Source organism: Pseudomonas extremorientalis (genome assembly GCF_001870465.1).
Classification (GTDB): domain Bacteria; phylum Pseudomonadota; class Gammaproteobacteria; order Pseudomonadales; family Pseudomonadaceae; genus Aquipseudomonas; species Aquipseudomonas extremorientalis.
Genome location: NZ_MDGK01000058.1, coordinates 329,371 through 385,622, shown reverse-complemented (window position 1 = coordinate 385,622; position 56,252 = coordinate 329,371). Strand labels below are relative to the sequence as shown.

The 56,252-nt window shown below is 61.9% G+C and carries 49 protein-coding genes and 2 pseudogenes (2 of these 51 only partly in view); 27 read left to right on the top strand and 24 right to left on the bottom strand.

Translation table 11 applies throughout. The features are described 5' to 3' along the window. The 4 genes from clpX to BFN10_RS25530 form a co-directional block, all read left to right on the top strand. On the top strand, positions 1–1,160 hold the 3' portion of the coding sequence (gene clpX / locus BFN10_RS25545; protein WP_003238279.1) for an ATP-dependent Clp protease ATP-binding subunit ClpX. It extends 124 nt beyond the left edge of the window; the window shows 1,160 of its 1,284 coding nt (coding positions 125–1,284); the start codon falls outside the window, past its left edge; it ends in the stop codon at positions 1,158–1,160. A 172-nt stretch (positions 1,161–1,332) separates the two neighbouring features. Continuing rightward, positions 1,333–3,729 carry an endopeptidase La gene (lon, locus tag BFN10_RS25540; RefSeq protein ID WP_071492029.1) on the top strand — a complete coding sequence of 799 codons (2,397 nt, stop codon included), beginning with the start codon at positions 1,333–1,335 and terminating at the stop codon, positions 3,727–3,729. A gap of 133 nt (positions 3,730–3,862) precedes the next feature. Further along, on the top strand, positions 3,863–4,150 hold the full coding sequence (locus tag BFN10_RS25535) for an HU family DNA-binding protein (RefSeq protein WP_221034285.1): 288 nt from the start codon (positions 3,863–3,865) through the stop codon (positions 4,148–4,150). 229 nt (positions 4,151–4,379) lie between these two features. Continuing rightward, the gene (locus tag BFN10_RS25530) at positions 4,380–6,254 is read left to right on the top strand and encodes a SurA N-terminal domain-containing protein (RefSeq protein WP_071492028.1); all 1,875 of its coding nucleotides are present in this window, start codon (positions 4,380–4,382) and stop codon (positions 6,252–6,254) included. 48 nt (positions 6,255–6,302) lie between these two features. On the opposite strand, the gene BFN10_RS25525 is transcribed toward BFN10_RS25530, so the two are convergent. Next, on the bottom strand, positions 6,303–6,740 hold the full coding sequence (locus tag BFN10_RS25525) for a helix-turn-helix domain-containing protein (protein WP_071492027.1): 438 nt from the start codon (positions 6,738–6,740) through the stop codon (positions 6,303–6,305). A 79-nt stretch (positions 6,741–6,819) separates the two neighbouring features. Between BFN10_RS25525 and BFN10_RS25520 the strand changes: the two genes are divergently transcribed. Beyond that, positions 6,820–7,317: a DUF2938 domain-containing protein gene (locus tag BFN10_RS25520; RefSeq protein ID WP_071492026.1), complete on the top strand. Its 498-nt coding sequence runs from the start codon at positions 6,820–6,822 to the stop codon at positions 7,315–7,317. A 4-nt stretch (positions 7,318–7,321) separates the two neighbouring features. On the opposite strand, the pseudogene BFN10_RS29085 reads toward BFN10_RS25520, so the two are convergent. Then, positions 7,322–7,558: pseudogene (locus BFN10_RS29085) on the bottom strand (MFS transporter); the annotation flags it as partial. Here BFN10_RS29085 and BFN10_RS29080 point away from each other — a divergent pair. Together BFN10_RS29080 and BFN10_RS25510 are read left to right on the top strand one after the other, a co-directional pair. Next, positions 7,550–7,840 (top strand): annotated as a pseudogene (locus BFN10_RS29080) (LysR substrate-binding domain-containing protein); the annotation flags it as partial. The pseudogenes BFN10_RS29085 and BFN10_RS29080 sit on opposite strands and share 9 nt — an antisense overlap. An 89-nt stretch (positions 7,841–7,929) precedes the next feature. Continuing rightward, the gene (locus BFN10_RS25510; RefSeq protein ID WP_071492024.1) at positions 7,930–8,703 is read left to right on the top strand and encodes a DUF2242 domain-containing protein; all 774 of its coding nucleotides are present in this window, start codon (positions 7,930–7,932) and stop codon (positions 8,701–8,703) included. Position 8,704: 1 nt separating this feature from the next. Here the strand turns inward: BFN10_RS25510 and aceE are convergent, their stop codons facing one another. Beyond that, positions 8,705–11,365 carry a pyruvate dehydrogenase (acetyl-transferring), homodimeric type gene (gene aceE, locus BFN10_RS25505; RefSeq protein WP_071492023.1) on the bottom strand — a complete coding sequence of 887 codons (2,661 nt, stop codon included), beginning with the start codon at positions 11,363–11,365 and terminating at the stop codon, positions 8,705–8,707. 146 nt (positions 11,366–11,511) lie between these two features. Between aceE and BFN10_RS25500 the strand changes: the two genes are divergently transcribed. Then, on the top strand, positions 11,512–11,982 hold the full coding sequence (locus tag BFN10_RS25500) for a MarR family winged helix-turn-helix transcriptional regulator (RefSeq protein ID WP_071492022.1): 471 nt from the start codon (positions 11,512–11,514) through the stop codon (positions 11,980–11,982). Between the two features lie 23 nt (positions 11,983–12,005). Here BFN10_RS25500 and BFN10_RS25495 read toward each other — a convergent pair whose 3' ends face one another. From BFN10_RS25495 to BFN10_RS25485, 3 genes are all read right to left on the bottom strand, one after another. Continuing rightward, on the bottom strand, positions 12,006–13,016 hold the full coding sequence (locus BFN10_RS25495) for a transketolase-like TK C-terminal-containing protein (protein ID WP_083351481.1): 1,011 nt from the start codon (positions 13,014–13,016) through the stop codon (positions 12,006–12,008). A 333-nt stretch (positions 13,017–13,349) separates the two neighbouring features. Next, positions 13,350–14,378, bottom strand: coding sequence for an AraC family transcriptional regulator (locus tag BFN10_RS25490; protein ID WP_071492020.1), 1,029 nt, complete (start codon positions 14,376–14,378; stop codon positions 13,350–13,352). Further along, positions 14,375–15,505, bottom strand: coding sequence for a carbon-nitrogen hydrolase family protein (locus tag BFN10_RS25485; RefSeq protein WP_071492019.1), 1,131 nt, complete (start codon positions 15,503–15,505; stop codon positions 14,375–14,377). Before BFN10_RS25485 ends, BFN10_RS25490 begins: the two co-directional genes overlap by 4 nt. Before the next feature lie 212 nt (positions 15,506–15,717). Between BFN10_RS25485 and BFN10_RS25480 the strand changes: the two genes are divergently transcribed. Both BFN10_RS25480 and BFN10_RS25475 read left to right on the top strand, forming a co-directional pair. Next, entirely contained in the window at positions 15,718–17,757 is a 2,040-nt protein-coding gene (locus tag BFN10_RS25480) for an NADPH-dependent 2,4-dienoyl-CoA reductase (RefSeq protein WP_071492018.1), read from the top strand. A 57-nt stretch (positions 17,758–17,814) separates the two neighbouring features. Then, positions 17,815–18,699 (top strand): 1-aminocyclopropane-1-carboxylate deaminase/D-cysteine desulfhydrase, encoded by an 885-nt coding sequence (locus BFN10_RS25475; RefSeq protein WP_071492017.1) that lies wholly within the window; start codon positions 17,815–17,817, stop codon positions 18,697–18,699. Here BFN10_RS25475 and BFN10_RS25470 read toward each other — a convergent pair. From BFN10_RS25470 to BFN10_RS25460, 3 genes are all read right to left on the bottom strand, one after another. Next, complete coding sequence (locus BFN10_RS25470) at positions 18,689–19,246, bottom strand: cytochrome b (protein ID WP_071492016.1); 558 nt, start codon at positions 19,244–19,246, stop codon at positions 18,689–18,691. The two genes, BFN10_RS25475 and BFN10_RS25470, sit on opposite strands and share 11 nt — an antisense overlap. A 114-nt stretch (positions 19,247–19,360) precedes the next feature. Continuing rightward, on the bottom strand, positions 19,361–20,188 hold the full coding sequence (gene phnX / locus BFN10_RS25465) for a phosphonoacetaldehyde hydrolase (protein ID WP_071492015.1): 828 nt from the start codon (positions 20,186–20,188) through the stop codon (positions 19,361–19,363). Then, the gene (locus tag BFN10_RS25460; protein ID WP_071492014.1) at positions 20,185–21,306 is read right to left on the bottom strand and encodes a 2-aminoethylphosphonate--pyruvate transaminase; all 1,122 of its coding nucleotides are present in this window, start codon (positions 21,304–21,306) and stop codon (positions 20,185–20,187) included. Before BFN10_RS25460 ends, phnX begins: the two co-directional genes overlap by 4 nt. Before the next feature lie 110 nt (positions 21,307–21,416). Here BFN10_RS25460 and BFN10_RS25455 point away from each other — a divergent pair, with 110 nt between their 5' ends. Continuing rightward, complete coding sequence (locus BFN10_RS25455; RefSeq protein ID WP_071492013.1) at positions 21,417–22,274, top strand: LysR substrate-binding domain-containing protein; 858 nt, start codon at positions 21,417–21,419, stop codon at positions 22,272–22,274. A gap of 100 nt (positions 22,275–22,374) precedes the next feature. After that, positions 22,375–23,082 carry a YebC/PmpR family DNA-binding transcriptional regulator gene (locus BFN10_RS25450; RefSeq protein WP_058423896.1) on the top strand — a complete coding sequence of 236 codons (708 nt, stop codon included), beginning with the start codon at positions 22,375–22,377 and terminating at the stop codon, positions 23,080–23,082. A gap of 43 nt (positions 23,083–23,125) precedes the next feature. On the opposite strand, the gene BFN10_RS25445 is transcribed toward BFN10_RS25450, so the two are convergent. Both BFN10_RS25445 and zapE read right to left on the bottom strand, forming a co-directional pair. After that, the gene (locus BFN10_RS25445) at positions 23,126–24,427 is read right to left on the bottom strand and encodes a protein kinase (protein WP_071492046.1); all 1,302 of its coding nucleotides are present in this window, start codon (positions 24,425–24,427) and stop codon (positions 23,126–23,128) included. Positions 24,428–24,466: 39 nt separating this feature from the next. Further along, on the bottom strand, positions 24,467–25,561 hold the full coding sequence (zapE, locus tag BFN10_RS25440) for a cell division protein ZapE (protein WP_071492012.1): 1,095 nt from the start codon (positions 25,559–25,561) through the stop codon (positions 24,467–24,469). Positions 25,562–25,776: 215 nt separating this feature from the next. On the opposite strand from zapE, the gene BFN10_RS25435 reads away from it, so the two are divergent. The 7 genes from BFN10_RS25435 (at position 25,777) to BFN10_RS25405 (ending at position 32,076) form a co-directional block, all read left to right on the top strand. Further along, positions 25,777–26,274 carry a Csu type fimbrial protein gene (locus BFN10_RS25435; RefSeq protein WP_423213190.1) on the top strand — a complete coding sequence of 166 codons (498 nt, stop codon included), beginning with the start codon at positions 25,777–25,779 and terminating at the stop codon, positions 26,272–26,274. Next, positions 26,268–26,810 (top strand): Csu type fimbrial protein, encoded by a 543-nt coding sequence (locus tag BFN10_RS25430; protein ID WP_071492010.1) that lies wholly within the window; start codon positions 26,268–26,270, stop codon positions 26,808–26,810. The genes BFN10_RS25435 and BFN10_RS25430 overlap by 7 nt, the downstream gene beginning before the upstream one ends. Positions 26,811–26,828: 18 nt before the next feature. Further along, positions 26,829–27,371 carry a Csu type fimbrial protein gene (locus BFN10_RS25425; RefSeq protein ID WP_034107216.1) on the top strand — a complete coding sequence of 181 codons (543 nt, stop codon included), beginning with the start codon at positions 26,829–26,831 and terminating at the stop codon, positions 27,369–27,371. Between the two features lie 2 nt (positions 27,372–27,373). Next, positions 27,374–27,862 carry a Csu type fimbrial protein gene (locus BFN10_RS25420; protein WP_071492009.1) on the top strand — a complete coding sequence of 163 codons (489 nt, stop codon included), beginning with the start codon at positions 27,374–27,376 and terminating at the stop codon, positions 27,860–27,862. A 25-nt stretch (positions 27,863–27,887) separates the two neighbouring features. After that, a complete protein-coding gene (locus BFN10_RS25415) occupies positions 27,888–28,676 on the top strand; it encodes a fimbrial biogenesis chaperone (protein WP_071492008.1) in 789 nt (262 codons plus the stop codon). Between the two features lie 71 nt (positions 28,677–28,747). Further along, the gene (locus BFN10_RS25410; RefSeq protein WP_071492045.1) at positions 28,748–31,105 is read left to right on the top strand and encodes a fimbria/pilus outer membrane usher protein; all 2,358 of its coding nucleotides are present in this window, start codon (positions 28,748–28,750) and stop codon (positions 31,103–31,105) included. Further along, the gene (locus BFN10_RS25405) at positions 31,102–32,076 is read left to right on the top strand and encodes a Csu type fimbrial protein (RefSeq protein WP_071492007.1); all 975 of its coding nucleotides are present in this window, start codon (positions 31,102–31,104) and stop codon (positions 32,074–32,076) included. Before BFN10_RS25410 ends, BFN10_RS25405 begins: the two co-directional genes overlap by 4 nt. Here the strand turns inward: BFN10_RS25405 and BFN10_RS25400 are convergent. Both BFN10_RS25400 and BFN10_RS25395 read right to left on the bottom strand, forming a co-directional pair. Further along, a complete protein-coding gene (locus BFN10_RS25400; RefSeq protein WP_071492006.1) occupies positions 32,073–32,810 on the bottom strand; it encodes an anti-sigma factor family protein in 738 nt (245 codons plus the stop codon). The genes BFN10_RS25405 and BFN10_RS25400 overlap by 4 nt on opposite strands. After that, positions 32,807–33,313 carry a sigma-70 family RNA polymerase sigma factor gene (locus BFN10_RS25395; protein WP_071492005.1) on the bottom strand — a complete coding sequence of 169 codons (507 nt, stop codon included), beginning with the start codon at positions 33,311–33,313 and terminating at the stop codon, positions 32,807–32,809. The genes BFN10_RS25400 and BFN10_RS25395 overlap by 4 nt, the downstream gene beginning before the upstream one ends. A 167-nt stretch (positions 33,314–33,480) precedes the next feature. Here BFN10_RS25395 and BFN10_RS25390 point away from each other — a divergent pair, with 167 nt between their 5' ends. Together BFN10_RS25390 and BFN10_RS25385 are read left to right on the top strand one after the other, a co-directional pair. Further along, on the top strand, positions 33,481–34,563 hold the full coding sequence (locus BFN10_RS25390) for a catalase family peroxidase (protein ID WP_071492004.1): 1,083 nt from the start codon (positions 33,481–33,483) through the stop codon (positions 34,561–34,563). After that, positions 34,560–35,099: a cytochrome b gene (locus BFN10_RS25385; RefSeq protein ID WP_071492003.1), complete on the top strand. Its 540-nt coding sequence runs from the start codon at positions 34,560–34,562 to the stop codon at positions 35,097–35,099. Before BFN10_RS25390 ends, BFN10_RS25385 begins: the two co-directional genes overlap by 4 nt. 18 nt (positions 35,100–35,117) lie before the next feature. Here the strand turns inward: BFN10_RS25385 and BFN10_RS25380 are convergent, their stop codons facing one another. Further along, positions 35,118–36,269, bottom strand: coding sequence for a M14 family metallopeptidase (locus BFN10_RS25380; protein ID WP_071492002.1), 1,152 nt, complete (start codon positions 36,267–36,269; stop codon positions 35,118–35,120). A 466-nt stretch (positions 36,270–36,735) separates the two neighbouring features. Further along, entirely contained in the window at positions 36,736–37,086 is a 351-nt protein-coding gene (locus BFN10_RS25375) for a DUF6124 family protein (RefSeq protein WP_071492001.1), read from the bottom strand. A 132-nt stretch (positions 37,087–37,218) separates the two neighbouring features. Between BFN10_RS25375 and BFN10_RS25370 the strand changes: the two genes are divergently transcribed. Continuing rightward, positions 37,219–37,851: a LexA family protein gene (locus BFN10_RS25370; RefSeq protein WP_071492000.1), complete on the top strand. Its 633-nt coding sequence runs from the start codon at positions 37,219–37,221 to the stop codon at positions 37,849–37,851. On the opposite strand, the gene BFN10_RS25365 is transcribed toward BFN10_RS25370, so the two are convergent. Genes BFN10_RS25365 through BFN10_RS25350 form a run of 4 tightly spaced genes read right to left on the bottom strand, consistent with a single transcriptional unit; the run spans position 37,848 to position 43,374 of the window. Next, positions 37,848–39,773 (bottom strand): acetyl/propionyl/methylcrotonyl-CoA carboxylase subunit alpha, encoded by a 1,926-nt coding sequence (locus BFN10_RS25365; protein WP_071491999.1) that lies wholly within the window; start codon positions 39,771–39,773, stop codon positions 37,848–37,850. The genes BFN10_RS25370 and BFN10_RS25365 overlap by 4 nt on opposite strands. Continuing rightward, on the bottom strand, positions 39,770–40,576 hold the full coding sequence (locus tag BFN10_RS25360; protein WP_071491998.1) for a gamma-carboxygeranoyl-CoA hydratase: 807 nt from the start codon (positions 40,574–40,576) through the stop codon (positions 39,770–39,772). Before BFN10_RS25360 ends, BFN10_RS25365 begins: the two co-directional genes overlap by 4 nt. A gap of 15 nt (positions 40,577–40,591) precedes the next feature. Then, the gene (locus BFN10_RS25355; RefSeq protein WP_071491997.1) at positions 40,592–42,199 is read right to left on the bottom strand and encodes a carboxyl transferase domain-containing protein; all 1,608 of its coding nucleotides are present in this window, start codon (positions 42,197–42,199) and stop codon (positions 40,592–40,594) included. Positions 42,200–42,210: 11 nt separating this feature from the next. After that, positions 42,211–43,374: an isovaleryl-CoA dehydrogenase gene (locus BFN10_RS25350; protein WP_071491996.1), complete on the bottom strand. Its 1,164-nt coding sequence runs from the start codon at positions 43,372–43,374 to the stop codon at positions 42,211–42,213. Between the two features lie 150 nt (positions 43,375–43,524). Between BFN10_RS25350 and BFN10_RS25345 the strand changes: the two genes are divergently transcribed. After that, positions 43,525–45,162, top strand: coding sequence for an AMP-binding protein (locus BFN10_RS25345; protein WP_071491995.1), 1,638 nt, complete (start codon positions 43,525–43,527; stop codon positions 45,160–45,162). A 541-nt stretch (positions 45,163–45,703) separates the two neighbouring features. On the opposite strand, the gene BFN10_RS25340 is transcribed toward BFN10_RS25345, so the two are convergent. The 3 genes from BFN10_RS25340 to BFN10_RS25330 form a co-directional block, all read right to left on the bottom strand. Next, positions 45,704–46,603, bottom strand: coding sequence for a hydroxymethylglutaryl-CoA lyase (locus BFN10_RS25340; protein WP_071491994.1), 900 nt, complete (start codon positions 46,601–46,603; stop codon positions 45,704–45,706). A 16-nt stretch (positions 46,604–46,619) separates the two neighbouring features. Continuing rightward, positions 46,620–47,012 carry a MerR family transcriptional regulator gene (locus BFN10_RS25335; protein ID WP_071491993.1) on the bottom strand — a complete coding sequence of 131 codons (393 nt, stop codon included), beginning with the start codon at positions 47,010–47,012 and terminating at the stop codon, positions 46,620–46,622. Between the two features lie 113 nt (positions 47,013–47,125). Further along, positions 47,126–48,061 carry a LysR family transcriptional regulator gene (locus tag BFN10_RS25330; protein ID WP_071491992.1) on the bottom strand — a complete coding sequence of 312 codons (936 nt, stop codon included), beginning with the start codon at positions 48,059–48,061 and terminating at the stop codon, positions 47,126–47,128. Between the two features lie 151 nt (positions 48,062–48,212). Between BFN10_RS25330 and BFN10_RS25325 the strand changes: the two genes are divergently transcribed. Further along, positions 48,213–49,442 carry an acyl-CoA dehydrogenase gene (locus tag BFN10_RS25325; protein ID WP_071491991.1) on the top strand — a complete coding sequence of 410 codons (1,230 nt, stop codon included), beginning with the start codon at positions 48,213–48,215 and terminating at the stop codon, positions 49,440–49,442. 115 nt (positions 49,443–49,557) lie between these two features. Here the strand turns inward: BFN10_RS25325 and BFN10_RS25320 are convergent, their stop codons facing one another. Continuing rightward, a complete protein-coding gene (locus tag BFN10_RS25320) occupies positions 49,558–50,889 on the bottom strand; it encodes a substrate-binding domain-containing protein (protein ID WP_071491990.1) in 1,332 nt (443 codons plus the stop codon). A 121-nt stretch (positions 50,890–51,010) separates the two neighbouring features. Then, positions 51,011–51,823, bottom strand: coding sequence for an exodeoxyribonuclease III (xthA, locus tag BFN10_RS25315; RefSeq protein ID WP_071491989.1), 813 nt, complete (start codon positions 51,821–51,823; stop codon positions 51,011–51,013). Between the two features lie 169 nt (positions 51,824–51,992). On the opposite strand from xthA, the gene BFN10_RS25310 reads away from it, so the two are divergent. The 3 genes from BFN10_RS25310 to BFN10_RS25300 all read left to right on the top strand — a co-directional run. Continuing rightward, on the top strand, positions 51,993–52,643 hold the full coding sequence (locus tag BFN10_RS25310) for a GNAT family N-acetyltransferase (protein ID WP_071491988.1): 651 nt from the start codon (positions 51,993–51,995) through the stop codon (positions 52,641–52,643). Positions 52,644–52,707: 64 nt separating this feature from the next. Further along, on the top strand, positions 52,708–54,435 hold the full coding sequence (locus BFN10_RS25305) for an autotransporter assembly complex protein TamA (RefSeq protein ID WP_071491987.1): 1,728 nt from the start codon (positions 52,708–52,710) through the stop codon (positions 54,433–54,435). Then, positions 54,435–56,252, top strand: partial view of a translocation/assembly module TamB domain-containing protein gene (locus tag BFN10_RS25300; protein ID WP_071491986.1) — the 5' end (the start) only. 1,854 nt of this gene lie beyond the right edge of the window; the window shows 1,818 of its 3,672 coding nt (coding positions 1–1,818); it begins with the start codon at positions 54,435–54,437; its stop codon lies off the right edge, out of view. The genes BFN10_RS25305 and BFN10_RS25300 overlap by 1 nt, the downstream gene beginning before the upstream one ends.

The following is a 56,252-nucleotide window of genomic DNA, read 5'->3' as shown; positions in this document are numbered from 1 at the left end:
TCGACCTGTGCAATGACATCATCCGTGAGGAGGTGCAGGAAGCCCAGGCCGAGAGCAGCGCGCATAAATTGCCTTCGCCTAAAGAAATCAGCGGCATCCTTGACCAGTATGTGATTGGTCAAGAGCGTGCAAAGAAGGTTCTGGCCGTAGCGGTATACAACCACTACAAGCGCTTGAACCAGCGTGACAAGAAAGGCGACGAAGTTGAACTCGGCAAGAGCAATATCTTGCTGATCGGTCCTACAGGCTCGGGTAAAACCCTGCTTGCAGAAACCCTCGCTCGCCTGCTGAACGTTCCGTTCACCATCGCCGACGCCACCACCCTTACCGAGGCTGGCTACGTGGGTGAAGATGTCGAGAACATCATTCAGAAACTGCTGCAGAAGTGCGACTACGACGTAGAGAAGGCCCAGATGGGTATTGTCTACATCGACGAAATCGACAAGATCTCGCGCAAGTCGGACAACCCGTCGATCACCCGGGACGTTTCCGGTGAAGGCGTGCAGCAGGCACTGTTGAAACTGATCGAAGGCACGGTCGCTTCCGTACCGCCACAAGGGGGCCGCAAGCACCCGCAGCAGGAATTCCTTCAGGTTGATACACGCAACATCCTGTTCATCTGTGGCGGTGCGTTCTCCGGCCTGGAAAAAGTGATCCAGCAGCGTTCCACCCGTGGTGGCATTGGCTTCAGTGCAGAAGTGCGCAGCAAGGAAGAAGGCAAGAAGGTGGGCGAGTCCCTGCGTGAAGTCGAACCTGACGATCTGGTCAAGTTCGGTCTGATCCCTGAATTCGTTGGTCGTCTGCCGGTCCTGGCCACGTTGGACGAGTTGGATGAGGCGGCTTTGATTCAGATCCTCACCGAGCCGAAGAACGCCCTGACCAAGCAATACGCCAAGTTGTTCGAGATGGAAGGTGTAGACCTCGAGTTCCGTACCGACGCACTCAAATCAGTGGCCAAGCGGGCACTGGAGCGCAAGACCGGTGCACGTGGCCTGCGTTCGATTCTCGAAGGCGTGTTGCTCGACACCATGTACGAAATCCCCTCGCAGTCCGAGGTGAGTAAAGTGGTGATCGATGAAAGCGTTATAGAAGGCAAGTCCAAGCCACTGTATATCTACGAAAACAGTGAGCCGACTGCCAAGGCTGCGCCAGACGCGTAAGCGTTTCGCAGTGTTTGTATAAGCAAGGGGCCTCCAGGGGCCCCTTTGTTTTTACGGCGTTTTTACGCAGGAGCGTTTACTGCGTTAACTGCTGGCAATAAGCTTGTTTTTTTTGCATGCAGACCCCATCTTGGTTTCAAGCTTACTTTTCAATTGTCATAGAGGCGAAATCATGAAGACAACCATCGAATTGCCTCTCCTGCCGTTGCGTGATGTCGTCGTCTATCCGCACATGGTTATCCCGCTGTTCGTGGGGCGCGAGAAGTCTATCGAAGCCCTCGAGGCCGCGATGACGGGCGACAAGCAGATCCTGCTGTTGGCCCAGAGAAATCCTGCCGATGATGATCCAGGCGAAGATGCCCTGTATCGCGTCGGTACCATTGCCACCGTGCTGCAACTGCTCAAGCTACCCGATGGCACCGTCAAGGTGCTGGTGGAAGGCGAGCAGCGTGGTGCGGTGGAACGCTTCATGGAAGTGGACGGCCACCTGCGCGCCGAAGTGGCGCTGATCGACGAAGTCGAGGCCCCTGAGCGCGAGTCCGAAGTGTTTGTACGCAGCCTGCTCTCGCAGTTCGAGCAGTATGTGCAGTTGGGCAAGAAAGTCCCGGCTGAAGTCCTGTCCTCCCTCAACAGCATCGATGAGCCGAGCCGCCTGGTCGACACCATGGCCGCGCACATGGCGCTGAAGATCGAGCAGAAGCAGGACATCCTCGAAATCATCGACTTGCCGGCACGTGTAGAACATGTATTGGCACTGCTGGATGCCGAAATCGACCTGTTGCAGGTTGAGAAGCGCATTCGTGGTCGCGTGAAGAAGCAAATGGAGCGCAGTCAGCGCGAGTACTACTTGAATGAGCAGATGAAGGCCATTCAGAAGGAACTCGGCGACAGCGAGGAAGGCCACAACGAAATCGAAGAGCTGAAAAAGCGCATCGATGCCGCCGGCCTGCCGAAAGACGCCCTGACCAAAGCCACCGCCGAGCTGAACAAGCTCAAGCAGATGTCGCCGATGTCGGCCGAAGCCACCGTGGTGCGGTCCTACATCGACTGGCTGGTGCAGGTGCCGTGGAAGGCTCAGACCAAGGTACGCCTGGACCTCGCTCGTGCCGAAGACATTCTCGACGCCGATCACTATGGCCTGGAAGAAGTCAAGGAACGCATCCTCGAATACCTCGCTGTGCAAAAACGCGTGAAGAAAATCCGTGGCCCGGTGTTGTGCCTGGTTGGTCCGCCGGGTGTGGGTAAAACCTCCCTGGCCGAGTCGATTGCCAACGCTACCAACCGTAAGTTCGTGCGCATGGCCCTTGGTGGTGTACGGGATGAAGCGGAAATCCGTGGTCATCGCCGCACGTACATCGGTTCGATGCCAGGAAGATTGATTCAAAAGATGACAAAGGTCGGTGTGCGCAACCCGCTGTTCCTGCTCGATGAAATCGACAAAATGGGTAGCGACATGCGTGGCGATCCGGCATCGGCGTTGCTGGAAGTGCTTGACCCCGAGCAGAACCACAATTTCAACGACCATTACCTGGAAGTCGACTACGACCTCTCCGATGTGATGTTCCTGTGCACCTCCAACTCCATGAACATCCCGCCAGCGTTGCTGGACCGGATGGAGGTGATTCGTCTGCCGGGTTACACCGAAGACGAAAAGATCAACATCGCCGTCAAATACCTCGCGCCCAAGCAAACGTCGGCCAATGGCCTGAAGAAAGGCGAGATCGAATTCGAGGTCGAGGCGATCCGCGACATCGTGCGCTACTACACCCGCGAGGCCGGTGTACGGGGCCTTGAGCGCCAGATTGCGAAGATCTGCCGCAAGGCGGTCAAAGAGCACGCGCTGGAAAAACGCTTCTCGGTGAAGGTCACGGCCGACTCCCTGGAGCACTTCCTGGGCGTGCGCAAATTCCGCTACGGCCTGGCCGAGCAACAGGATCAGGTCGGCCAGGTGACTGGACTGGCGTGGACCCAGGTGGGCGGCGAGTTGCTGACCATCGAAGCCGCAGTGATTCCAGGCAAAGGCCAGTTGATCAAGACCGGATCGCTCGGTGACGTGATGGTCGAGTCCATCACTGCCGCGCAGACCGTGGTGCGCAGCCGCGCCAGGAGCCTGGGGATCCCCCTGGACTTCCACGAGAAGCACGACACGCATATCCATATGCCGGAAGGGGCGACCCCCAAGGACGGTCCTAGCGCTGGCGTAGGCATGTGCACGGCGCTGGTTTCGGCATTGACCGGCATTCCGGTACGCGCCGATGTCGCCATGACCGGTGAAATCACCCTGCGTGGCCAGGTATTGGCTATCGGTGGTCTGAAAGAGAAATTGCTGGCTGCACACCGGGGCGGTATCAAGACCGTGATCATTCCTGAAGAGAATGTTCGCGACTTGAAGGAAATTCCTGACAATATCAAGCAGGATCTTCAGATTAAACCGGTTAAATGGATTGACGAGGTCCTGCAAATTGCGCTGCAATACGCGCCGGAGCCCTTGCCGGATGTGGCTCCGGAGATAGTTGCTAAGGACGAAAAACGCGAGTCTGATTCCAAGGAAAGAATTAGCACGCATTAATGTGTTAAAGCCCGGGGGCTTCCTTGACAGCTTTTTAGAGCCCTTGTTATAAAGCGGCTCTTAAGTGTCTGTAGGCCATTCAGCACTGGTTTTTGCTTTCACCAAAAAACTTAGAATCATACTCAATAGATATATAAGGGGACTTAGAGTGAACAAGTCGGAACTGATTGATGCTATCGCTGCATCCGCTGATATCCCGAAAGCTGCTGCTGGCCGTGCGCTGGATGCAGTAATCGAATCCGTCACTGGCGCTCTGAAGGCCGGCGACTCCGTGGTACTGGTAGGCTTCGGTACTTTCTCTGTGACTGACCGCCCAGCTCGCACTGGCCGTAACCCACAGACTGGCAAAGCACTGCAAATCGCTGCTGCCAAGAAACCAGGTTTCAAAGCCGGTAAAGCCCTGAAAGAAGCCGTTAACTAAGCTTCGACCAAGCCTTTACCTACCCGGGTCGGACGCAGGTTCGACCTGGCAGCGGAGCGGCCAGCAGACCCAGGTATTCATCGGGTCGCCAAGCCGGGGGGAACGAAAACCCCCGTCCGCTCCGCCAGTTGCGAGAAGGCGCATCCTTGGATGCGCCTTTCTTATATCCGTACTCTACCCACGCTCCACGGTTGCCTATTCTTGAAGTTCAACCGTTTCTGGGGGACGCATGCTGCAAAATATCAGGGACAATTCACAAGGCTGGATTGCCAAGACCATTATCGGGATCATCGTCGCGTTGATGGCGTTCACCGGTATCGAGGCCATTTTCCAGGCTTCGGGTAACAACAAGCAGGACGTGGCCAAGGTCAACGGTGAAGAAATCACCCAGACTGAACTGAGCCAGGCCGTCGACATGCAACGCCGCCAGCTGATGCAACAGCTGGGCAAGGATTTCGATGCTTCGCTGCTGGACGAAAAACTCCTGCGCGACGCGGCACTCAAGGGCCTGATCGATCGCAAGCTGCTGCTGCAAGGCGCCGCCGACTCCAAGTTTGGCTTCTCCGAAGCTGCACTGGACCAGGTGATCCTGCAGACGCCGGAATTCCAGGTGGACGGCAAGTTCAGTCCTGACCGCTTTGACCAGGTCATTCGCCAACTGGGCTACACCCGTATGCAGTTCCGTCAGATGCTGACCCAGGAAATGCTGATCGGCCAGGTTCGTGCAGGCATCGCCGGCAGCGGTTTTGTGACCGACGCGGAAGTCCTGGCATTCGCCCGCCTGGAAAAGCAGACCCGCGATTTCGCCACCGTCAACATCAAGGCCAACCCTGCCGCGGTGAAACTCACCGACGACGAGGTCAAGGCTTACTACGACCAGCACGCCAAAGAGTTCATGACCCCTGATCAAGTGGTCATCGACTATCTGGAACTGAAGAAGTCTTCCTTCTTCGACCAGGTCACCGTGAAGGACGATGAGTTGCAGGCTGCCTATCAGAAAGAAATCGCCAACCTCGCTGAGCAGCGTCGTGCCGCGCACATTCTGATTGAAGTCAACGACAAGACCACCGACGCGCAAGCCAAGGCCAAGATCGAAGAAATCCAGGCACGCCTGGCCAAGGGTGAGAAGTTCGAAGCCCTGGCCAAGGAGTTCTCTCAGGATCCAGGTTCGGCCAGCAACGGCGGTGACCTGGGCTTTGCCGGGCCTGGTGTCTACGACCCGGACTTCGAAACCGCCTTGTACGCGTTGAACAAGGACCAGGTCTCGGCGCCGGTGCGCAGCAGCTTCGGTTGGCACCTGATCAAGCTGCTCGGCGTTGAAGCACCGCAAGTGCCGACCTTTGCCAGCCTGAAAGACAAGCTGACCAAAGAGCTCAAGACCCAGCAGGTCGAGCAGCGTTATGTCGAAGCGACCAAGCAATTGGAAGATGCGGCATTCGAAGCCTCCGATCTGGCCCAGCCGGCGTCCGACCTGAAACTGACTGTACACACCTCCGCGCCGTTTGGCCGTGAAGGAGGCGAAGGTGTTGCGGCCAACCGTGCCGTGGTCACCGCTGCGTTCAGCCCGGAAGTGCTGAATGAGGGTGCCAACAGCAGTGCTATCGAGCTGGACCCGGAAACCATCATCGTGCTGCGTGCCAAAGAGCACCTGAAGCCTTCGCAACTGCCGCTGGAAAGCGTTGCAGCGGCGATCCGCACCCAGATGGCCAAGGAACGCGCCAGCGCGGCTGCCAAGACTCACGCTGACGAGCTGATCGCCAGCCTGCGTGATGGCAAGACCCCGCTGAACCAGCCGGTCGACGGCCAGGCCTGGAAGGTCACTGAAGCCGCAACCCGTACCCAGGAAGCGATCGACCCTGCCGTGCTGCAAGCCCTGTTCCGCATGCCCAAGCCTGCGGCCAAGGACAAGCCGACCTTCACCACCGTGACCCTGGCGGATGGTAGCCTGGTCATCGTGCGCCTGAACGGCGTCAACGAGGCCGCTGCGCCAACGGACGAAGAAAAGGCGCAATACCGCCGCTTCCTCGCCTCCCGTGTCGGTCAGCAGGACTTCGCGGCCTACCGCAAGCAGTTGGAAACCAAGGCTGACATCAAGAAGTTCTGATGTCGGTTTGACTCAAAAGCCCCCGGCCTGAAAAGGCCGGGGGCTTTTTTATGGTCGCTGGAGTGGACTGCCCGGTGGGGTACGCGCCGTTCTGCTCCTTTTCAGCGTGCCTGCCGCGACCTTGAGCAAGCGCTGAAAATTCGGGCATTGCCCATGGTCAGGTGCCGGGCAGTCTGCCGCATGCCGCAAGCCCTGACTCATCGCTTTCAGGCGCTTGATGGTCGAGTCGATGCTGTCGGCCTTGTCCAGCAACAGCTGTCTGTCCACCTGCAATGCGCCCTCCAAGGGCAGCATGCTGCGGATTTCATCCAGCGACAGGCCGCCGGCTTGTCCGAGGGCGATCAGCGCCAATTGATCGAGCACGGCGGGCTTGAAATGGCGCCGTTCCCCTGGGGCACTGGTCGCGGTGATCAACCCGGCCTTCTCGTAAAACCGCACGGTGGAGGAGGGCAGTCCCGTACGCCGGGCCACTTCCGAGATATCCATGATGCCTCCCTTGACTTGAAGTTGACTTCAACTTCTATCCTGCCTGTGAACGAGGGTCTCATCAATCGGAGGGCAGGTCATGTTGTCGATGGAAGAAGGTGTAAGGCTGGTATTGATCGGGATCGGGGCGACTGTCGTGATGGATGTGTGGTCGATGATTCTCAAAGGCTTGGGCATTACAACGCTCGATTACTCGATGGTGGGCCGCTGGGCCGGCCACCTGCGTCACGGCACGCTTGCCCATGCCAGTATCGGCAAGGCCTCGCCGGTACGCGGCGAATTGGCGCTGGGCTGGGCGATTCACTATGTCGTGGGTATCGCCTTTGCGGCGCTGTTGGTGAGTATCTACGGCGTGCAATGGCTGCATGATCCCCAATGGTTGCCTGCGTTGATGGTGGGCACGCTGACGGTGGTGATCCCTTACTTTGTGATGCAGCCCGCGATGGGCGCGGGTGTGGCGGCGTCTCGCACACCAACACCTTGGAGAAATCGCCTGCGCAGTGTGCTGTCCCATGGCGTGTTTGGTGCCGGTCTGTATCTTTCGGCCGTGGCGCTCAGCCAGGTAGGGTCTTATTGATTCTTCAACTGCGGGCGCCTCTCGACGCCCCGGCCAATGCCCACAGCATCAGCAACACCACCGCCCAGGGAAATGCGGCGACGCCCCAGCCCTGGAGCAGCACCCCGCCCGCGAGGCCGCCGCCAGCGATGCCCAGGTTCCACACGGTCACCAGCATCGATTGCGCGGCGTCCGCCGACTCACCTGCCGATTTGGCCAGTGCGGTTTGCAGCAACGCAGGCAACCCGCCGAACGCCACGCCCCCGGCGCGTCGGAGCCGGTCCTGCGCACTCCGTTGGTCAGTACCACCATCGAGTCCCTCAAGCATGTGGTGCTCGACGGGTTGGGGATCGCCTGCCTGCCGGACTACATGGTCGAACAGGCCGTGCAGCAGGGGCGCCTGCAAAGGGTGCTGGATGAATTTTTGGAACACCGAGGCAGTTTCTGGATGTTATGGCCATCAAGTCGCCATGCTTCGGTCAAATTGCGCGTGTTTATTGATCATATGTGTGCAGGTCTTTTTCCTACAGGCGGGGCAAGGTAAGGCTGTGACGTTTTACCGACAGGAATGCGCGCGCCAAGGCCTCGTTCTGTTGCACAATAGCGCCCGGACCGTTTTCCTCAGGATTTTCAATGTCGACATCATTTCACTTGCGTAGCCTCGGGCTGGCGCTGGTGCTGGCGGGCGCCGCGGGCTGCTCGTCACCCAAGACCGCCATTTATGAACATGAGAATTTCGACGACTCCGGTACGTTTTCCCGCGATTACCCGGTCACCGATGTGGCGGCGTGCGAAGCGGCGCGACGTGCCTTGCTGAGCCAGGGCTATATCATTACCAGCAGCGATCCGAAACTGGTGGTGGGTAACAAGAGCTTCCAGCAGACCGGCGAGACCCACCTGCAGATCAGCTTCAACGTGGTGTGTGCCGACGATGGCAAAGGTACCAATCACTCGACCATGTTCGCCAACGCCTTGCAGGACCGTTACGCGCTGAAGAAGGTCAACAACTCCGCGAGCCTGGGCGTGGGCGTGCTGGGTTCGGTGTCGATGCCGATCGGTTCCACCGATGACTCGATGGTGAAGGTGGCGAGCGAGACCGTTTCGGCACCAAAATTCTACGAGCGCTATTTTGCGCTGGTGGACGTGTTCTTGCCTCAGGAAGTGAAGAAGGCCGCGCATATCCCGGAGCAGCCGAAAGCCGAGCTGGGTGTGCCGGAACCTAAAACCGCACCGGCAGCAGAGAAAACCGAGCCGCCGAAGGAGGAGCCTGCCGTTTCCCAGCCCGTCACGCCGCCTGCCGAGGCCGCGCCGATTGCGCCGCAGGCGGAACCCGCGCCGGCTACCAGTAACCCGGACCTGCCGGCACCGACAGAAGCGATTCCGCCCCTGCCGACACCGGCGCAGTAATTCAGACCGCCACGGGATTGACCTTGTCGACGTTGATCCCGTAGCGGCTGATGGCTTCACTGACTTTTTCACGACCGATAACGCCGTCATCCGCCAACGCCTTCAAGGCTGCCAGCGCGATGAAATACCGGTCCACTTCGAAGAACGCGCGCAGGGTTTCACGGGTATCCGATTGCCCGAAGCCGTCCGTGCCCAGGGCCACAAAGCGTCGGCCCTGGACAAAGGGGCGGATCTGATCGGCGAACAGCTTCATGTAGTCCGTCGCCACCACCACCGGCCCGTTCTGCCCGGCCAGGCATTGCTCCACATAACTTACCCGTGGCTCGCTCTGCGGGTGCAGCAGGTTCCAGCGTTCGGCTGCATGCCCGTCGCGGCGCAATTCGGTGAGGCTGGTGGCGCTCCACACAGTGCTGTGCACGCCGAAGTCCTGCTCAAGCAGCTCGGCCGCCGCGATCACTTCGCGCAGGATTGAGCCACTGCCCATCAGTTGCACCTGGGCCTGCTCGCTGGTCTTGAGCGGGTACATGCCCTTCAGAATCCCGTCTTCCACCCCTTCGGGCATCGCCGGGTGCGGGTAATTCTCGTTGAGCAGGGTGATGTAGTAGTAGATGTCCTCCTGTTCCACGTACATCCGCCGCATGCCTTCGCGAATGATCACCGCCAGCTCGTAGGCAAATGTCGGGTCGTAGGACACGCAGCACGGAATCACCGACGACAGGATATGGCTGTGTCCATCGTCATGCTGCAAGCCTTCGCCCATCAGCGTGGTGCGGCCGGCCGTGGCCCCCAGCAAAAAACCGCGTGCCCGTGCATCGCCGGCGGCCCAGGCCAGGTCGCCGACCCGCTGGAAGCCGAACATCGAGTAGAAGATATAGAACGGCACCGTCATCAAGCCGTGGTTGCTGTAGGACGTACTGGCCGCGATCCACGAGGAAATGGCGCCGGATTCATTCAGGCCTTCCTGCAGGATCTGTCCGTCCTTGCTTTCCTTGTAGTAGCTCAGTTGCCCTGCGTCCTGCGGGGTGTAGAGCTGGCCTACGGCGGAGTGGATGCCAATCTGACGGAACAGGCTTTCCATGCCAAAGGTGCGCGACTCGTCCGGCACGATAGGCACGATCAGTTTGCCCAGGTGCGGGTCCTTGAGCAGGGAGCCGAGGATGCGCACAAAGGCCATGGTGGTGGAGATCGCCCGTTCGCCGGTGTCCTTGAGCTGGGTGGCAAAGGCGGCGAGTTCGGGGATCTGCAAGGGTTCGACCGCACTGTGGCGTGCCGGTACATAGCCGCCCAGGGCCTGGCGGCGCGCCGCGAAGTAACGGGCTTCTTCGCTGTCGGCGGCGGGCTTGAGGTAGGGAATGTCGGCGAGTTGCTCGTCAGCGACTTCCAGGCCAAAACGATCGCGGAAGGCTCTTACCGCGTCTGCGCCCATCTTCTTCAATTGATGGTTGATGTTCTGGCCTTCGCCGGCTTCACCCATGCCGAAACCCTTGACGGTTTTCGCCAGGATCACCGTAGGCTGGCCGCTATGGCGCACAGCGGCGGCATAGGCGTTGTAGACCTTGTCCGGGTCATGCCCGCCCCGTGAGAGCTTCCAGATTTCGTCGTCGGACATGTCCGCAACCAATGCCAGCAACTCCGGGTATTTGCCGAAGAAATGTTCGCGCACATAAGCGCCGTTCTGCGACTTGTAGTTCTGATAGTCGCCGTCCACGCATTCCATCATGCGTTGGCGCAGCAGGCCGCTGTGGTCTTTGTCCAGCAGGGCGTCCCAACCACCGCCCCAGATCACTTTGATCACGTTCCAACCGGCGGCGCGATACAGGCTTTCGAACTCCTGGATCACCTTGGCATTGCCGCGCACCGGGCCGTCCAGGCGTTGCAGGTTGCAATTGACCACAAAGACAAGGTTGTCGAGTTTCTCGCGCCCGGCCAGGGAAATGGCGGCCAGGGATTCCGGCTGGTCCATTTCGCCATCACCGAGGAAGGCCCAGACCTTGCGCCCCTGGTGGGGTTTGAGGTCGCGCAGTTCCAAGTAGCGCATGAAGCGCGCCTGGTAAGCGGCAGTGATCGGGCCAAGGCCCATGGACACGGTGGGGAACTGCCAGAAGTCCGGCATCAGCCGTGGGTGCGGGTAGGACGAAATACCCTCGCCACCGGCCTCACGGCGAAAGTTGTCGAGTTGCGCCTCGCTGATGCGGCCTTCCAGGTAGGCGCGGCCATAAATGCCGGGGGAGGAGTGGCCCTGGATGTACACCAGGTCGCCGTCAAAGTGCTCGGTACGGCCACGAAAGAAGTGGTCGAAGCCTACGTCGTAGAGCACGGCGGCTGACGCGTAGGTTGCGATATGCCCACCCACCCCTGAGTGCTTGCCTGCACGCAACACCATTGCCATGGCATTCCAGCGGATAAACGCATTGATACGGCGTTCGATGGCCAGGTTGCCGGGGTAGGGCAACTGACGGTCCACCGGGAGGGTATTGACGTACGGCGTGGTCACCCGCCCGTAGAAGTCGCCATGCCGCGCCACGTCGAAATCCAGCAACTGATCGATCAGGTAGTGCGCGCGGGGCCGGCCTTCAGTGGACAACACCGATTCGATGGACTCCAGCCACTCGCGGGTTTCCTGTGGGTCGTCGTCGCGTCTGACAGCGTTGTTCGGGGTCATGTGAGGCTCCAGGGTAGGCAGGTTTGAAGTGGCGGGCTCCTTGTGGGAGTGCCGGCAAATGTAATTGCAATTGCAACTACATGGCCGAATCTAGCGCGGGATGAGCTACTATTGCAACCTTCTTGAAATTCCCCGGATGGTGTTGCATGTCGTCGAAAGAGCCGGATGTATGGTTCCGTTTTGTCAGGGCCCACAGGACGGTCATCCGTGAAATCGAGCGTCGCCTGGCTGAGGCGGACCTGCCGCCGTACGCCTGGTACGACGCGCTATGGGGTCTGGAAAGCGGCCCCGACGGCACCCGCCGCATGCATGAATTGGCCGACGTACTGGCCATCGAACGCTACAACCTCACGCGGCTGGTCGACCGCCTGGAAAAGGACGGTCTGGTGGTACGTTCCCGCTCCGACGGCGATGGCCGCGCGGCGTTTGCCTCGATCACCGAGGCCGGTCGGGTGCTGCGTAAAAAAATGTGGAAGATCTACGAAAGCACGGTGGATGAGTTGTTTCTGTCGCAGATTGAGCCCGAGCAGCGCCAGGGCTTCGCCGACGCGTTGGAGCGCACTGCCGGGCTGGCGATGGAGGCGGGCGTGCAGACCCGCAGTCGCCGCAAAATCTGAAACCCTGCGGCGCTGCCTTGCCGTCACTCGCATTCCACTGCATAGCGCTTCATCGCGTCCTGCACTTGCCGTGTGTCGATCCGCCCTTCATCCGCCAATGCCCTGAGCGCCGATACCACGATCCAATATCGACTCGGCGCCGCCGCCTGTACCGACCCCGCGCCCAGCGCCACAAAGCGTGCATCCACGTGCGCCCCCAACTGATCGACAATCGCCTGCGGATACCCGGTCACCGCAATTACCGGCGCAGCGCTCCCCGCCAGGCAATCACGCAAATGGCAACCGCGCTTGGGCAGCCTGGGGTGCAGGCGATTCCAGCGTTCAGCTGCCGCTGCCTCGCGGGCCAGTCGTGTGTAACTGGGGCAGCTCCATAGCTGCGCGCTGATGTTCCAGTGCTGTTTGAGCAAGCGCCTGGCGTGCACCACCTCGTCAAGCGCGCGGCCTGCGCCGAGCAATCGCACATCGAAGGGGCTGTTGCGCTGGAGTGGATACATGCCCTTGAGCGCGGCCTCCCGGTCCTGCTCACTCAACGGCGCTGCACTGTCCTGATCGTGCAACGCGAGGTAATAGAAACCGGGCTTGCCCTCGACATACAGGCTTCGCAACGCCGCCAGCACAATCGCGCGGGCTTCTTCCCCCGAGGCCGGGTCATACGGGGTACAGCGCGGATGAGTGGCCAGCCACAACGGCAAGGACGGCTGCGCACCTTTGGGCCAGCGGGAGGGCTGGTTTTCAATGTCGTTGCACAGGATGCCGCGCTGCCGGGTAACGTTCGATAGCGCGCTCAACTGTGCCGCCGAGTGCGCGCTGTGCAGGTACAGCAAGGGTTTTTCCACGGCGTTGCGGGCGAACCAGGCGGGCCAGTTACCCACGCGTCGGGAGTGCGACTGGCCGTGGATCACCCAGGCCTGGCGGCTGGATTCGAGGGTGCTGGCCATGCTGATCACGGTGTGCAACGGTGACCGGCTGGCGGGGGTGGCAGTGCTCAAGGCGTCGATACAGAGCTGCGCGGCGTGTGCGGTAGCGGCGGTCATGGAGAGGGTCACCTGGCGACGAGTGCCCATACCCTAATGGAAATTCGCATTTGATTGCAATTGCAATGATTGCAATAGTGCCTCATCCCTCGGGTGCTAAATCCCTGCAGCGCTGCTACGTTTAATCCTTGAGTGCAGGAACGTCATGACGTCGACATTTTTTCGTCATCACGGCACTTTAGGCTGGTGATGCAGGTCATTTATTTGCAACCCCTGTTAACGCAAGAAGGAGTCCGCCATGGACGATTACCAGGAAGAACTGCTTGAATACCACGCGATTGAGTTGGACCCGCTGGAACCGGCAGACGATGCAACAGAGCTGTAATAAAGACTTCAGGCGGAATGCCGCTGACTGCGGCGAAATTCCCCTGGGGTCTGGTTGTTCCACCGCCTGAAGGCCCGTTGAAATGCCTGGGCCGAGGCAAAACCGAGCAAGTAGGCGATCTCGCCGAACGCCAGTTCCGTGTCGCGGATGTAGGTCATGGCCAGGTCACGGCGGGTGTCGTTGAGAATCGCGCGAAACTGAGTGCCTTCATCGGCCAGTTTGCGGCGCAGCGTCCAGGTCGGCAGCTTCAAGCGTGCCGCCACTTCTTCCAGGTCGGGTTCCCGGCCGCCATTGAGCATCGGCCCGAGCAAACGGGTAATGCGCTCGCGCAGGCTGCGGGTGCGGGTCAGTTGCTCCAACTCTCGCTCACACAGCTGCAACAACAGGTTCCAGGTGCTGGGGCAGTGCTGCGGGTTGCGCAGGGCCAGGGTGTGCTGGCTGAGGCGCAGTTGATTGGCGTCGGCACCGAAGTGAACGTCTCCCAGCGCGTCGTAGCGTTCGCGGTACTCCGGCGCCTCGAACTCGATGTCGATACGCTGCGCCTGCACCGGTTGCCGGGCCAGGCTCGACAACTGATGCAGCCAGCCGGCGATGATCGAGTCCACCACGAAGCGGTTGTAGGCGTTGTAGGGGCTGATGGAGTAGAAGCGCAACCAGGCGCCCTCGGCATCCTCGACGAAGCTCGACTGCCCGCGATAGTTGGAGCCGTACAGCGCCTCGAAACGCGTTAAAGCGCGCGCCGCCTCGCGCACGTTGGGCGCCTGGTCGGCGGTGACGCCGGCGAGCCCCGCCTGGCTCAAGCGGCTGAGCTGACCCATGCGCAGGCCCAGGCCCGGGTCGCCGGTGAGCTGGATGGCGGCATGGCCCAGGCGCATGTAACGCGGGATCGACAAGCGTGCACCGGCTTCGGCGAGGCGCGCCGAGTCGAGTCCGTATTGCAGTAGCAGCGGCTGCGGGTCCAGGCCGTGGCTGCTGATGGCATCGGCCAGGCTGTGCACGAAGCCTACCGACAGGTCCCCCAGCCGTACCGGTTTCACAGCCAGATATTCAACAAGCGCGCGCCACGGGCCTCGCCATCGGCGCTGATTTGCCCGTTGCTGCTGAGAAAACTGTGCCCGGCGGTGCCCAGGTCCCAGAACTGCCCGCGCAGGAACACGCTCATGCCGGCGCTGGCCTGGCTGATCGGTTGCTGGCTGATCAGCGTAAGACGGCGCCAGGCTTCGCCTTCACTGAGTTCTTCGGGCTTGAGGCTGATTTCGCTCGGGGTGGACACGCTTTTGAAGCCGCGCCACGGACGGTCCCAGGTATCGCGACCCAGCACAAAGGCTGGCACCGCGATCAATTGCGCGCCTTGTTCGTTGAGCTTGCGGTAGTTGTCCGGGTACCAGCTGTCGCTGCCGACCAGCACCCCCAGGCGCCCGGCCGGAGTGTCGACCACGCTGACCATGTTTTCATCGCCAGGCTTGATGAAGCCGCGCTCATCGTAGATCGGGTAGAGCTGGCGCTGCGGATCGCCGATCGGCAGGCCGTCGGCGGCGAACACCACGCTGGCGTTATACAAGGCGCCATGGCCGACCTGCAGTTGACCCTGGCTCACGCTCGGGTTCGGCAGGGTGATGGAGCCGGCCACCAACGTAACGCCGAACTCCTTGGCCAGGCCGCCGAACAACAGCTGATAGTCCCGTGCCATGCCCGAGGCTTTCATACGCAGGTAGGCGTCGTCGGTGCGGTTGTCGCCGGTGGCGCTGATCCAGGCGCGGGCGAACAGCAGCGGGTTGCTGACCGACAGCCAGTTCATCGCATCTTTCACATGGAGCGCCTGGTACACCTCGTTTTTTTCGCCGGTGAGCATCAGCCAGGTGCCGATATGTTCGGGCAGCACCACGATGGTCTTGTCATTGATCAGCCCCTGGTCCCGGGCTTTTTGCAAGTACGCCGCGAGCTTCAGGTGCAGGCGTTCCAGGCTCTGGTAGTCGGCAGGGAACAGTTCCGGCTGGATGCCCAGCAGGTTGCCACGGTCGGCAGGCAGGCCTTCGTTGACGGCGAGGGTGATCCGCAGGTCCGACAGGTAATGCGCCACGGGGCGTTCCTGGGTCCAGACCAGATAGGCGGCGATGGCGGCAACCAGCGCCAGGGAGACGGTAAGAGCAAGAAGTTTACGCATGGGGGAACAGACAACAGACCGTGTGCAGGGTTCGCCGACTAGGGTAGGGCCCATGGGCGGGCTTGCCAAGGGGCGCTGTGCATTTGGATCAATAACTTGTCAGTTTCAGTCATTGAGCCGTCATCCACCGCCTCTTAGTCTGTGGGACATAAACCGATGGCGGGTCGCACGAGCCCGTCACACCCCGTGATGATCCGTTGTGGAGCTTGACCATGACCGCTGCTGCCTACCCGCATCTGCTGGCCCCGTTGGACCTGGGTTTTACCACTTTGCGCAACCGTACCCTGATGGGTTCGATGCACACTGGCCTTGAAGAGAAACCCGGCGGGTTCGAACGCATGGCTGCCTATTTTGCCGAGCGCGCCCGGGGCGGCGTGGGCCTGATGGTCACCGGCGGCATCGGTCCGAATGACGAGGGCGGTGTTTATGCCGGCGCGGCCAAGCTGACCACCGACGCAGAAGCGCAGCAACACAAGATCGTGACCCAGGCGGTGCACGCGGCCGGTGGCAAGATCTGCATGCAGATCCTCCACGCCGGCCGATATGCCTACAGCCCCAAACAGGTCGCGCCGAGTGCGATCCAGGCGCCGATCAACCCGTTCAAGCCCAAGGAGCTGGACGAAGAGGGCATCGAGAAGCAGATCCAGGATTTCGTCACCTGCTCGCTGCTGGCCCAGGTCGCCGAGTACGACGGCGTGGAAATCATGGGCTCCGAAGGCTACTTCATTAACCAGTTCCTCGCGGCCCACACCAACCACCGCACCGACCGCTGGGGCGGCAGCTACGAAAACCGCATGCGCCTGGCAGTGGAAATCGTGCGTCGTGTGCGTGAAGCCGTGGGTCCGAATTTCATCATCATCTTCCGCCTGTCGATGCTCGACCTGGTGGAAGGCGGCAGCACCTGGGAAGAAATCGTGCAGTTGGCCAAGGCCATCGAGGGCGCCGGTGCGACGATCATCAACACCGGTATCGGCTGGCACGAGGCGCGCATCCCGACCATCGCCACCAAGGTGCCGCGTGGCGCGTTCAGCAAAGTCACCGCCAAGCTGCGCGGGGCGGTGCAGATTCCGTTGATCACCACCAACCGTATCAACACCCCGGAAATCGCCGAGCAGATTCTCGCCGAAGGCGATGCCGACATGGTCTCCATGGCACGCCCGTTCCTGGCCGACCCGGAGTTCGTCAACAAGGCCGCCGCCGGCCGCGCCGATGAGATCAATACCTGCATCGGCTGCAACCAGGCGTGCCTGGACCACACCTTTGGCGGCAAGCTGACCACTTGCCTGGTCAACCCACGGGCGTGTTACGAAACCGAGCTCAACTATTTGCCCGTTCAGCAGATCAAGAAGATCGCCGTGGTCGGCGCCGGTCCTGCCGGCCTGGCCGCTGCGACGGTGGCCGCCGAGCGTGGCCACCACGTGACCTTGTTCGATTCCGCCAACGAGATCGGCGGCCAGTTCAACATCGCCAAGCGGGTGCCGGGCAAAGAGGAGTTCTTCGAAACCCTGCGCTATTTCAAGCGCAAATTGCAGACCACCCATGTGGAGCTGTGCCTCAACACCCGCGTGGACGTGGCGCAACTGGCGGCGGGCGGCTATGACGAGATCATCCTGGCGACCGGCATCGCGCCGCGTACCCCGGCGATCCCGGGGATCGACAACGCCAAGGTGCTGAGCTACCTGGACGTGATCCTGGAGCGCAAACCGGTCGGCAAGCGCGTGGCGGTGATCGGCGCGGGCGGTATCGGTTTCGACGTGTCTGAGTTCCTCGTGCATCAGGGCGTGTCCACCAGCCTGGACCGCGAAGCGTTCTGGAAGGAATGGGGCATCGACACCCAATTGCAAGCCCGTGGTGGCGTGGCCGGGATCAAGCCGCAACCCCATGCCCCGGCGCGTGAAGTGTTCCTGCTGCAACGCAAGACCTCCAAGGTCGGCGACGGCCTGGGCAAGACCACCGGCTGGATCCACCGTACTGGTTTGAAGAACAAGCAGGTGCAGATGCTCAACAGTGTCGAGTACCTGAAGATCGACGATGCCGGCCTGCACATCCGCATTGGCGCCGAGGGCGAACCCCAGGTGCTGGCGGTGGACAACATCGTCATTTGCGCCGGCCAGGACCCGTTGCGCGAATTGCAGGATGGCCTGGCCGCCGCCGGCCAGAACGTGCACCTGATCGGCGGCGCCGATGTGGCGGCCGAGTTGGACGCCAAGCGCGCCATCAACCAGGGCTCGCGCCTCGCGGCCGAGCTGTAAGACCCGGGGCGGGGCGGTGGTAGACTACCGCCCCGTTTTTCATGCAGATCCCGCCCGATGGGTCCCTTCGATTGGCTTCCCCACGCACCGCTTGAACCGCTGTATCTGGATTGGCTCAGAGGTGTCGAGCTGGCCGTGCTGCGCCTGGATCGCATCGACCCGCTGATCAGCGGCAACAAGTGGTTCAAGCTCACCGGGCATCTGGCGCAGGCGCAGGCCGCTCGTGGCCTGATCAGCCTGGGCGGGGCTTACTCCAACCATCTGCATGCCTTGGCTGCCGCCGGCAAGCGCTTCGGTTTCCCTACCGTCGGCCTGCTGCGCGGGCACCCGCAAGACACGGCCACCGTCCTCGACTTGAAAGCTTTTGGCATGCAGTTGCATTGGCTGGGTTATGGCGGTTATCGCGCGCGGCATGAACCGGGTTTCTGGTTGCCGTGGCGTGAGCAGTATCCCCACCTGCACCCCGTGCCCGAGGGCGGCGGTGGCCGTGCGGGCGCCCTGGGTTGCGCGGTGCTGGTCGAGCAGGTGCGTGTACAGTTGCACAGCGTGGGCTGGACGGATTACGACGCCTGGTGGCTGGCCGCAGGCACCGGCACCACCCTGGCCGGCCTGGCGCTGGCAGAGGCGGGCGCGCACCCGGTGTACGGCGCCATGGCGGTGCCGGACGATCACGGTGTGGCGCAGAACGTCGAGGCCATCGTGCAGGGCGGCTATGAACTGCTGGACGCCAGCCGAGGTGGCTTCGCCAAAATCGACGCCGAGCTGCTCGACTTCATCGAGAGCACGCAACAAGCCTGCGGCGTGCCCCTGGAACCGCTCTACACCGGCAAGGCGTTACTGGCCTTGAAGGTGCAAATCGAAGCCGGACGCTTCGCCCCCGGCACTCGTCTGGTCTTCGTCCACACCGGCGGTCTCCAAGGCCGGCGCGGCTTCAAGGGTTAGCGCGCTTGCCCGGCATCATCCGCAACGCGGTGTTATCCCGCAGGATGTAGTGGTGAGCGATCCCGGCCAATGCATGCAGGCCGATCAACCAGTAACCGATCTTGCCGAACAGCACATGCCAGCCTTCAATCTGCTTGGCCAGCGCCTTGTTTTCCGCGATCAGCGGCGGCAATTCAATGCCGTAGAACATCACTGAATGCCCCTCGGCACTGACAATCAGCCAGCCGGCGATCGGCATGCCGATCATCAATGCGTACAGGGCAAAGTGCATCAGGGTTGCCAGCAGGCTCTGCCACGGCGGCGGCGCCGGTACGATCTTTGGCGCTACCCCCAGGCTGCGTGCGAACAGGCGCAGCCACACCAGCACAAACACGGTGAGGCCGAACATGAAGTGCATCTCGACGATCAACGTTCGTGCACCGCTGCCTTTGGGAAACTGTCCGCGTAACTCAATGCAGGCGTAGACCACCGCCAGTAGCACCACCATCAACCAGTGCAACGCAATCGACATGGTGCTGTAGCGTGTATCGGAGTTTTTCCACGGCATCGCTGGGTTCCTCACTCATCAGGGCATACCTCCATTCTTTGGCGATGGAGTCCTTTAACTGTATGCCGGTTTTGAGCGGATTGCCTGGGGTAAGTGCCGTGATGTTGACCTCTATCAGTCGCTCTGCGGCATTTCCCCACGGGCCAGGCGCCGATTGATTTCAGTGATCACCGCAGGCAAGTCGTTGATGGTGTCGATCAAGTAATGCGGACGTGAACCTTCGAACATCGCTTCGATGCGCTTGCGCTCGCTGGCCAGAGTCGCGGCATCCAGGGCGCGGAACTGTTCGTAGGTCAAACCCAGTGCATTGCCGGAGCAGGTCAGGGCCACGGTCCACATGCCGGCGCGCCGCCCTTCGAGGATGCCCGGCACGGTGTCGTCGACCTTCACGCATGCCGCCACATCGTCAATGCCCAGGGCGATGACGTTGGCCAGGGCCTGGGCCGGCCATGGGCGACCGTTGGGCACTTCGTCGGTGGCGACGACATGGTCGGCGATATAGCCGTTGGTGGCGGCCAGGGCGACCACCTTGTCCATCACTTGCTTGGGGTAGCCGGAGCAGGAACCGATCTTGATGCCTTGTACCCGCAGCCGGGCGAGGGTGTCGAGGGCGCCGGGAATCAGCGCCGAGTGCTCGGCGATCTTCTCGATCTGCAACGGCATGAAGCGTTGGTAGATGGCCGTCACGTCATCGTCGGTGGGCGTGCGACCGAAGGCCTTGCGGTAGCGCTCGGCGACCTGCGGCTGATCGCACAAGGCACGGATGTGATCCCACTTGCCCATGCCCATCGGGCCACGGGCTTCTTCGATGGAGACTTGCACGTCGAATTCGGCGAAGGCTTCGACAAAGATCTGCGTGGGGGCGAAGGAGCCGAAGTCGACCACGGTGCCGGCCCAATCGAGGATCACGGCTTGCAGGGCGTTGGGGTTCTGGTAGTTCATGCGTGTGCTCCAATCGATGAGAGGGTGAGACCCATGGCCTGCAAGCCTTCGGCGATGGCGGTGACGGCGGCGTGCATGTCGTTGGCATCGACATGGCCGATGCAGCCCACGCGGAAGGTTTCCACCTGGGTCAGTTTGCCCGGATACAAGATGAACCCCCTGGCCTTGACCCGTTCGTAGAAATCCCTGAACTGGTAGCGCGGGTCCTGGGGCGCGTGGAAGGTGACGATGATCGGCGCCTGGATGGCGGCCGGCAGGAAACTGCGCAGGCCCAGTTCGGCCATGCCGTCCAGCAGTGCCTTGCAGTTATGGGCATAGCGTTGATGACGTGCGGGCAGGCCGCCTTCCTCGGCATATTGCAGCAGCGCTTCATGCAGGGCCGCCACCACGTGGGTCGGTGGGGTGAAGCGCCATTGGCCGGTCCTGGCCATGTAGCTGTGCTGGTCGAGCAGGTCCATTGCCAGGGAGTGGCAGTTGCCTTCGGCGGCGCTCAACGCCTGTTTGTCGACGAAGACAAAACCCATGCCCGGCACGCCTTCCAGGCACTTGCCGGAGGCGGCGATCAGGGCGTCGAATGGCACCGTGCGGGCATCGATGGGCAACGCGCCGAAGGAACTCATGGCATCGACGATCAGGCGCTTGCCGTGGTGTTTCACCACCTGGGCGATCTCGGCCAATGGGTTGAGAATACCGGTGCTGGTTTCGCAGTGGATCAGCGCGACATGGGTAATGGCCTTATCGGCGTGCAGCAGGCGGCCCACATCGGCGGCGGTGGTGGGTTGGTCCTCGGCGGTTTCGAAGGTGCTGAAATCGCGGCCCAGTACTTCGCAGATTTTCGCAAGGCGCTTGCCGTAGGCGCCGTTGATCAGCACCAGTACCTTGCCGTTGCGCGGGACCAGGGTGCCGATGGCCGCTTCGACGGCGAAGGTGCCGCTGCCTTGCAAAGGCACGCAATGGTGGCTGGCGGCGCCGTCGATGATTGCCAGCAACTGTTCGCAGACGCTGGCGGTGAGCTGGTTGAAGCGCTCGTCCCATGAACCCCAATCCACCAGCATGGCCTGGCGGGTGCGGTTCGAGGTGGTCAGGGGACCTGGGGTCAGCAGGATGGGCGTCGTCATTACAAATCCTCGCGAAGCATCGGTTGAATCTACGGCGCCTAAATTGCAGTTTGGCTTGTCATCAATCAAATTGTTTGTTGTTATGCGAGCTATCAGTGAGGCCGATAACTATGAACCTGTTCCAACTGCGTGCATTCGATGCCGTGGCCCGCGAGGGCAGTTTTACCCGTGCGGCGGCGCGGCTGTTCATCAGCCAGCCGGCGGTGACCGGGCATATCAAGGCCCTGGAGGAGCACTACCAGATCGCGTTGTTGCGCCGCACCGCCAGGCGGGTGGAACTGACCGAGGAAGGCACGCGGCTGGCGGCCATCACCCGGGCGATCTTCGGCCTGGTGGACGAAGCGCAGACCCTGCTGGAGGCCAATCGCCAATTGCTCACCGGACGCCTGGAAGTGGCGGCGGACGGTCCGCACCTGGTGATGCCGATGATCGCCAGCCTGCGTGCACGCTACCCGGGCATCACCGTGAACCTGCGCCTGGGCAATGCTCAGGAAACCCTGGCGGCGCTGTTGTCCGAGCATGCGGACGTGGCGGTGCTGACCGAGGTCGAGCCGCGCAATGGCCTGCACCTGCAGCCTTTGGCCGAATCGCGGATCTGCGCGCTGGTGCCGGTGGCGCATCCGTGGGCGAGGCAATCCGAGGGCGTTCACCTGGAGCAACTGCATGAGGTCATCATGGTGCTGCGCGAACCCGGCTCCATCACCCGGCGCACGTTTGACGGTGCTTGCCTGGCTGCCGGTGTACAGCCCAAGGTGTTGCTGGAGCTGGACAGTCGCGAGGCGGTGACCGAAGCCGTGGCTGCCGAATTGGGGGTTGGGGTGGTGTCGTCGATGGAAGTCAGCCCCGACCCGCGCGTGCGCGCCGTGCCGATCCAGGGCGACGGCCTGGTGAACCGGCACCTGCTCGGTTGCATGGAACGGCGCAGCGCATTGCGCCTGATCCAGGCGTTTTTCGAGTTGGCGCCCTGACGGTTTTTTGGTGGAACGATGTGTTTTTGCGCTATAAACTCTGCCCCCAAAGCGCCGGCCAGTAGACGTTTGGGCGCGATGGACATAAAGAGAGTGAGTCATGGGCGCACAGTGGAAAGTCAAACATAAAGAAGCGGCAGCCAATGCCAAGGGCAAGATCTTCGGCAAGCTGGTGAAAGAAATCACCATTGCCGCCCGCAATGGCGCCGACACCGCAACCAACGCGCACCTGCGTCTGGTGGTGGAACAGGCGAAAAAAGCCTCGATGCCCAAGGAAACCCTGGACCGCGCCATCAAGAAAGGCGCCGGTCTGCTCGGCGAAACCGTGCAATACCATCGCGTGACCTACGAAGGGTTCGCCCCGCACCAGGTGCCGCTGATCGTCGAATGCGTAACCGATAACATCAACCGCACCGTGGCGGAAATCCGCGTGGCCTTCCGCAAGGGCCAGCTCGGCGCTTCCGGTTCCGTGGCCTGGGACTTCAACCACGTCGGCCTGATCGAAGCCTCGCCGGACAGCCCGGACGCCGATCCGGAAATGGCCGCAATCGAAGCCGGCGCCCAGGATTTCGAAGCAGGTGAAGAAGAGGGCACCACCCTGTTCATCACCGAGACCACCGACCTCGACGCCGTGCAGAAAGCCTTGCCGGAGCAGGGTTTTACCGTGTTGTCGGCCAAGCTCGGCTACCTCTCGAAGAACCCGGTGAGCGGTTTGAGCGATGAGCAGATGGCGGAAGTCGAAGCCTTCCTCGAAGGCCTGGACAACCACGATGACGTGCAGGATATGTTCGTCGGCCTGGCCGGCTGATCCCTCACAATGCGGGAGGGGACTTGCCACCTCCCACATCGGATCAGCGGAGTTGGATTGATTCCAGGAGCGCTTCGATCTCTTCGAATCCAGGCCGTGCCAGTACCTCGTGCTGACAGCAGTTTTTCTGCAGCTCGACTAAGTCGCTGCTCACCTGCTCCTCAACCCGCTCCAACAATTCCCCCAGCAAAATCCCGAACGCCCGCACTTCAATACGCTGCAACGCCCTGGTTTCCAAGGTATTCGCCTTGGCATGGAACGACGCCGCGCCAAAGTCCCCGAGCAGGCAGTCACCTGCTTCATTCCACAGAATATTGTGGCCATACAGGTCGCCATGGGTGATGCCGTGCCGGTGCAGATGCGCCGCTACCGAGGCGATACCACGGGCCATACGCAACGCCACCTCAAGGCTGAAACGGGTGTCCGCTGCGTAGATATCCCGGGTGCACGACGCCAGGCTCGGCAGGGCCGCGAGGTTGCGGTAGCTCGGGTCGATCAGGTCCATCACCAGGGCGGCCTGGTCATCGGGGTGGCCGACCACGCGGCCTTCGACCTTGATCAGGTTGGGGTGCAGCCCGGCGGCGATACAGGCCTGCATTTCGTGCAGCGGCGAACCGTCGCTGGTGATGCTGCCCTTGTAAAGCTTAACGGCGACGGGCTTTCCTGACGGCGCCCAGAGCGCCTTGCGGATCACCCCGGAAGCGCCTTCGCCCAGCACTTCGGCCAGTTCCAGTTCGGACCAGGGAACCTCCGGTGTGGTGTCTTCATCCGCCAGCGTCACCGCCATTTCCACCGGGTTACCGGCGTAGGCCAGCCAGGTCAGGCTCGGCAGCGTCAACAGCCACTCTGGCAGGCGCGTGAACCGGTTGGCGGCGATGCGCAGCAGTTCGAGGTTGTGGCAGTTGGCCAGGCTGTGCGGCAGGTGCGCCAGCTGGTTGCCGGCCAGCATCAGTTTTTGCAGCAATGGCCGTTCGCCCAATGCCTCGGGCAGCGCGCTGATGCGGTTATCGGTCAGGATCAGCCAGCGCAGCAGAGGCGGCAACGCTGCGGCGGGCACGTGGCTGATCTGGTTGGCCTTGAAGCCGATCATGCTCAGGTTGGCGCATTGACCGAGGCAAGCCGGCAGCTCGGTGAACCGGTTGTCCGAGCAGAACAGCACGCGCAGGTGCGGCAGGCGGTGCAGGTCGTCGGGCAGGCTGCTCAGGGCATTGCCGCTGAGGTTGAGGATTTCCAGGGAGTCGGCCAGCTCGAAGATTTCCCGGGGGAACTCGGTCAGCCCGCAGGACAGGTCAAGGCGCGTGATGCCGGCCAATTGGCCGGCCTTGAGTTGGGCGAGGGTATTCATGAACGGCGCGGTCACTCGGCAAAAAGGCGTGGAAGGCGCTCATGATAGCGGGTCGGACGCGGGTTGCGGGGCGGCCTGCTGCAATTGTCCGAGACGGCTGGCGGTGCGGGCGAGGTCGATGGCCTGGCCGCTCAGGGCAATCTCGAGCGGCAATTCGCCGATCAATACCAGATGCTTGTCGCGGTCGTAGAGCACATCCACCAGGTTGATAAAGCGCTGTTGCACGGCAATCGGGCAGTTCGCCAGTTGAGGCAGGCCGTCGATGATCCAGTGGTCGTAGTCCTGGCACAGCAGCAGGTAGTCCATCACCGCCGTCAGTTGTTCGCACAGGTCGTTGAAGGTGAAGGCAATGCTGCGCCCTTCATGGCGGCGGCACATCAAGGTCCGATGGCCCACGCCCAGGGGGCGCGGCGGGCTGTCTGCAGCGGGCAGGTCGAGCGCCGAGCGCTGATCCGGGGTGCCCGGCCACATGTATTGACCGCAGGTAAACCGTTGCGCACTCTGGGCCTGGGGCAGGCTGCGAAAATCCTCGGGTGAGCTGACTTCCAGCACCTCCATGCGCGCGGCGATCAGGTCGATCACCGGCTTGAAGCGCTCATGGTACAGGGGGTTGGGCAGCAACCCTTGCGGTGCATAGTTGGACGTCACCAGCACCAGTACACCGCGCTCGAAGAGGGCCTTGAACAGCCGCGTGATCAGCATGGCATCGCCGATATCATGGACGTGGAATTCGTCGAAACACAGCACCCGGCAGCCTGCCAACTGTTCATCGAGCGTCACGGCCAGGGCATCGTCCTGCGCACGGTGCGTGAACATGCCGAGATGCAGTTGGGCGAAAAAATCATGGAAGTGAACGCGCTGCTTCTCGGCGATCGGCAACGCCTGGAAGAACCCGTCCAGCAGCCAGCTTTTGCCGCGACCCACGGGGCCGTGGAGGTACAGGCTGCGGGCGGGCTGGCCGGCGAGCAGTTGTTGGGTTTCCCGGGCCATTGCGGCAATTGCGCGGGTTTGACCGGTGCTCAGGGTGTAACCCTGTTGCTCGGCCTTTTGCTGAAAAAACGCGGGAATGGGCGAAGCGTCAAGGGGCCCGGGCTTTTGGCCGAGCAGGCGACGGATCAGGGAAAGCGCGGCCAATGCAAGTCACTCTGTATTTCGATGGTCGCTCACTTTAGGGCGCTCGCTGCGTTTTGACCAATAGAGAAGGGCGCTGCCAGCTATCTCGAAAAAGCATCTCACGCCGGTAATCCTGTCCAGACTGGCAGTTTCTCGCTGAGTGACTAACCTCCTACACAGCAGTCACCCCTGTACAAGGATCTGGGGCAGTGAAGGGACGAGCAGTATTGGCAGTCATGGGCACAATGCTCTGCAACACGGCTTACGGTGCGCAGCTCCAGGTGGAGGTGCGTATCGACGTGCAGCGGGGCTGCCAGTTGGTGGGCACCACCCGCAGCGCTGGCATCGAGCAACTGGGCATACTGGATTTCGGCAGCGGCTCGCGTCTGGATGACCCGGCCGGGCCACTGAGTGCGGCGCTGATCAGCCAGCGCCAGCCGCGCCTGGAGTGCAACCCCGACACGCCGTACCAGGTCCGCGTCGATGGCGGCCTGCATGGTGGCACCGGCGAAGTGCGCTACCTCAGCGCCACCTCATCGACCAAACCCATTCCCTATCGCATCTATGCCGACGCGGCGCGGCGCGTGCCGTTGCTGGTAGATGTGCCGCTCAGCGGCCGGGTGCCGGACACAGGCTTCGTCGACCTGCCGCTCTATGGTCGCATCGAGCCGCTCAAGGACATCCCCGCCGTCGGCCGCTACACCGACCTGCTCAAGGTCACGGTGACATGGTAAGCCGTTGCCTGGCCCTGGTGGCCATGGGCGGCCTGCTGGTGCTGGCAGAGGACGTGCAGGCGGCTGTCTCCAGCGGGTTTATCCAGGCGCGGCTGGTGATCACCGCCAGTTGCGAAGTGAGCAAAAGCGTGGAGAGCGCGCCGGTCAACCCCACGGGCGGCACGGCGATGCTCGACTTCGGCAGTCAGGGCCCGACCTGGAACAACCCGTTGGGTGCCGGCGTCACCGCTGGCGACAAGGCGCCCCTGGCGGTGTCGTGCAACCCCTCGGTCTCGAGCTTCACCGTGACCATCGACGGCGGCACCAACGGCGATGGCACCACCCGGCGCCTGAGCAATGGGCGCCAGATGATTCCTTATCGGCTGTCCGCCGACCCGCAGGGGCACAGCGCCTATAGCATCGGGCAACAACGCAATTTTGTCGTGGCCAAGGGCACCCAGATACCGATCCCGGTGTTTGGCTCCGTGGTGGCAAATACCAGTGCCTTACCGGCAGGGATCTACACCGACACGTTGACGGTGACACTGGACTGGTAACTCAAGAGGATGAAAACCATGCATGTACTTGTTTCGCGATTAGGTGTTTGCGCACTGGGCCTGGCGATGGCCTCCAGCCTCAACGCGGCGACCACGGTGACCGGGCAGATCACCTCCAGCCTGATATTGATCGCCAGTTGCCAGGTCAACGGTTCGGGCGCGGCTACCGGATTGAACTTCGGTAGCTTGAATTTCGGCACCACCAATAGCCTGTTCACCAACGCCGATGCCCAGTTGCTGGGCGGTACTGGCACCGGTGGCGCGTTGTCGATCCTGTGTTCCAGCGGCACTACGCCAGCGGTCAAGGTACGCGCCGGTGCACATGACGGCGCGTCCCCCGGGGGCAGCCGTGCATTGGCCGACGGTGCGGGCAACTTCGTGCCCTACGATTTCTACACCGACAGTGGGCACTCCGCGCTGCTGGCGATTGACGGTGTGATCACCCTCGCCACCAGTACAGGCGTGGCGCAAACCGTCAACCTCTACGGCAGGGCGGTGGGCAAGGCGGGGCTGCCGGCGGGCACCTATACCGACACCGTGGCCGTGGAACTGACGTTCTAGCAATGTGGCTCAGAGCCTTGCTGGCCTGCGGGCTGGCGGTACCGCTGCCGTTGTCGGCGGTGACGAGCCAGAGTTTCCAGGTGAGCGCGACCATCATCCCGGGCTGCCTGATCGTGGGCGGCAGCTCCAATTATGGTGCGCTGACCTATGGCAGTCATTCGGCCCTGGCCACCAGCACGGTCACGGCGGCGCTGACGGGGGGCGTGACGTTGCAATGCACACCGGGCGTGACGCTGAGCATGAGCGTCGACGGCGGGCAGCACAGCAGCACCGGGCGAAATCTGCAGCTCAATAGCGGTAGCGCGCGGGTGGCTTACCAGTTGTTTCGGGATGCGGCGTTCAGTCAGGGCCTGGGGATCGACCAGAGCGTCAACGTGGCCTACAGCGATGCGAACAATATCAGCCTGCCGATCTACGGGCGGCTGCAATTGCCGGGCAATCAGCCTGGGGGGACATACAGCGACACGCTGCAGGTGCAGCTGACGTGGTAAGGCTATCGGTATAAGGAGTGGGGTTATGCGTTCACCATCCCGGCGGTTGTGGGCCGCGGGTATTGCCTTGAGTGCGGTGTGCACGGCGGGGCTTGTGCAGGCGGCCAGCTCGGTGCTGATCTGGCCCATCGACCCGGTGCTGGAGGCCGATCAACAGGCTAGCGCGCTGTGGCTGGAAAACCGTGGGACCGAAACCGCGAGCCTGCAGATTCGTGTGTTTGCCTGGAGCCAGAGTGGTTTCGAAGAGCAATACCAGAACCAGCGTGATGTGATCGGCAGCCCGCCCGTAGCGCGGATCGAGCCGGGGCAGAAACAATTGGTACGCCTGACCCGCACCCGTGAAGTACCACCGGGGCAAGAGTTGGCCTACCGCATCATCATCGATGAAATCCCTTCACCCCTGCAGGTGCCCACGCCGCCGGAAGGCAAGAACACCGCAGCGGCGATCCGCTTTCAGATGCGTTATTCGGTGCCGCTGTTCGCCTACGGCGCGGGCCTGTGGAACAAGGAGGACAGCACGCGCCAGCGTGATCCCAAGGGCGCCGGCAAGCCGGATCTGAGCTGGCACAAGGTCACGGTAGCAGGGCGCGACTACATCGAAGTGCGCAACCAGGGTGCCGTGCATGCGCGCCTTACCGATGCCGCATTCAAGCAGGGTGGGCAGACACGGCCCTTGGTGGATGGCCTGTTGGGCTACGTGTTGCCGGGCGCCAGCATGCGTTGGCCGGTGCCGCCAGCGCTGTCGGCCGACCAGCCGCTGCAGGTCAGGGTCAACGGCGCATCCCAGTTGGAGAGCCTCGCGCCGCAGCGGTAACAAGCCTGTAACGGGGCAGGAACGCCCCGGGATTTAAACGGATGGAGATGTCCATTGAAGGACACAACGCCATGGTGAGTCGTGGTCTGGCTCGCAGTCTATGGCTGTCGGTGGTGGGCGGACTGGGCGGCGCAGTGGTTGCGCTTCCGGGCGTGGCTGGCGACCTGCCACCGCCCCCGAGCAGTATGGAGGCTGTCGCCGATGCACAGTTGTTTCTGGAGCTGGTGGTCAATCAGATGGACACCGGCCGCGTTATCGCGGTCGATCAACGGGCCGGGCAACTCTATGTGCCGGTCAGCGCGCTGCAGGACGTGGGCATGAAGCTGCCCGGCGAATTGAGCGGCAGCGTGGCGCTGGACAAGATCCCCGGCCTGCACAGCGATTACGACAGCAACGGCCAGCGCCTGCTGCTGGATGTGCCGCCGTCGTGGCTGAAGGAACAATTTATCGGCAACCGCGACACTTACCCGCGCACCCAGGCAATGAGCAGCTTTGGCGCCTTGCTCAACTATGACCTGTATTTCAACGACACTGACGAAGGCGGCAGCTACCTCGCCGCCTGGAACGAAGTGCGGCTGTTCGACAACTGGGGCACCTTGTCCAATACCGGCCAGTACCGCCAGACCTTGGCTGATGGTGTCAGCAGCAGTACGTTCAACAACGGCTACCGGCGCTATGACACTACCTGGCGCTTCTCCGATGATGAGCGGCTGCTGACCTACGAAGCCGGTGACGTGATCAGCGGCGCCTTGCCCTGGAGCAGTTCGGTGCGCCTCGGCGGTGTGCAGTTCTCGCGGGACTTCGCGGTGCGTCCGGACCTGGTGACTTACCCCCTGCCGCAATTTGCCGGTGAGGCCGCGGTGCCGTCGTCGGTGGACCTGTTTATCAATGGCTACAAATCCGATAGCGCGCAGTTGCAACCGGGGCCGTACACCCTGACCAACGTGCCGTTTATCAACGGAGCGGGCGAAGCGGTGGTGGTGACGACTGACGCCCTGGGTCGCCAGGTGTCGACCACCGTGCCGTTCTATGTGACCAGCACGCTGTTGCAAAAAGGCCTGACGGATTTTTCGGTGGCTGCCGGCACCTTGCGCCGAGAGTACACCCTCAAGGACTTCGCCTACGGCCCTGGCGTGGCGAGCGGTACCTTTCGTTATGGTTATTCCGACAATTTGACCCTGGAGAGCCATGCCGAAGCCTCCACTGACCTGACCCTCGGCGGCCTGGGCGGTAACCTGCGGCTGGGCAATCTCGGCGTACTCAATGCCGCCGTCAGCCAAAGTCGATTCGAAGGGCGTAGCGGCCAGCAACTGAGCCTGGGGTATCAGTACAACAGCACGCGCTATAGCCTGTCCTATCAGCGGGTGGAACGACACGACGAGTACGCCGACCTGACCCTGGTCGACACCGCTTACGCCAGCCTCAGCAAGCGCAGCGAGCAGGTGACGCTGAGCCTCAACCTTGAACGTTTTGGCAGCCTGGGCATGGGGTATTTCGACGTGCAGGCGGCGGACGATTCGCGCACGCGGCTGCTCAACCTGAGCTGGAGCAAGCCGCTATGGCGCAATACCAGTTTCTACCTGTCGGCCAACCGCGAGATCGGCGACAGCAATTGGGCGATGCAGGCGCAGTGGGTGATTCCGTTCGACCTCAACGGCAGCCTGGCCTTGAGCACCGAGCGCAGCAAGGACGGCGCCAGTCGCCAGCGCCTCAATTACAGCAGCGCAGTGCCCAGCGAGGGTGGGGTGGGCTACAACCTCGGTTATGCCCAGGGCGATGGTGCGGCGTACCGGCAGGCCGACCTGACCTGGCGCTTGCAGTCTGTGCAATTGCAGGCCGGCGTGTACGGCAGCAGCGATGCCCAGACGCGCTGGGCGGATGCCAGTGGCTCGCTGGTGTGGATGGGTGGCGATACCTTCGCTGCCAACCGTATCAATGATGCCTTTGTGGTGGTGAGTACCCAGGGCTTCGCCGGTATCCCGGTGCGCTACGAGAACCAGCTGGTGGGCGAAACCGACCGTAATGGGCATCTCCTGGTGCCATGGAGCAGCGCGTACTACCGCGCCAAATACGAAATCGATCCGCTGAACCTGCCGCTCAATGTGCAAAGCCCGAATGTGGAGCAGCGTGTATCGGTGCGCCGTGGCAGCGGCTACCTACTGGAGTTTCCATTGCGCCGAGTGCTCGCGGCGAGCGTTACCCTGGTGGACACCCGGCATCAGGAATTGCCCTTGGGCAGCCTGGTGGTGCACGAGCAAAGCAACCAGCAGGCAGTGGTCGGCTGGGACGGCCTGGTGTACCTGGAAAACCTCTCGGCGCATAACACCTTGCAGGTCACGCTGGGTGAAGGGCGTACGTGCCAGGCGCGATTCGAGGTCAACGAGCAGGAACAAGGCGTGCCGCTGATCGGGCCGTTGGTGTGCCAATGAGACGCGTGGGCTGGCTGTGGCTCCTCGGGATGGTGTGCTCGGGGCAGGCAATGGCGCTGTGTTCGACAGTGGCGACGGCTCCGGTGAGTTTTGGCTCGGTGAGTTCGATCAACGTACGCACCGCGACGCAAAACAGCTCGACCCTCAATGGCGGTTTGAGCTGCACCGCTTCACTGATCGCACTCGGCACCGGTGACCACTTCTATGCCACGATCACCTCAACCACCAGCGGCATGGTCGGCCCCACGGGGGATGTGATCGGTTATACGATTTATGGCAACAACACCACCACGTTCCCTATTACACGAGGGCTCCAGTTCGATTTCGGTCCCAATGGCATTGCGACAAGCGCGGGTCTTTTGACGGGGCCGGGCAGCAAGAACCTGCCGCTTTACGTGGGCAGTATTACCGGGACCAATGTGGCGGCCGGGGTGTATACCGAAGTCCTCAGCGTTGCATGGACCTGGGATTATTGCATTGGCCTGGGGGTGGGCAACTTATGCGTATTGCGGGACAAAAACCTGACTCCCCAAGTCAAGCTCCTGACCGTGAGCATGACCGTCACCAATGACTGCCAGATCACCGCGCCCAATATCAGTTTTGGCAGTGCGCCCGTCATCAGCGGGTTCACTGCCGTGACCGGCCAGACCATCAGTATTTCCTGCACCAAGGGCAGCGCCTACAGCGTGGGCCTGAGCGACGGCCAGAACGCCGTCAGTGTGGGCGGGCGGCGGCGCATGATCTCCGGCACCCACTACCTGGCCTACGACATCTTCAAAAGCGCCGGCACCACGCGCTGGGGCAGCGTGGGCGCGGCGCGGCGCGACAGTTCTACCGCCGAGGTCAACCCCGGCAACGGCCTGGGTATCGGCAGCCAGGTGTTCAACTACAACGCCAGGATCTACACCGATCAAACCACACCGCCCGCCGGCACCTACCTCGACAACGTGGTACTCGACGTGGGCTTCTAGAACTTCAGCATCGTCGGGGTGGGCTGATCCGCCGGGCTGACCACCGCATAGTTGTAGCCGGCACCGGACCAGTACTGGGCCTGCAAACCATCGGCGCTGCGGCTGCCACGGGGCAGAAAGCCGTTTTCCGGGCCTGGCGGGCGGATGTAGAAGCTGATGCGCCGCCCTTGCGGGTCTTCGTACAGCACCATGGCGGCGGCGCCTTGCTCGGTGGCGAGCAGGCGCCCGCTGACCGGCGTGAAGCCCGACGCGCTCAGGTCAGGCAGGCGGTGGGCCTGGTTGAAGTAGCGGTCGAGCCAGGCCTGCATCGTGCCGCCGCCCTGGCCCTTGTAGTCCGCCGGCATGATGCCGTCCTGGGCAAACAAGCGGAACGCCTGCATCGCGTCGGCCATGGGCAGTTGGGCCGGCTGGCTGACTTCACGGGCGTGCCAGCCACCGATACCGCCGAGGCTGACAGCGATCAGCAGCACGGCTGCCGTAGCCAAGTGGCGGCGTGATTGACGCTTGATGCGCTGGCGGATCAACGCCGGGTCCAGGTCCGGGTTGGCCGGCTGCTGCAGGGCACCGCCCAACGCGGCACGCAGCAACTGCGCGTCGTGCTGCCAGGCATGGACCTGGGCTGCGACATCCGGGTGGGCTGCCAGATAGGTTTCAAGTACACGGCGATCACTCTCCAGCAGTTGGTGATCGACGTAGGCATGCAAATCGCGTTCGCTGGGGGGCAGGCTGATCATTTGAGTATCCGCAGGGAAGGGCTGGCAATTTCGCCATCACTGAGTTGACGCAGGGCCTGGCGCGCACGGGACAAGCGTGACATCACCGTGCCGAGGGGCACATCGAGGATCTCGGCGACATCCTTGTAGCTCAAGCCTTCGACCGACACCCACAGCAGCAGGGCGCGCTGCTCGGTGTTGAGCTGATCGAAGGCTTGCAGGGTCGACTGGGCGATCACCGTGCGTTCGACCGACGGCTGCGCATCGTCACGCCCGGTAAAGAATTCCAGCATGCGCGCATAGCGCCGGGTGCGACGGTGGGCATCGAGGAACTGGCGGTAGAGGATCGAGAACAACCAGGCACGCAAGTCGCTTTCGACACGTTTATCGGCCCAACGGATGATCGCCCGCTCCAGGGTCGACTGCACCAGGTCGTCGGCGCTGCTGGCGTTACGGGTCAGGGACACGGCAAAGCGCCGCAGCCTGGGGATGAGTTCACGTAACTGTTCGTCGAGTTCATGCATGGGAATCTGGCTGGTCACTACGCTGGGATTAGAGAGACGTGCGCCGTTGAGGGTTATTCCCCGTGCTTGAAAATAAATCCAGGGCCAGGGAATAGAGCCGATCGGCGTTCGTCTTAATGCTCCGACCTTATGTTCACCCCTAAGGCCTTTGGCCCCGGAGTTCCTTCATGGTAGATCACTCATCACCGCCTCGTCCCCCGTTGAGCACCGCGAGCCTGATCGCGCGCCTGGCGGGTATCAGTGCCGTGGTTGCGGTTGTGGCGGGGGCCTTTGCCTACGTCAACGGCACCCTCGACCCACAGCGCCTGCGTCCTAAAACCCTGGTCAACGCGCTGGAAACCAACAATGGCGTGCACCCGGGCTTTCGGCGTAACCATGCCAAAGGCATCTGCGTCGCCGGGTATTTCGAGAGCACGCCCGAAGCTCGCACCTATTCCAGTGCCCAAGTGTTCAGCGAGGCCAAGACCCCCGTGATCGGCCGCTTTGCCTTGCCCAGCGGCAACCCTTACGCGCCCGACAGCAGTGTGCCGATCCGCAGTTTTGCGGTGCAGTTCTCCCAGGCCAACGGCCAGCAATGGCGCACCGGTATGAACAGCATGCCAGTGTTCCCGGTGGGCACGCCCGAGGCGTTCTATCAGTTGCTCCAGGCCGGCGCACCGGAGCCCGCCACTGGCAAGCCGAACCCGGCGAGCATGCCGGCGTTTTTCGCCGCCCACCCCGAGACCGCGCCGTTCCTGGCGTGGGTCAAGACTGCCAAGCCTTCGGCCAGCTATGCGACCGAAACCTATAACGGTATCAACGCGTTTTACCTGGTGGGCGCCGATGGCAAGCGCCAGGCCGTGCGTTGGGGCGTGGTGCCGCAGAGTCAGGATGCGCCGGGCGATACCGCGCCAGCCGGAAGTGATTACCTGGAACAAGACCTGGTGCAACGCTTGGCCGCCGGGCCGCTGCGCTGGCAGTTGAACATGACCCTGGCCAACCCGGGTGACCCAGTGGACGATGCGAGCAAGGCCTGGACTGGCGAGCATAAAGTCATCAATGCCGGCACGCTGGTGTTGCAAAGCAGCCAGCCGCAAGCGGACGGTGATTGCCGCGACATCAATTTCGACCCGCTGATTCTGCCCAGTGGCATCGAAGCGTCCAATGACCCGTTGCTGGCGGCACGCTCGGCGGCGTATGCCAGTTCCTACCTGCGCCGCGCCGGTGAAGTCGGCCCGTTGCACAGCGCCCCTCAGGAGTCGAAGCCATGAATGCCCAACCACGGTTTTTTGCCCCGCTGGCGCGCCTGCTGCACTGGCTGATGGCGCTGATGATCATCGCCATGCTGTTTATCGGCGCGGGCCTGGCGGCTTCAGTGTCGGAACGGCATGAGTGGTTGATCCACCTGCACAAGCCGCTGGGGATCGCCATTCTGGCGCTGGTGATCGTGCGCCTGGCGGTACGGTTCTCCACGCGCCAACCGCCGCTGCCCGTCGACCTGCCGTTGTGGCAAGTGTTGGCGGCCAAGGTGTCCCATGTGGTGCTGTATGCCTTGATGCTGGTATTGCCGCTGCTGGGCTGGGCGATGATTTCGGCGGCAGGCGATCCGGTGATGCTCAGCAGTTCGGTGCAGCTGCCGGCGCTGGTGGGCGCGAACGCGCCATTGTTCGCGGTGCTGCGCAAGGCCCATGGTTATCTGGCCTACCTGCTGTTCCTGACGGTGCTGTTGCACCTGGCGGCGGCGTTGTTCCATGGGCTGATCCGCCGCGATGGCGTGTTGCAGAGCATGACCGGCACCAAGGAGTGATGCCGGCGGGAGAGGGCGTCAGCGCAGCGCGGTGACGATATCGGCCACCGTGCTCAGCACGTCCTTGCCCAATTGCCTGGAGCGCTCGCCTGACCAGCCGGTCCTCGGGTTGGGCGCGTCGTCGTTGTCCTTGAAGGGCATTTCCAGGGTCAGCGACAGGCAGTCGTATTTCTGGCCGACCGCGTTGCACGCCAGGGTCATGTTGGCTTCGCCCGGCAGGTCGCGGGTGTAGCCGTGGGTGGTCTGGAAGTCGCGGGTCAGGGCGCTCAAGTGGCTGCGAAAGTGTTTTTCCAATGCCTCGATGCGTGGGGTGTAGCCGGGGTTGCCTTCGCAGCCAGCGGTGAAGACGTAGGGGATTTCCTCGTCGCCATGGATATCGAGAAACAGGTCGACGCCGTACTTTTCCATTTGTTGCTGGACGAACAACACTTCCGGGCTGCTCTCCTGGCTGGCGCTCTGCCAGGCACGATTGAGGTCCTGGCCCATGGCGTTGGTGCGCAGGTGACCGTGGAAGGCTCCGTCCGGGTTCATGTTTGGCACCAGGTACAGGTCGGCGATCTTCAGCAGTTTTTTCAGCTCGGCGTCACCGTCCTGTTGCAGGCGTTCGATGATGCCCTCCATGAACCATTCGGCCATGTGCTCACCGGGATGCTGTTGGGCGATGATCCATATCTTGCGCCGACCTTCGCCGCCCTTGCCGCGACGCAGTAGCTGGATGTCACGGCCTTCGGCACTTTTGCCGGTGGCCAGCAAGCAGGTATTGGCGCGACTCAGGGCCTGCTCGATCAGCCAGTCGTGGCGTTCGCGGCTATAGGGTTCGAAATAGGCGAACCAGGCGTGCTTCTCGCGGGTTTCCAAACTGATATGCAGGATTTCCCCGTCGAAGCGCGAAGGCACCCGGAACCAATTGATGTGGTCATAGGAGGCCACGGCGTTGTAGCCACTCCATGCGTGTGGGTAGGACGATTTACCCGCGTTGCTCAGGCGAAAGGTGTGGGTATGGCCCACGTGCATGCCTTCGGCCTTGAAGTGGAACCATTGGTAATGTTGGCTGCGCGTGTCGGGTTTGATTGCCAGCAGTAACTGATAGGCGTCGTGGGCATCCAGTACCTGGATATTGCCACTGTCGAAGTCGGTGCTGATCCTGATGGAGGTCAAGGCCACGGTCATAGTCTGGTTGCCTGAATATGAGTGTTGTGGCGGCTATCTTACACAGGAGTCTGGTAAAGACTGGACGCAAAATTGTTGCGAAGGGGTAGGGGGCGTCTTCCTTGACGCCGCAGCAGCTTAGGATCTATGAGATTGATTCTCAAGCGCTATTTCGAAAAGATGGGGGCCAGAGCGGTAGACTGGCTTTCTTTTGGCGATAGTCTTTTGCTACCATGCGCGCCATCAAGCAACACACAGTCTTCATTAGCCTGAAGCCATGCCAGGGAAACTGGCAGAAAAAAGACCCGGCCAAAGAGCCGGGTCAAAAACCGTGATTAGCCTGATGAGGAGATATTCCAAGAGTCCGACCTAAGGTCCCTTGGTCTATCGACTGATCTCGCGATCAGCTGGGTCCAATAATAATCATTATCATTTGCAAGTCAAATGTTTTTATCCGTGAGATAGAAATATTTTTTCTTTGCGCCTGTCATCCGTTCGCTTGAGCCTCCGGCGCCTGCAACGACCGCTCCACCATCGCCTTCGCCATATCGATCAAATACACCACCGAAAACGCCAGGTCACGATGAGTGCCGCGATGGCTGCTCGCGGACTCATAGGCCGTGGCCGCTGCGCTGCGCAACAGGTCCGAGGCGTGCACCAGGGCTTCCTCCGGGCTGATGCCTGGCTTGATGGCAAACAGGGCATCGTCAGGGCCTTGTGCCGACATATCTTCTTTCAAGTAAAAGTCCAATGCGCGCTTGGCGGCGCCGCTGCTGCGCAGGTCGTGCAGCTCGGTGTCTTCGGGGATTTCAGGCAGCAGATACGGGCTTGTCGTCATAGGGGGCGGTACTCTGGGGTGGGTGTCGAAAACCTTATGCCCGATGATAGTACGTATCGTATTTATGTCGTTTTATGGATTACTACAAACTGTTTATTGCCCTGGAAACTGCGTGACGTATTGTCAGCGCCCATGGATAACTGGATCGCGTTGGTCAAGGCCAACATGGAAGACCGCAAGGTCACGCAAGGTGAACTGGCTGAGCGCCTGGGCATGTCCCAGGGCGGCGTCGGCCATTGGCTCAACAAGCGCCGTGCGCCGAGCCTGGTGGACATGAATCGGGTGCTGGCGGCGCTGGGGCTGGGCTATCTGGAAGTCGCGCTGGATATTCGCGAGCGGGTCGATGAGCCGCCTGCGGAGAAAAACTACAACCCGTATTTCCGTTATCCGGTCAGCGATTGGAATGGGTTGTGCGAAGTGCGTGAGCCGCGTACACCTTACGGCGCTGCCCGCTTCGAGCTGACGGATTACCATGCCCGGGGCGAAGCCTTCTGGCTGCCGGTCACCGGCGACGCCATGACCGCACCCAGTGGCCTGAGCATCAGTGCGGGCATGATGATCCTGGTGGACCCGGCCATTGCCGCCGAGCCCGGTAAATTAGTGGTGGCCCAGTGGGTCGGGAGCCCCCGGGCGACCTTTCGCCAGTTGCTGGAGGAGAGCGGCCAGCGTTACCTGGTGCCGCTCAATCCCACCTACCCGAAGCAGTTGCTGACCGACGATTGCCGCCTCCTGGGCGTCGTCGTACAGGCCACGGCAAAATTTTAACCAGCCGTTTCAAGCTCCACCAAAGTGCAACCTTCGGCAACCATTTCGCCTTCCTGGCAGAACAGTGCCTTGACCACCCCGGCCTGGGGCGCGCGGATGCTGTGTTCCATTTTCATGGCTTCCAGCACCACCAGTTGCGTGCCGGCTTCCACCGGTTGGCCCACCTCTACCAGCACCCGTACGATGCTCCCATTCATCGGGGCTGTCAGCCCACCCTGATGGGATTGGTTGGCCTCGACTGCAGCAATCGGATCGAACAGCGATACGCCGCGCATCTCGCCGTCCCAACGCAGATACACCGTGTGTCCATGGCGTACCGCCAGATGGCTGCGACGCAGGCCCTGTTGTTCGATCAGCAACTGTTCGCCACGCAACTGTGGCGCCTGGGCGGCCTGCGTCACCAGTCGGTCCTGGCCATTGCAACTCAAATGCAGTGACACCTCGGCAGGCAGCCCAGCGCGAAAGCCGCGTTTATCTGCCCAGGGTCCATCCGATGGTGGCAGGCTCTGCATGAATGCCGCGGCGGCTGCCTGCCAGAATTCATCACCCAGTTCACCGGCCTCGGGCAACAACTCATCCTGATAGCGCGGAATGAACCCGGTATCCAGTTCCGCATCCGCAAACGCCGGATGCCCGATAATGCGCCGCAGAAAACCCAGGTTGGTCTTGAGCCCGCCGATGGCAAACTCATCCAGCATGCCCAACAACCGCAACCGCGCCTGTTCACGGTCCTCGCCCCAGGCAATCAGCTTGCCGAGCATGGGGTCATAGAACGGCGAGATGTTGTCGCCTTGCTCGACACCGCTGTCCACACGGCGCCCTGGGCCGGGTGCGGATTCGCGATACAGCGCCAGGTGCCCGGTGGCAGGCAGGAAGTCATTGGTCGGGTCCTCGGCATACAGCCGCACTTCGATCGCATGGCCGACCAGCGGCACCTGTTCCTGGGTGATCGGCAGCGCCTCGCCCTGGGCGACACGAATCTGCCAGGCCACCAGATCCAGGCCGGTAATCGCTTCGGTGACGGGGTGCTCCACCTGCAGTCGCGTGTTCATCTCCATGAAGAAGAAATCGCCACGCGCGTCGAGCAAAAACTCCACAGTGCCGGCACCGACATAACCGATGGCCTGAGCCGCACGCACAGCCGCCTCGCCCATGGCCTTGCGTTGTTCAACACTCAACCCCGGTGCCGGCGCTTCCTCGACGACTTTTTGATGGCGACGCTGAATCGAGCAGTCCCGCTCATTGAGGTACAGGCAATGCCCGTGTTGATCGGCGAACACCTGGATCTCCACATGACGTGGCTTGAGCAGGTATTTCTCCACCAGCATTTGCCCATTGCCGAAAGACGACAGCGCTTCTCGCTGGGCCGAAGCGAGCGCCTCGGCCAACTGGCTGACGTGCTCGACCACCTTCATGCCCTTGCCGCCGCCACCGGCCGTGGCCTTGAGCAGTACCGGGTAGCCAATGCGCTCGCAGGCGGCGCGGAAGGTGTCCAGGTCCTGGGCGTCGCCGTGATAGCCCGGCACCAGGGGCACGCCTGCGGTTTTCATCAGCGCCTTGGCGGCCGACTTGCTGCCCATGGCATCGATGGCGGAGGCGGGCGGCCCGAGGAAGATCAACCCGGCGGCTTCAATTGCACGGGCAAACCCGGCGTTCTCCGACAGAAAACCATACCCCGGATGGATCGCCTGGGCGCCGCTGCACTGGGCGGCGGCGATCAGCTTGTCGATTTGCAGGTAGCTGTCGGTAGCCTTGCTGCCGCCCAGGTCGACGCGGATATCCGCCTCACGGCTGTGCCGTGCATCGCGGTCGATGGCGCTGTGCACCGCCACGGTGGTCAGGCCCATGGCCTTGGCGGTGCGCATCACGCGGCAGGCAATCTCGCCACGGTTGGCCACCAGCAGGGTTGTCAATGTACTCATGAACGCGGCTCCTGGGGCTGCCAGCTCGGTGGACGTTTTTGCAGGAACGCGCGCAAGCCTTCCTGGCCCTCGGCGCTGACCCGGATGCGCGCAATGGCGTTTTCGCAATAGCGGCGCAGCGCTGGGGTGAGAGCACCGTTGCCCACTTCGCGCAACAGGTCTTTGCTGGCGCGCATGGCAGCCGGGCTGTTGTGCAGCAGGTTGGCGATCCACTGTTCGACCTGATGGTCCAGCTCGCCGATCGGATAGCTTTCCGCCAGTAAGCCGATGTCGCGTGCGCGCTGGCCGCCAAAGCGTTCGGCGGTCAGGGCATAGCGCCGTGCTGCGCGTTCGCCGATGGCTTGCACCACGAACGGGCTGATCACCGCCGGCGCCAGGCCGATACGCACTTCCGACAGGCAGAACTGCGCATCATCGGCGCCAATCGCCATGTCGCAGCAACTGATCAAGCCTAGTGCGCCCCCGTAGGCTGCGCCTTGCACCACCGCCAGGGTCGGGATTTTCATTTTGGCCAGGTTGTACATCAGCTCCGCGAGTTCGCGGGCATCGTCCAGGTTGGTGTGGTAATCCAACTCGGCCGACTGCTGCATCCAGGCCAGGTCGGCGCCGGCGCTGAAGTGCTTGCCGCGCCCGCGCAGGACCAGGAAGCGCAGGGACGGATCGCCTTGTACCCGATCGAGGGCGATGATCAGTTCGCGGATCATCTCGGCGTTGAACGCGTTGTTCTTGGCTTCACGACTGAGCCACAGCGTGGCAAAGCCACGGGCATCGGTGATCAGTTCGAGGGTGTTGAAATCGCTCATGGGGTACAGCTCCATTTACATGCGGAACACGCCGAAGCGGCTCGGCTCGATGGGGGCATTCAGCGACGCGGACAAGGCCAGCGCCAGCACGTCACGGGTCTGCAACGGGTCGATCACACCGTCGTCCCACAGGCGTGCGCTGGAGTAGTAGGGGTGGCCCTGGGTTTCGTACTGGTCGAGGATCGGCTGCTTGATCGCGGCTTCTTCTTCCGTGCTGAACGCTGTACCGGCGCGTTCGGCCTGCTCGCGCTTGACCTGCACCAGCACCCCCGCCGCCTGTTCGGCGCCCATCACGCCAATCCGTGCGTTCGGCCACATCCACAAAAAGCGCGGGTCATAGGCGCGGCCACACATGCCGTAGTTACCCGCGCCAAAGCTGCCGCCGATGATCACCGTGAACTTCGGCACCTTGGCGCAGGCCACGGCGGTGACCAGCTTGGCGCCATGCTTGGCGATGCCGCCGGCTTCGTACTTCTGGCCGACCATGAAGCCGGTGATGTTCTGCAGGAACAACAAGGGAATGCCGCGCTGACAGGCCAGCTCGATAAAATGCGCGCCTTTTTGCGCGGCTTCGGCAAACAGAATCCCGTTGTTGGCCAGGATCGCAATCGGGTAGCCGTGCAGGTGGGCAAAGCCGCACACCAGGGTGGTGCCAAACAGCGCCTTGAATTCATCGAACACCGAACCGTCCACCAGCCGTGCAATGACTTCGCGCACATCAAACGGCTGCTTGGCGTCGGCCGGGATCACGCCGTACAACTCTTCACTGCTGTACAGCGGAGCTACCGGCGAACGTTGCAGCAACTGGCCTTGTTTGCGCCAGTTGAGGTTCGCCACGCTGCGCCGGGCCAGCGCCAGTGCATGCTCATCGCTGTCGGCATAGTGATCGGCCACCCCGGAAATCTTGCAGTGCACATCGGCACCGCCGAGGTCTTCGGCACTCACCACTTCACCGGTCGCCGCCTTCACCAACGGTGGACCGGCGAGGAAGATGGTGGCCTGGTCGCGCACCATGATTGCTTCGTCGGCCATGGCTGGCACATAGGCGCCACCGGCGGTGCACGAACCCATCACCACCGCAATCTGCGGGATGCCCTGGGCGCTCATGTTGGCCTGGTTGAAGAAGATCCGCCCGAAGTGCTCGCGGTCCGGAAACACTTCGTCCTGGCGCGGCAGGTTGGCGCCGCCGGAGTCCACCAGGTAGATGCACGGCAGGCGGTTCTGTTCGGCGATGGTCTGGGCGCGCAGGTGTTTTTTGACGGTGAGCGGGTAGTAGGAGCCGCCTTTGACCGTGGCGTCGTTGGCGACGATCATGCATTCGACGCCTTCCACGCGGCCGATCCCGGCAATCACCCCGGCGGCCGGCACGTCTTCGCCGTACACCTGATGGGCGGCCAGTTGGCTGAGTTCAAGGAACGGCGAGCCCGGGTCGAGCAAACGATTGATACGCTCGCGCGGCAGCAACTTGCCGCGTGAGGTGTGTCGCTCCTGTGCCTTGGCGCCGCCGCCTTGCTGCACGTGGGCGAGCAGGGTGTGCAGGGCGTCGACCTGTTGGCGCATCGCCGCGCTGTTGGCGGCAAACTCCGCCGAACGCGGGTTGAGCTGGGTGTGCAAGGTGGCCATGGTGCGCTCCTTCAGCGGGTTTCGTTGAAGAGTTCGCGACCGATCAGCATCCGCCGGATTTCACTGGTGCCGGCGCCGATCTCATACAGCTTGGCATCGCGCAGCAGGCGCCCGGCCGGGAATTCGTTGATGTAGCCGTTGCCACCCAGGATCTGGATCGCGTCCAGGGCCATTTGCGTGGCGCGTTCGGCACTGTAGAGGATCACCCCGGCGGCGTCCTTGCGCGTGGTCTCGCCACGCTCGCAAGCCTGGGCCACCGCGTAGAGGTAGGCGCGGCTGGCGTTGAGCTGGGTGTACATGTCGGCAACCTTGCCCTGGATCAGCTGGAATTCGCCGATGCTCTGGCCGAACTGCTTGCGGTCGTGAATGTAGGGCACGATCAAGTCCATGCACGCTTGCATGATTCCGGTAGGGCCGCCGGAGAGCACCACGCGCTCGTAGTCGAGGCCGCTCATCAGCACTTTCACGCCGCCGTTGAGCGCGCCGAGGATGTTTTCTTCGGGCACTTCCACCTCATCGAAAAACAGCTCGCAGGTGTTGGAGCCGCGCATGCCCAGCTTGTCGAACTTGTTGCTGCGGCTGAAGCCCTTCCAGTCGCGCTCGACGATAAACGCGGTGATGCCGTGCGGGCCTTTTTCCAGGTCGGTCTTGGCGTAGATCACATAGGTGCTGGCATCGGGGCCGTTGGTGATCCAGGTCTTGCTGCCGTTGAGTACGTAATGGTCGCCGCGCTTATCGGCGCGCAGCTTCATCGAGACCACATCGGAGCCGGCGTTTGGCTCGCTCATGGCCAGGGCGCCGACGTGTTCGCCACTGATGAGCTTGGGCAGGTATTGGAGTTTCTGCGCGTGATTGCCGTTGCGGTTGATCTGGTTCACACACAGGTTGGAGTGTGCGCCATAGGACAGCGCCACCGAAGCCGAGCCGCGGCTGATCTCTTCCATGGCCACCACATGGGCCAGGTAACCCAGGCCCGCACCGCCATATTCTTCTGGCACGGTGATGCCCAGCAGGCCCATGTCACCGAACTTGCGCCACAGGTCGGCGGGGAACAGGTTGTCGATGTCGATCTGCGCCGCACGGGGCGCGATTTCCTTGCCCACAAAGGACTGCACCTGGTCGCGCAGCATGTCGATGGTTTCACCGAGGGCGAAGTTCAGGGACGGGTAACTCATGGACAGGCACCTTAATGTGAGCATTGTTGTTGTGTGGATGGGGCGCCAGGGGAGGGCGCTCACCTTTACGTTAACGTAAGCTTGCGTTACGGCGCTGTCAATCGTAGTTTACGTTTACGTCAACCTACAAAAAAGACAACAGGGGTCGTTATGGAACAACCGAACCAGAGCTACAGCCGCGGCTCACAGGACAAGACCTTGCTGGCCATGACGATTGGCCAAGCCTTTGACCGAACCGTTGCGCAATTCCCCGATGGCGAGGCTCTGGTGGTGCGTCATCAACAACGCCGCTACACCTGGCGACAACTGGCGGAGACTGTCGATTTGCACGCGCGGGCGTTCATGGCCCTGGGCATGCAAACGGGCGACCGCCTGGGCATCTGGGCACCCAATTGCGTCGAGTGGTGCATCAGCCAGATTGCCAGCGCCAAGCTCGGGGTGATCCTGGTCAACATCAACCCGGCCTATCGCAGCAGCGAGTTGGACTACGTGCTCAAGCAATCCGGCTGTCAGTGGCTGGTGTGCGCCGGCTCATTCAAAAGCTCCGATTATCACGCCATGCTGCAGGAGCTGAAACCGGACGTGCGCGGCCTCATCAGCCTCGATCCCAACCCACCCACAGGGTTCATGCCGTGGTCGCAACTGGCCGCGCTCGGCGCTGGCATTGCGCCCGAACAGTTGCACAGTCGCCAGGCCAGCCTGCACTTCGATCAGCCCGTGAATATCCAGTACACCTCCGGCACCACCGGCTTCCCCAAGGGCGCCACCCTCAGTCATCACAACATCCTCAATAACGGCTACATGGTCGGCGAAAGCCTGGGCCTGACCGCGCAAGATCGCCTGGTGATCCCGGTGCCGCTGTATCACTGCTTCGGCATGGTCATGGGTAACCTGGGCTGCATCACCCATGGCACCACCATGATCTATCCGAACGACGGCTTCGACCCGCTGCTGACCCTCACCACCGTCGCCGAAGAACGCGCCACCGGTCTTTACGGCGTACCCACCATGTTCATCGCCCTGCTCGATCACCCACAGCTGGGCGACTTTGACCTGTCTACGCTGCGCACCGGCATCATGGCTGGCGCCACGTGTCCCATCGAGGTGATGCGCCGGGTCATCAGCGAACTGCACATGCGCGAGGTCCAGATTGCCTACGGCATGACCGAGACCAGCCCGGTGTCGCTGCAAACCGGAGCGGACGATGACCTGGAGCGCCGTGTGACCACGGTCGGGCGCACCCAGCCACAGTTGGAAAGCAAGATCATCGATGCAGACGGCAACACGGTGGCGCGTGGAGAAATCGGCGAATTGTGCACCCGTGGCTACAGCGTGATGCTCGGCTACTGGAACAACCCCGACGCCACGCGCGAGGCCATCGACGACGCCGGCTGGATGCACACCGGCGACCTGGCAAGCATGGATGCCCACGGCTACGTATGCATCGCCGGGCGCAACAAGGACATGATCATTCGCGGCGGCGAGAACGTGTACCCGCGTGAGCTGGAGGAGTTTTTCTTTACCCATCCGGCGGTGGCGGATGTGCAGGTCATCGGCATTCCGGATGCGCGCTACGGTGAGGCTATCGTCGCCTGGATCAAGTTCCACCCCGGCCATGTCGCCAATGAACTGGAGCTGCAAACCTGGTGCAAGGGCCGCATCGCGCACTTCAAGACGCCCAAGCACTTCAAGTTCGTAGAGGAGTTTCCGATGACGGTAACGGGCAAGATCCAGAAATTCCGCATGCGCGAGATTTCCATGGAGGAGTTGGGGGCAGGGCAGGAGTAAATCCCTGAATGCACAAAGGGGACCCGAGGGTCCCCTTTAATTTGTCGTTGCGTGCTCTTTTTTTATTATTGAGGGGCGGTCTATTGTTGTTTTTGGCAACCGTTACCCTTTACCGCTGTTTTTGGCGACCCCCATCCGGGATCAAGAGCAAACGTATTTTTTTGAGCGCTGATCTGCTTCTTCGTGATGATCCAACCAGTGGGCAGCTACCTGAGGTAGTTTTATTTTTCTCTGACCGGTTGCGGGTTTCGGCATGCCGTACCCTGCGAAGCACATCTTCTCCAAAAAAATCTGTTAGCTGCGTCTCTGCCGTGTTGTTTTTGTTATGTCAGAGTCGTTTCGTCTTATTTTTATTAGGTTTGGCGCTTTTTATTCTTGTTATGCGATAGAGATAGCAGAAGCCGTGCCAACTTTTTAAAACCCTTTAAAATCAATGATTTGATTTTTGCGTAGGGATTGGCCTACGGCAAATACGACAAAATATGTTCCCGTGTTACTCGATGTGTAGGCGTGCGGTAACACATTGTCACGGCTAAGCTACTCAACCGGCGTTACGCGCCTTGGCCACACGCGATCCTGTTGGCCGGCCCAGTACGCTGCTGATCTGCTGCCCCGCGCCAATCAATGCCTCAAGGTCGATACCGGTCTCGATGCCCAGGCCGTTGAGCAGGTACAACACGTCTTCGGTGGCGACATTACCGCTGGCGCCCTTGGCATAGGGGCAGCCGCCGAGGCCCGCGATAGAGCTGTCGAACACCGTGATGCCTTCCAGCAGGCTGGCGTAGATATTCGCGATGGCCTGGCCATAGGTGTCATGGAAGTGCCCCGCCAGTTTGTCCCGTGGCACCTGCGCCCCGACCACCTCGAACAGCCGCCGCGTGGCGCCTGCCGTGCCGGTGCCGATGGTGTCGCCCAGAGACACCTCGTAGCAGCCCATGGCATATAACTCCCGCGCCACCGCCGCGACCTGTTCCGGCGCGATCTCGCCTTCATATGGGCACCCCAGCACGCAGGACACATAGCCCCGCACGCTGACCCCATGCTGCCTGGCCGCCGCCATGATCGGCGCGAAGCGCTCCAGGCTTTCACTGATGGAGCAATTGATATTGCGCTGGGAAAACGCCTCGGACGCAGCGGCAAACACCGCCACTTCCTTAACGCCAGCCGCCAGCGCGTCCTCAAACCCGCGCAGGTTCGGCGCCAGCGCACCATAAGTCACACCGGGCTTGCGCTGGATCTGCGCAAATACCTCGGCGGAACCGGCCATTTGCGGCACCCACTTGGGCGAGACAAAACTGCCGACCTCGATATAGCGCAAGCCGGCAGCGCTGAGGGCGTCCACCAAATGGACCTTGTCCGCCACGCTGATGGGTTGGGCTTCGTTCTGCAAACCATCGCGCGGGCCGACTTCCACCAGGCGCACGTGTGAGGGGAGGGACATGGCAATTACCTTTTGATCAGTGGTCGGCCTGGCGCAGGGTGTGGGCCAGGGCCTGGGTGCAGCGCTCTTCGGCGGTGTCCAGTTCCAGCTTCATCTGTTCGATGTCCAGCAGTTGCTGTTCCAGTTGCTCACGGCGCTCGGCGATTTTTGCCAGCATGCTGTTGAGTTGCACGTGGTTGCCACTGGTGGGGTCGTAGAGTTCGATCAGCTCGCGGCACTCGGCCAGGGAAAAACCGATGCGCTTGCCCCGCAGGATCAGTTTGAGGCTGACCTTGTCGCGCGCCGAGTAGATGCGCTCCTGGCCCCGGCGTTCCGGGGCCAGCAGGCCTTGTTCTTCGTAGAAGCGAATGGCGCGGGTGGTGATGTCGAGCTCGCGGGCGAGGTCGGAGATGCTGTAAGTCGTGCTCATGGGGGCGCTCAAGGAGGTCTTGGCGTTAAGCTACTGGCAGGTTGACGTAAACGTCAAGGGTCGCGGCGTGACCCATCGGGGGCAAGCCCCCTCCCACAGGGGGCTCGCTAACCTCACGCCTGTTGTTTATCCAGCTTCTTCTCATGGGCCGTGACCTGCTGGCACAACTCGATCATCTGCTCGCGCATCCAGCGGTTGGCCGGGTCCTGGTCGGTGCTTTCGTGCCAGTACAGATGGGTTTCCACCGGCGGTACGTCGTTGACCGGCAGGTTGAACCAGTGCAGTTCATGGCGGCGGGCGAAGCGCTCGGGCACGGTCATGACCATGTCGGTCTGCTGCAGCACCTGCGAGGCCATCAGGTAATGCTGGGAGCGCAGGGCGATCTTGCGCTGGATGCCCATCTTGCCCAGGGCCAGGTCCACATGGCCCAGACCGTTGCGCCGGCTGGAAATATGGATGTGGGTCAGCGACAGGTAGTCATCCAGCGTGAGCTTGTCCTTGCCGGCCAGCGGATGCCCCTTGCGCATGGCACACACGTAGCGGTCTTCCATCAGCTTGACGTGGCGAACCTGCGGGTCGGTGTTGAGCGGCGCATCCACGGCAAAATCCAGGCGCCCGGCGGCCAGTTCCTTGGTGGTTTCGCGGCGCTTGGACAGGAAACTCTCGATCACCACCGTGGGCGCCAGGCGGCGCAGGCGCTGGAACAGCAACGGCAGGATCACCGCCTCGGTGAGGTCGGTCATGCTGATGCGGTAGGTCTTGGCCGCCTGTTGCGGGTTGAAGATGCGGCTTTCCTGCACTGATACCCGCAGCAACGACAGCGCATTGCGCACCGGGCCGATGATGTTCTGTGCCATCGGCGTCGGCACCATGCCCTGGGCGGTGCGCACGAACAGCGGGTCGTTGAAGGTCTCACGCAGGCGCGCCAGCGCGTTGGACACCGCCGGCTGGGTGATGCCGACAATCTGCCCGGCGCGGGTCAGGTTGGCTTCGGTGTAGATCGCGTCAAAGACGATAAACAGGTTGAGGTCGACCTTGCTCAGATTCATTTCGCAGCGCTCTTATTGTTAGGTGGCCATACGTCGATCATATATCGGTGATGAATGTTAATACACGCCGAGAATAGGCTAGGTAAATTATCAACGCTGTTCTAGCATCGATTGCATGACCTAAACAACCTCTCAGAGAAGGGAGCTGCTCATGGATTTCGCCTATTCGCCCAAGGTTCAGGAACTGCGTGAACGCGTCACTGCGTTCATGGACGCTTACGTTTACCCGGCGGAGCCGGTGTTCGAACGCCAGGTCAGCGAAGGCGACCGCTGGCAGCCCACCGCAATCATGGAGGAGTTGAAAGCCAAGGCGAAGGCCGAAGGCCTGTGGAACCTGTTCCTGCCTGAATCCGAACTGGGCGCCGGCCTCACCAACCTCGAATACGCGCCACTGGCCGAAATCATGGGACGCTCCCTGCTGGGCCCGGAGCCGTTCAACTGTTCCGCCCCCGACACCGGCAATATGGAAGTGCTGGTGCGCTACGCCAACGAAGAACAGAAGCAACGTTGGTTGGAGCCCTTGCTGCGCGGTGAGATCCGCTCAGCCTTCGCCATGACCGAGCCGGACGTCGCTTCCTCGGACGCCACCAACATGGCCGCCCGCGCCGAGCGCCAGGGCGACGAATGGGTGATCAACGGCAAGAAATGGTGGACCTCCGGGGCCTGCGATCCGCGCTGCAGGATCCTGATCTTCATGGGCCTGAGCAACCCGGATGCGCCGCGCCACCAGCAGCACTCGATGATCCTGGTGCCAGTGGACACCCCGGGTGTGAAAATCGTGCGCCCGCTGCCGGTGTTCGGCTACGACGACGCGCCTCACGGCCACGCCGAGGTGCTGTTCGACAACGTCCGCGTACCCTATGAAAACGTCCTGCTCGGCGAAGGCCGGGGTTTCGAAATCGCCCAGGGCCGCCTCGGTCCAGGCCGTATCCACCACTGCATGCGCTCCATCGGTATGGCTGAGCGTGCGTTGGAATTGATGTGCAAACGCTCCGTCAGCCGGACCGCGTTCGGCAAGCCGCTGGCCCGGTTGGGTGGCAATATCGACAAGATTGCCGACTCACGCATGGAGATCGACATGGCGCGCCTGCTGACCCTGAAAGCGGCGTACATGATGGACACCGTGGGCAACAAAGTGGCGAAGAGTGAAATCGCCCAGATCAAGGTAGTGGCGCCGAACGTGGCCTTGAAGGTGATCGACCGCGCAATCCAGATTCACGGCGGCGCCGGCGTTTCCAACGACTTCCCGCTGGCCTACATGTACGCCATGCAACGCACCCTGCGCCTGGCCGACGGCCCGGACGAAGTGCACCGGGCGGCCATCGGCAAGTTCGAGATTGGCAAGTACGTGCCTAAAGAGCTGATGCGCAGCGGGCAGTAACACCGCGTCGCCTGCATCGGGGTGCCCCCTCCCACACTTGGATGTGTTCACAGATCAAAATGTGGGAGGGGGCACCCCGATGAGGCCGGATCAGGCAATGAAGCTCCATCAGCCCTCAGTAAACCCAAACCTCCACCCGCCGATTCTTGATCCGGCCTTCATCCGCCGTATTCGCCGCCACCGGCATCTGTGCACCCAACCCACGGATATCGCGCAGCACCACGGCGTTCTTCACCAACTCCCGACGCACCGCCATCGCCCGCAACTTTGACAGTAGCGCGGCGCGCTGCGGGTCATCCTTGGCATCGCCAAAGCCCACCAGCGTCACCTGCTTATCCAGCTTGTCGTGGCTCTTCAGATACGCCACCACCCTTTGCAGATCCTGGCGCGCCTTGTTGTCCAGGCTGGCGCTGCCTTCTTCAAAGCGAAAATTCACCGTCAGGCGCTGGGCGTCGCGGGCGATACCCTGATAATCATCGGGCATCGACGGGCGCGGTTGCACGGCGATCGCCTGCACCTGCTGCGCAATAAACCCGTTTGCGGCCACAATCGCCTGGCCCTTGCCGCTCTGGGTAAAGTCCACCAGCGCCTTGGCCCACGGGTTATGCCCGGACGGCGGCAGGTAGAAAAACAACCGGCGTGACAGCGGGTAATCCTCGGTAGCAATCAGGCTGTTGAGCGCCAGCATGGGCTGTGAATCGCCATCCACAATCGCCACGGCTTTGGCCTGGCGTACGTAGGGCAGGCCGATAAAGCCGATACCCTGCGGGTCTTGGCTGACCGCGTCGGACAGCTGCTCGCTGGACTCGAAACGCTTGGCACCCGAGGCAAGCGGCTTGCCACGCAGACGCAATACCAGTTCCTTGAACGTGTCGTAGGTGCCGGATTGATCATCCCGTGCGTACACATGAATGGGGCCGCCCACTCCACCCAGCGCCTCCCAGGTACTGACCTCACCATTGAAAATCTGCGCCAGTTGCTCGGTATTCAGTGTGTTCAACGGGTTCTGCGGGTGGAGGATGATCGCCAGGCCGTCGATGGCAATCACTTGTTCGGCTTCAGGGCTTTTCAGGTCGCCCAGGGGTTCAAGGTCGACCAGTTCACTGTCCTTGATCGGGCGAGACGAGGCGGCGAGATCGGCGCTGGCTTTTTTCAGCGCCGTGAACCCGGTGCTCGATCCGTGGGCCGCGACCTCGATGGTCACGGTCTTGCCTTGGCGCGTCTTGCCGATCACACGCTGTTCATTGACGCCTTCGCCCGGTTCGCTGTGCACCGCCTGCAAGCCCTGATGCTCCATCAGCCCCTTGACCAGTGCCGGACCCAACGCCGCGCCAATGGTATTGGAGCCCTGGATACGCAGTGCCGGGCCTTGATCAGGAAGGGGCAGGGGAGCGGATACGGCGAAGAGGGGAAAAACGGTCAGCAGTAACAGAACGCGCAGCCTCATGCCGGCACCTTCTCAAGCCAAAGGGAGTGCCGCGAGAATAAGACAGACAGGTTGCATAAATGTGACGGGTGCGCCGCAAGGCTGAATGTGGGAGGGGCAAGCCCACTCCCACTTTTTGCGATCAGCTCAGTTCCAGCCAGATCGGCGCATGGTCCGAAGGCTTCTCCAGCCCACGCAGCTCGTAATCCACCCCGGCATCCTTGACCCGCGAAAGCAGGCCATTGGAGGCCAGGATCACGTCAATGCGCAGCCCACGCTTGGGCTCGTCTTCAAAGCCCCGGCTGCGGTAGTCGAACCAGCTGAAGCGGTCGGCCACGTCCGGGTTGAGGTGGCGGAAGCTGTCCACCAGGCCCCAGTTTTTCAGGCGAGCCATCCATGCGCGCTCTTCCGGCAGGAAGCTGCATTTGCCGGTCTTGAGCCAACGCTTGGCGTTGTCGGCACCGATGCCGATGTCGCAGTCTTCCGGGGAAATGTTTACGTCGCCCATCACCACCAGCGCCTGGTCGTTGCTGAACTGGCTTTCCAGCAGTTGCTGCAGGTCTTCGTAGAAGCGCTGCTTGGCCGGGAACTTGGTCGGGTGGTCGCGGCTTTCGCCCTGGGGGAAGTAGCCGTTCATGATGGTGACCGGGTGGCCGTTCGCGTCGGCGAAGGTGCCCCAGATAAAGCGACGCTGGGCGTCCTCTTCGTCACTGGCAAAGCCTTTGTGCACGCTCAGGGCTTCCTTGCGCGAGAGCAGCGCCACCCCGTAGTGGCCTTTTTGCCCATGGTAGTACACGTGATAGCCAAGGGCCTGCACTTCGGCCAGCGGGAATTGGTCATCGTGGACTTTGGTTTCCTGCAAACCGATCACGTCGGGCTGGTGCTTTTCAATCAGCGCCGCCAACTGATGAGGGCGGGCGCGCAGCCCGTTGATATTGAAGGAGACGATTTTCATGGTCGGCAGTCCAGTCTGGCAAAAGGGCGATGCTAGCGGACAAGTCGGACGGGGGCCAGCGTGGCGGTAGGGCACATGCACTGCTTAATGTCTGGGAACGACTCGTGCTGTGTAGGTTCGTACCCATAAGAACGCTGCCCTTTGAGCCGCGCCCAGGGAGATTGACGGTATGCCGGACACTACAACTGCAATTGCTGAAATTCGCCTGCTCAACAGCGGTTACTCCCGCGAGGCCCGGTCCCTGTTGTACCAGGCCTATCGGCATGAGCCGACCTTCGCCTACATCTTCGAAGCCGAGCGCCCCGGTTATGAACAACGGGTGCGCGCCACCGTGCGCGAGTTGGTCAAGCAGCACTTCTTTCAGAAACTGCCGGCCATCGGCCTGTTCGTCAACGACCGGCTGATCGGCATCGCCCTGATCGCGCCACCGCAGCGGCGCCTGGGCATCACCGAAAGCTGGGCCTGGCAACTGCGCATGTGGCTGAGCACCGGCGTGCGCGGTACACGGCGTTACCTCGACTACCATCACGCGGTGCTGGCGTGCCTGCCCAGTGAGTCGGTACATGTACTGCCGTTGCTGGGCATTCACCCGCAGTTCCAGGGTAAGCATTACGGCGAGCAGTTGCTGGAAGCCGTGCACAATTGGTGTGCCGAAGACCCGCATTCATCCGGTGTGGTGCTGGACACTGGGAATTCACGTTACCTGGAGTTCTATAAGCGTCAGGGCTACGAGGAAATCGGTGAAGTGGCGGTAGGCCCGATCCTGGAACATGTGTTTTTCCATCCCAATCCGCAGTCGTTACATGCTGCAACGGCTTAATACAGAATTATTCAGATAAATCCGAGTTCAAAGAGTCTCCCTTGCTCGTGTAGCATCCGCGCCTATGAAGTTTCCAGGAAGATTTACCAGCGGCTTGATTCTGCTGTTCACAAGCTGCGGCGCGTTGGCGCAAAGCGAACTGGACGTGCGGATCAAGCCCTCGAACGACGCGTTGAAAGCCAACATCGAAGGCTATATCGGCGGGGTGGGCGATCGTGATGAAGAGGCCCTGCTGCGGTTCAGCCGTGGCGCCGAGGATCAGGCGCGCAAAGCTGCCCAGGCCCTTGGCTTCTATCAGCCACAGATCGACAGTGAAGTGAAGGGCGGCAAGAACCCGCGCCTGATCCTCACCATCGACCCCGGCGAACCGGTGCATTTGCGCAACGTGACCATTCGGGTCGACGGCCCCGCCGCAGACCTCAAGACCTTTCGCGTGCCCGTCAGCAACGACCTCAAGGCTGGCGCCGTGCTCAACCACGGCCATTACGAAGACGCCAAGCGCCTGATCCAGAACCAGGCTTCGCGCTACGGCTTTTTCAGCGGGCGCTTCACAAGCCAGAAACTTGCGGTAGACCCGAAGGCCGGTGTCGCCGATATCGAACTCATCTACAACAGCGGCCCGCGCTATACATTGGGCAAAGTCAGCTTCGCCGGCGACACGCCGTTTGACGAAGAGCTGCTGCAACGCATGGTGCCGTTCAAAAGCGGCACGCCCTACGATTCCGAACTGATCGCCGAACTCAACCAGAACCTGCAAGCCAGTGGCTTTTTTGAAGGCGTGCGCGTGGACGCCGCCCCTGCCGCGTCGACCAATGACATCATCCCGGTGGCCGTGCGCTTGGAGACCCGCAAGCCGCGCACCATGGGGCTGGGCCTGGGGTTTTCCACTGACGTCGGCCCGCGTGGCAAAGCCAACTGGACCCGCCACTGGGTCAACCCCCAGGGCCACAGCTATGGTTGGGAAGCCGAGCTGTCGGCGCCGCGGCAGAACGTCGGCCTGTGGTACGACATACCGCTGGACCCACCGCTCACCGATAAACTGCGCTTTGCCGGTGGCTATCAGAACGAAGAAATCGCCAATACCGACACCCTGAGTAAATTGCTCACCGTGGGCCCCGAGTGGCACAGCAAGCTGCCCAGCGGCTGGACCCGGGTGATTTCGCTCAAGTATCAGCGTGAAGAATATCGCCTGGGCAATGACTCCGGCCTGAGCAACCTGGTGATGCCGGGCGTCAGCTATTCCTATCTGCGCAGCGACAACCGCATCGACCCGCACAACGGCTACCGCCTGCAATTCGACACCAAAGTCGCCAAGGAAGGCCTGGGCTCCGATACCAACCTGCTTTACGGCACCGCCATGGTCAAAGGCCTGACCACGCTGTGGGACAACCATCGCTTCCTGGCCCGTGCGCAGGTGGGCGGCAGTGCCACCAACGGCTACAAATCGGTGCCGCCATCGCTGCGTTTCTTTGCCGGTGGCGACCAGAGCGTACGGGGCTATGAGTACCAGACACTGTCGCCGGAGAACGACCGGGGCGATCGCATCGGTGGCCGCTACATGGTGGCCCTGAGCGCCGAGTATCAATATTCCATCGCCGAGAAATGGCGGATCGCGACCTTCGTCGACCAGGGCAACTCGTTCAATACCCTGGAAATGCCCAGCCTTAAAACCGGCGTTGGCGTCGGTATCCGCTGGGTGTCGCCGGTCGGCCCGATCCGCCTGGACCTGGCCCATGCCCTGGAAGACCCGGGCGGCATTCGATTGCACTTTTCCATGGGGCCTGAGCTGTGATGCGTGGTTTTAAAATAGCGGGGTTGGCCGTGGTCGCGAGCCTTGCCGTGTTGTTGCTGGCAGTGTGGGCGGTGCTGGGTACCCAGGCGGGCAGCCGCTGGGTGTTGGCACGCGTGCCGGGCTTGAGTGTCGACAATTTCCAGGGGCATCTGGGCGGCCAATGGAGCGCCGACCATCTGCTGTGGCAGCAGGACAGCAGCCGCATCGAACTCCAGGCGCCCAAGCTGGATTGGTCGCCGGCCTGCCTGTTGCGCATGACCTTGTGCATCGACCGCTTGGACGTGGAACAGGTCAGCCTGCAATTTCCACCGAGCGCCGAAGAAAGCAGCGGCCCCATCGCACTGCCTGACTTGAAGCTACCCGTGGCCATCCAGTTGGGCGACGTTCGCGTCGGCAGCCTGCTGTTCAACGGCAGCGAAGAGCTAAAGGGCCTGCAACTGGCGGCGCATTGGACCTCCGCCGGTATGCAGATCGACTCGGTTCACCTGCAACGCGATGGCCTGGTGCTGGAACTGGCCGGCCTGCTGCAACCCACCGGCGACTGGCCGTTGAGCGCCAGCGGTAATCTCAGTCTGCCCTATGCGCCAGATGATGCACCCTGGAAGGTGGCGCTCAAGGTTAAGGGCGACCTGCTCAAGACCCTCAAGCTTGACGCCGACAGCACGGGCTATTTGCCAGCCAAGCTCACGGGAGAACTTCAACCCCTGGTGGAACACCTCCCAGCGCAATTACACATCACCGCCGACGGCTTCAAGCCTAGCGCCGAGCTGCCCGACACCCTGCAACTCAATCAACTCGACCTCACCGCCCAAGGTGATTTGAGCCGTGGCTACCAACTGCTGGGCAAAGCCGTGCTGCCGGCGGAAAAAGGCCCGGTGGACTTGCTGCTGCAAGGCAAGGTCGACGCCAAGGGTGCGCAGATCGCCGGCCTGGACCTGAATGCCGGTGACAAGCAAAGCCTCAAGCTCAGCGCCAATCTGGACTGGCAACAAGGCTTCAGCGCCGATGCCAAGGTCGACTGGCTGGACTTCCCTTGGCATCGCCTCTATCCGGTGATCGACGAGCCGCAAGTCACCCTGCATACGTTCAATGGCGAGATTTCCTATAAAGACGGCAACTACCTGGGCAACCTCAAGGCTGACCTCGACGGCCCCGCAGGCAAGTTCAACGTGGTCACGCCGTTCAGTGGCGACCTCACGCAAATCTTCCTGCCCGAGCTGAAACTCACCGCCGGCCAAGGCAAGGCCGAAGGCCACCTGAACCTGCAATTCGCCGATGGCATTGCCTGGGACACGGCCCTCGACCTGTCGGCGCTGAACCCGGCATATTGGGTGGCCGAACTGCCCGGCACCCTGGCCGGGCCGCTGCGCAGCAAGGGCGAGTTCAAGAACGAGCAGCTCAAGCTGAACGCCGACCTCGACCTCAAGGGCCGCCTCCGCGGGCAAACCGCGGTGCTGGCGGCCAAGGCCGAAGGCGCGGGCGAGCAGTGGACCCTGGCCAACCTGGATATCCGCCTGGGCGACAACCGCATCAACGGCAGCGGCAGCCTGCAACAACGCCTGGCCGGGCAGATCGATATCAAGCTGGCGCGTCTGGCCCAGTTGTGGCCGCAGTTGCGCGGGCAAGTCAATGGCCGGCTCGACGTGGCCGGCAGCCTCAACGCGCCTCAGGGCAAACTCGCCCTCAAGGGCCAGCAACTGGCGTTTGCCGAGAACCGCCTGCAAAGCCTTACCCTCGATGCCAACCTGGATAACGCCCAGCGCGCCAAAATCGACCTCAAGGGCAGCGGTATCCAGGCCGGCGACACCCAGGTCGGC

What these genes read in the sequence shown, in the direction of transcription:
- BFN10_RS25350 (WP_071491996.1), bottom strand. Translation starts at nt 43,374, where the DNA reads ATGAGTTACCCGTCCCTGAACTTCGCCCTCGGTGAAACCATCGACATG.
- BFN10_RS25520 (WP_071492026.1), top strand. Translation starts at nt 6,820, where the DNA reads ATGTTGTCGATGGAAGAAGGTGTAAGGCTGGTATTGATCGGGATCGGG.
- BFN10_RS25450 (WP_058423896.1), top strand. Translation starts at nt 22,375, where the DNA reads ATGGGCGCACAGTGGAAAGTCAAACATAAAGAAGCGGCAGCCAATGCC.
- BFN10_RS25325 (WP_071491991.1), top strand. Translation starts at nt 48,213, where the DNA reads ATGGATTTCGCCTATTCGCCCAAGGTTCAGGAACTGCGTGAACGCGTC.
- BFN10_RS25470 (WP_071492016.1), bottom strand. Translation starts at nt 19,246, where the DNA reads ATGCCGTGGAAAAACTCCGATACACGCTACAGCACCATGTCGATTGCG.
- BFN10_RS25390 (WP_071492004.1), top strand. Translation starts at nt 33,481, where the DNA reads ATGGTAGATCACTCATCACCGCCTCGTCCCCCGTTGAGCACCGCGAGC.
- BFN10_RS25380 (WP_071492002.1), bottom strand. Translation starts at nt 36,269, where the DNA reads ATGACCGTGGCCTTGACCTCCATCAGGATCAGCACCGACTTCGACAGT.
- BFN10_RS25375 (WP_071492001.1), bottom strand. Translation starts at nt 37,086, where the DNA reads ATGACGACAAGCCCGTATCTGCTGCCTGAAATCCCCGAAGACACCGAG.
- BFN10_RS25305 (WP_071491987.1), top strand. Translation starts at nt 52,708, where the DNA reads ATGAAGTTTCCAGGAAGATTTACCAGCGGCTTGATTCTGCTGTTCACA.
- BFN10_RS25345 (WP_071491995.1), top strand. Translation starts at nt 43,525, where the DNA reads ATGGAACAACCGAACCAGAGCTACAGCCGCGGCTCACAGGACAAGACC.
- BFN10_RS25310 (WP_071491988.1), top strand. Translation starts at nt 51,993, where the DNA reads ATGCCGGACACTACAACTGCAATTGCTGAAATTCGCCTGCTCAACAGC.
- aceE (WP_071492023.1), bottom strand. Translation starts at nt 11,365, where the DNA reads ATGACCCCGAACAACGCTGTCAGACGCGACGACGACCCACAGGAAACC.
- BFN10_RS25430 (WP_071492010.1), top strand. Translation starts at nt 26,268, where the DNA reads ATGGTAAGCCGTTGCCTGGCCCTGGTGGCCATGGGCGGCCTGCTGGTG.
- lon (WP_071492029.1), top strand. Translation starts at nt 1,333, where the DNA reads ATGAAGACAACCATCGAATTGCCTCTCCTGCCGTTGCGTGATGTCGTC.
- BFN10_RS25415 (WP_071492008.1), top strand. Translation starts at nt 27,888, where the DNA reads ATGCGTTCACCATCCCGGCGGTTGTGGGCCGCGGGTATTGCCTTGAGT.
- BFN10_RS25510 (WP_071492024.1), top strand. Translation starts at nt 7,930, where the DNA reads ATGTCGACATCATTTCACTTGCGTAGCCTCGGGCTGGCGCTGGTGCTG.
- BFN10_RS25360 (WP_071491998.1), bottom strand. Translation starts at nt 40,576, where the DNA reads ATGAGCGATTTCAACACCCTCGAACTGATCACCGATGCCCGTGGCTTT.
- BFN10_RS25395 (WP_071492005.1), bottom strand. Translation starts at nt 33,313, where the DNA reads ATGCATGAACTCGACGAACAGTTACGTGAACTCATCCCCAGGCTGCGG.
- BFN10_RS25445 (WP_071492046.1), bottom strand. Translation starts at nt 24,427, where the DNA reads ATGAATACCCTCGCCCAACTCAAGGCCGGCCAATTGGCCGGCATCACG.
- phnX (WP_071492015.1), bottom strand. Translation starts at nt 20,188, where the DNA reads ATGAACTACCAGAACCCCAACGCCCTGCAAGCCGTGATCCTCGATTGG.
- BFN10_RS25370 (WP_071492000.1), top strand. Translation starts at nt 37,219, where the DNA reads ATGGATAACTGGATCGCGTTGGTCAAGGCCAACATGGAAGACCGCAAG.
- BFN10_RS25355 (WP_071491997.1), bottom strand. Translation starts at nt 42,199, where the DNA reads ATGGCCACCTTGCACACCCAGCTCAACCCGCGTTCGGCGGAGTTTGCC.
- BFN10_RS25480 (WP_071492018.1), top strand. Translation starts at nt 15,718, where the DNA reads ATGACCGCTGCTGCCTACCCGCATCTGCTGGCCCCGTTGGACCTGGGT.
- xthA (WP_071491989.1), bottom strand. Translation starts at nt 51,823, where the DNA reads ATGAAAATCGTCTCCTTCAATATCAACGGGCTGCGCGCCCGCCCTCAT.
- BFN10_RS25495 (WP_083351481.1), bottom strand. Translation starts at nt 13,016, where the DNA reads ATGACCGCCGCTACCGCACACGCCGCGCAGCTCTGTATCGACGCCTTG.
- BFN10_RS25365 (WP_071491999.1), bottom strand. Translation starts at nt 39,773, where the DNA reads ATGAGTACATTGACAACCCTGCTGGTGGCCAACCGTGGCGAGATTGCC.
- BFN10_RS25530 (WP_071492028.1), top strand. Translation starts at nt 4,380, where the DNA reads ATGCTGCAAAATATCAGGGACAATTCACAAGGCTGGATTGCCAAGACC.
- BFN10_RS25410 (WP_071492045.1), top strand. Translation starts at nt 28,748, where the DNA reads ATGGTGAGTCGTGGTCTGGCTCGCAGTCTATGGCTGTCGGTGGTGGGC.
- BFN10_RS25405 (WP_071492007.1), top strand. Translation starts at nt 31,102, where the DNA reads ATGAGACGCGTGGGCTGGCTGTGGCTCCTCGGGATGGTGTGCTCGGGG.
- BFN10_RS25455 (WP_071492013.1), top strand. Translation starts at nt 21,417, where the DNA reads ATGAACCTGTTCCAACTGCGTGCATTCGATGCCGTGGCCCGCGAGGGC.
- BFN10_RS25340 (WP_071491994.1), bottom strand. Translation starts at nt 46,603, where the DNA reads ATGTCCCTCCCCTCACACGTGCGCCTGGTGGAAGTCGGCCCGCGCGAT.
- BFN10_RS25435 (WP_423213190.1), top strand. Translation starts at nt 25,777, where the DNA reads ATGGGCACAATGCTCTGCAACACGGCTTACGGTGCGCAGCTCCAGGTG.
- BFN10_RS25500 (WP_071492022.1), top strand. Translation starts at nt 11,512, where the DNA reads ATGTCGTCGAAAGAGCCGGATGTATGGTTCCGTTTTGTCAGGGCCCAC.
- BFN10_RS25320 (WP_071491990.1), bottom strand. Translation starts at nt 50,889, where the DNA reads ATGAGGCTGCGCGTTCTGTTACTGCTGACCGTTTTTCCCCTCTTCGCC.
- BFN10_RS25460 (WP_071492014.1), bottom strand. Translation starts at nt 21,306, where the DNA reads ATGACGACGCCCATCCTGCTGACCCCAGGTCCCCTGACCACCTCGAAC.
- BFN10_RS25420 (WP_071492009.1), top strand. Translation starts at nt 27,374, where the DNA reads ATGTGGCTCAGAGCCTTGCTGGCCTGCGGGCTGGCGGTACCGCTGCCG.
- BFN10_RS25485 (WP_071492019.1), bottom strand. Translation starts at nt 15,505, where the DNA reads ATGCGTAAACTTCTTGCTCTTACCGTCTCCCTGGCGCTGGTTGCCGCC.
- BFN10_RS25525 (WP_071492027.1), bottom strand. Translation starts at nt 6,740, where the DNA reads ATGGATATCTCGGAAGTGGCCCGGCGTACGGGACTGCCCTCCTCCACC.
- BFN10_RS25425 (WP_034107216.1), top strand. Translation starts at nt 26,829, where the DNA reads ATGCATGTACTTGTTTCGCGATTAGGTGTTTGCGCACTGGGCCTGGCG.
- BFN10_RS25400 (WP_071492006.1), bottom strand. Translation starts at nt 32,810, where the DNA reads ATGATCAGCCTGCCCCCCAGCGAACGCGATTTGCATGCCTACGTCGAT.
- BFN10_RS25335 (WP_071491993.1), bottom strand. Translation starts at nt 47,012, where the DNA reads ATGAGCACGACTTACAGCATCTCCGACCTCGCCCGCGAGCTCGACATC.
- BFN10_RS25475 (WP_071492017.1), top strand. Translation starts at nt 17,815, where the DNA reads ATGGGTCCCTTCGATTGGCTTCCCCACGCACCGCTTGAACCGCTGTAT.
- BFN10_RS25330 (WP_071491992.1), bottom strand. Translation starts at nt 48,061, where the DNA reads ATGAATCTGAGCAAGGTCGACCTCAACCTGTTTATCGTCTTTGACGCG.
- BFN10_RS25385 (WP_071492003.1), top strand. Translation starts at nt 34,560, where the DNA reads ATGAATGCCCAACCACGGTTTTTTGCCCCGCTGGCGCGCCTGCTGCAC.